Annotated in this window: 49 protein-coding genes and 1 riboswitch (1 of these 50 running past the window's edge); of the genes, 41 read left to right on the plus strand and 8 right to left on the minus strand. The window is 43.3% G+C overall.

Features of this window, described 5'->3' with window-relative positions; all coding sequences use genetic code 11:
- Window positions 1–282 carry the end of a LysR family transcriptional regulator gene (locus V6668_RS16140; RefSeq protein WP_084650246.1) on the plus strand. It extends 582 nt beyond the left edge of the window, so the window shows 282 of its 864 coding nt (coding positions 583–864); the start codon falls outside the window, past its left edge; it ends in the stop codon at window positions 280–282.
- Between the two features lie 18 nt (window positions 283–300).
- On the opposite strand, the gene V6668_RS16145 is transcribed toward V6668_RS16140, so the two are convergent.
- Window positions 301–705 (minus strand): VOC family protein, encoded by a 405-nt coding sequence (locus tag V6668_RS16145; protein ID WP_100527578.1) that lies wholly within the window; start codon window positions 703–705, stop codon window positions 301–303.
- Between the two features lie 307 nt (window positions 706–1,012).
- On the opposite strand from V6668_RS16145, the gene V6668_RS16150 reads away from it, so the two are divergent.
- Window positions 1,013–2,752 (plus strand): ABC-F family ATP-binding cassette domain-containing protein, encoded by a 1,740-nt coding sequence (locus tag V6668_RS16150; protein WP_338706101.1) that lies wholly within the window; start codon window positions 1,013–1,015, stop codon window positions 2,750–2,752.
- A 70-nt stretch (window positions 2,753–2,822) separates the two neighbouring features.
- On the opposite strand, the gene V6668_RS16155 is transcribed toward V6668_RS16150, so the two are convergent.
- Window positions 2,823–3,215, minus strand: coding sequence for a hypothetical protein (locus tag V6668_RS16155; protein WP_036671465.1), 393 nt, complete (start codon window positions 3,213–3,215; stop codon window positions 2,823–2,825).
- Window positions 3,216–3,550: 335 nt separating this feature from the next.
- Between V6668_RS16155 and V6668_RS16160 the strand changes: the two genes are divergently transcribed.
- From V6668_RS16160 to V6668_RS16205, 10 genes are all read left to right on the plus strand, one after another.
- Entirely contained in the window at window positions 3,551–5,509 is a 1,959-nt protein-coding gene (locus tag V6668_RS16160; protein ID WP_036615420.1) for a beta-glucoside-specific PTS transporter subunit IIABC, read from the plus strand.
- A 72-nt stretch (window positions 5,510–5,581) separates the two neighbouring features.
- The gene (locus tag V6668_RS16165; protein WP_036615418.1) at window positions 5,582–7,024 is read left to right on the plus strand and encodes a glycoside hydrolase family 1 protein; all 1,443 of its coding nucleotides are present in this window, start codon (window positions 5,582–5,584) and stop codon (window positions 7,022–7,024) included.
- Window positions 7,025–7,041: 17 nt separating this feature from the next.
- Entirely contained in the window at window positions 7,042–7,893 is an 852-nt protein-coding gene (locus V6668_RS16170) for a PRD domain-containing protein (RefSeq protein ID WP_036616055.1), read from the plus strand.
- Window positions 7,894–8,189: 296 nt separating this feature from the next.
- Window positions 8,190–10,862: an endo-1,4-beta-xylanase gene (locus V6668_RS16175; protein WP_338706102.1), complete on the plus strand. Its 2,673-nt coding sequence runs from the start codon at window positions 8,190–8,192 to the stop codon at window positions 10,860–10,862.
- Window positions 10,863–11,068: 206 nt separating this feature from the next.
- Window positions 11,069–11,166, plus strand: a riboswitch (TPP riboswitch).
- A gap of 113 nt (window positions 11,167–11,279) precedes the next feature.
- The gene (gene tenA, locus V6668_RS16180; RefSeq protein WP_422395216.1) at window positions 11,280–11,942 is read left to right on the plus strand and encodes a thiaminase II; all 663 of its coding nucleotides are present in this window, start codon (window positions 11,280–11,282) and stop codon (window positions 11,940–11,942) included.
- Between the two features lie 321 nt (window positions 11,943–12,263).
- Window positions 12,264–12,530: a CD3324 family protein gene (locus V6668_RS16185; RefSeq protein WP_211085677.1), complete on the plus strand. Its 267-nt coding sequence runs from the start codon at window positions 12,264–12,266 to the stop codon at window positions 12,528–12,530.
- Window positions 12,531–12,698: 168 nt separating this feature from the next.
- On the plus strand, window positions 12,699–13,781 hold the full coding sequence (locus V6668_RS16190; protein ID WP_338706103.1) for a nucleotidyltransferase domain-containing protein: 1,083 nt from the start codon (window positions 12,699–12,701) through the stop codon (window positions 13,779–13,781).
- 201 nt (window positions 13,782–13,982) lie between these two features.
- Window positions 13,983–14,132, plus strand: coding sequence for a hypothetical protein (locus V6668_RS16195; protein WP_164783315.1), 150 nt, complete (start codon window positions 13,983–13,985; stop codon window positions 14,130–14,132).
- A 440-nt stretch (window positions 14,133–14,572) separates the two neighbouring features.
- Window positions 14,573–16,123: a glycoside hydrolase family 32 protein gene (locus tag V6668_RS16200; RefSeq protein WP_422395283.1), complete on the plus strand. Its 1,551-nt coding sequence runs from the start codon at window positions 14,573–14,575 to the stop codon at window positions 16,121–16,123.
- A gap of 66 nt (window positions 16,124–16,189) precedes the next feature.
- Entirely contained in the window at window positions 16,190–19,993 is a 3,804-nt protein-coding gene (locus tag V6668_RS16205) for a GH32 C-terminal domain-containing protein (RefSeq protein ID WP_338706106.1), read from the plus strand.
- Window positions 19,994–20,100: 107 nt separating this feature from the next.
- Here the strand turns inward: V6668_RS16205 and V6668_RS16210 are convergent, their stop codons facing one another.
- On the minus strand, window positions 20,101–21,762 hold the full coding sequence (locus V6668_RS16210) for a PucR family transcriptional regulator (RefSeq protein WP_338706107.1): 1,662 nt from the start codon (window positions 21,760–21,762) through the stop codon (window positions 20,101–20,103).
- Between the two features lie 202 nt (window positions 21,763–21,964).
- Between V6668_RS16210 and V6668_RS16215 the strand changes: the two genes are divergently transcribed.
- The 6 genes from V6668_RS16215 (at window position 21,965) to V6668_RS16240 (ending at window position 29,162) form a co-directional block, all read left to right on the plus strand.
- On the plus strand, window positions 21,965–23,224 hold the full coding sequence (locus V6668_RS16215; RefSeq protein ID WP_338706108.1) for an amidohydrolase family protein: 1,260 nt from the start codon (window positions 21,965–21,967) through the stop codon (window positions 23,222–23,224).
- Window positions 23,225–23,247: 23 nt separating this feature from the next.
- A complete protein-coding gene (locus tag V6668_RS16220; RefSeq protein ID WP_338706109.1) occupies window positions 23,248–24,468 on the plus strand; it encodes an amidohydrolase family protein in 1,221 nt (406 codons plus the stop codon).
- A 333-nt stretch (window positions 24,469–24,801) separates the two neighbouring features.
- Window positions 24,802–25,734 (plus strand): ABC transporter permease, encoded by a 933-nt coding sequence (locus V6668_RS16225; protein WP_036615375.1) that lies wholly within the window; start codon window positions 24,802–24,804, stop codon window positions 25,732–25,734.
- Window positions 25,735–25,751: 17 nt separating this feature from the next.
- Window positions 25,752–26,633, plus strand: coding sequence for a carbohydrate ABC transporter permease (locus tag V6668_RS16230; protein WP_338706110.1), 882 nt, complete (start codon window positions 25,752–25,754; stop codon window positions 26,631–26,633).
- Between the two features lie 122 nt (window positions 26,634–26,755).
- Window positions 26,756–28,183 carry an ABC transporter substrate-binding protein gene (locus V6668_RS16235; RefSeq protein ID WP_338706111.1) on the plus strand — a complete coding sequence of 476 codons (1,428 nt, stop codon included), beginning with the start codon at window positions 26,756–26,758 and terminating at the stop codon, window positions 28,181–28,183.
- Window positions 28,184–28,199: 16 nt separating this feature from the next.
- A complete protein-coding gene (locus tag V6668_RS16240) occupies window positions 28,200–29,162 on the plus strand; it encodes an amidohydrolase family protein (RefSeq protein WP_338706112.1) in 963 nt (320 codons plus the stop codon).
- A gap of 736 nt (window positions 29,163–29,898) precedes the next feature.
- Here the strand turns inward: V6668_RS16240 and V6668_RS16245 are convergent.
- Window positions 29,899–30,279 carry a hypothetical protein gene (locus V6668_RS16245; protein ID WP_076327486.1) on the minus strand — a complete coding sequence of 127 codons (381 nt, stop codon included), beginning with the start codon at window positions 30,277–30,279 and terminating at the stop codon, window positions 29,899–29,901.
- Window positions 30,280–30,647: 368 nt separating this feature from the next.
- Between V6668_RS16245 and V6668_RS16250 the strand changes: the two genes are divergently transcribed.
- From V6668_RS16250 to V6668_RS16300, 11 genes are all read left to right on the plus strand, one after another.
- A complete protein-coding gene (locus tag V6668_RS16250) occupies window positions 30,648–30,797 on the plus strand; it encodes a hypothetical protein (protein ID WP_179086457.1) in 150 nt (49 codons plus the stop codon).
- Between the two features lie 891 nt (window positions 30,798–31,688).
- The gene (locus V6668_RS16255) at window positions 31,689–31,856 is read left to right on the plus strand and encodes a hypothetical protein (protein ID WP_155985137.1); all 168 of its coding nucleotides are present in this window, start codon (window positions 31,689–31,691) and stop codon (window positions 31,854–31,856) included.
- A 21-nt stretch (window positions 31,857–31,877) separates the two neighbouring features.
- Window positions 31,878–32,402: a DUF3841 domain-containing protein gene (locus V6668_RS16260; protein ID WP_338706114.1), complete on the plus strand. Its 525-nt coding sequence runs from the start codon at window positions 31,878–31,880 to the stop codon at window positions 32,400–32,402.
- 329 nt (window positions 32,403–32,731) lie between these two features.
- Complete coding sequence (locus V6668_RS16265; RefSeq protein ID WP_017688279.1) at window positions 32,732–33,214, plus strand: MarR family transcriptional regulator; 483 nt, start codon at window positions 32,732–32,734, stop codon at window positions 33,212–33,214.
- A gap of 20 nt (window positions 33,215–33,234) precedes the next feature.
- Entirely contained in the window at window positions 33,235–33,810 is a 576-nt protein-coding gene (locus V6668_RS16270; protein ID WP_338706116.1) for a nitroreductase, read from the plus strand.
- Window positions 33,811–33,827: 17 nt separating this feature from the next.
- A complete protein-coding gene (locus V6668_RS16275) occupies window positions 33,828–34,313 on the plus strand; it encodes a nitroreductase family protein (protein WP_036615363.1) in 486 nt (161 codons plus the stop codon).
- A 590-nt stretch (window positions 34,314–34,903) separates the two neighbouring features.
- Window positions 34,904–35,770 carry a sugar ABC transporter permease gene (locus V6668_RS16280; protein ID WP_338706117.1) on the plus strand — a complete coding sequence of 289 codons (867 nt, stop codon included), beginning with the start codon at window positions 34,904–34,906 and terminating at the stop codon, window positions 35,768–35,770.
- A gap of 17 nt (window positions 35,771–35,787) precedes the next feature.
- Window positions 35,788–36,666: a carbohydrate ABC transporter permease gene (locus V6668_RS16285; RefSeq protein ID WP_338706118.1), complete on the plus strand. Its 879-nt coding sequence runs from the start codon at window positions 35,788–35,790 to the stop codon at window positions 36,664–36,666.
- 36 nt (window positions 36,667–36,702) lie between these two features.
- The gene (locus V6668_RS16290) at window positions 36,703–37,860 is read left to right on the plus strand and encodes an RND transporter (protein WP_338706119.1); all 1,158 of its coding nucleotides are present in this window, start codon (window positions 36,703–36,705) and stop codon (window positions 37,858–37,860) included.
- 40 nt (window positions 37,861–37,900) lie between these two features.
- Window positions 37,901–39,232 (plus strand): ABC transporter substrate-binding protein, encoded by a 1,332-nt coding sequence (locus tag V6668_RS16295; RefSeq protein WP_338706120.1) that lies wholly within the window; start codon window positions 37,901–37,903, stop codon window positions 39,230–39,232.
- 94 nt (window positions 39,233–39,326) lie between these two features.
- On the plus strand, window positions 39,327–42,239 hold the full coding sequence (locus V6668_RS16300; RefSeq protein ID WP_338706121.1) for a hypothetical protein: 2,913 nt from the start codon (window positions 39,327–39,329) through the stop codon (window positions 42,237–42,239).
- Window positions 42,240–42,407: 168 nt separating this feature from the next.
- Here the strand turns inward: V6668_RS16300 and V6668_RS16305 are convergent, their stop codons facing one another.
- Window positions 42,408–43,352, minus strand: coding sequence for an NAD(P)-dependent oxidoreductase (locus V6668_RS16305; protein WP_338706122.1), 945 nt, complete (start codon window positions 43,350–43,352; stop codon window positions 42,408–42,410).
- Between the two features lie 117 nt (window positions 43,353–43,469).
- Between V6668_RS16305 and V6668_RS16310 the strand changes: the two genes are divergently transcribed.
- The 4 genes from V6668_RS16310 to V6668_RS16325 all read left to right on the plus strand — a co-directional run bounded on the left by V6668_RS16310 (window position 43,470) and on the right by V6668_RS16325 (window position 46,282).
- Window positions 43,470–43,592: a hypothetical protein gene (locus tag V6668_RS16310; RefSeq protein WP_338706123.1), complete on the plus strand. Its 123-nt coding sequence runs from the start codon at window positions 43,470–43,472 to the stop codon at window positions 43,590–43,592.
- A gap of 216 nt (window positions 43,593–43,808) precedes the next feature.
- The gene (locus tag V6668_RS16315; protein ID WP_338706124.1) at window positions 43,809–43,964 is read left to right on the plus strand and encodes a hypothetical protein; all 156 of its coding nucleotides are present in this window, start codon (window positions 43,809–43,811) and stop codon (window positions 43,962–43,964) included.
- Window positions 43,924–44,670, plus strand: coding sequence for an ABC transporter ATP-binding protein (locus V6668_RS16320; RefSeq protein ID WP_338706126.1), 747 nt, complete (start codon window positions 43,924–43,926; stop codon window positions 44,668–44,670). The genes V6668_RS16315 and V6668_RS16320 overlap by 41 nt, the downstream gene beginning before the upstream one ends.
- Window positions 44,654–46,282 carry a hypothetical protein gene (locus V6668_RS16325; protein WP_338706127.1) on the plus strand — a complete coding sequence of 543 codons (1,629 nt, stop codon included), beginning with the start codon at window positions 44,654–44,656 and terminating at the stop codon, window positions 46,280–46,282. The genes V6668_RS16320 and V6668_RS16325 overlap by 17 nt, the downstream gene beginning before the upstream one ends.
- 264 nt (window positions 46,283–46,546) lie before the next feature.
- Here the strand turns inward: V6668_RS16325 and V6668_RS16330 are convergent, their stop codons facing one another.
- From V6668_RS16330 to V6668_RS16340, 3 genes are all read right to left on the minus strand, one after another.
- Window positions 46,547–48,103 carry a glycine betaine uptake BCCT transporter gene (locus tag V6668_RS16330; protein WP_036671491.1) on the minus strand — a complete coding sequence of 519 codons (1,557 nt, stop codon included), beginning with the start codon at window positions 48,101–48,103 and terminating at the stop codon, window positions 46,547–46,549.
- 261 nt (window positions 48,104–48,364) lie between these two features.
- Window positions 48,365–48,790 (minus strand): MarR family winged helix-turn-helix transcriptional regulator, encoded by a 426-nt coding sequence (locus tag V6668_RS16335; RefSeq protein ID WP_036615356.1) that lies wholly within the window; start codon window positions 48,788–48,790, stop codon window positions 48,365–48,367.
- A gap of 132 nt (window positions 48,791–48,922) precedes the next feature.
- Complete coding sequence (locus tag V6668_RS16340) at window positions 48,923–49,561, minus strand: nitroreductase family protein (protein ID WP_253508785.1); 639 nt, start codon at window positions 49,559–49,561, stop codon at window positions 48,923–48,925.
- Window positions 49,562–49,848: 287 nt separating this feature from the next.
- Between V6668_RS16340 and V6668_RS16345 the strand changes: the two genes are divergently transcribed.
- The 8 genes from V6668_RS16345 (at window position 49,849) to V6668_RS16380 (ending at window position 57,576) form a co-directional block, all read left to right on the plus strand.
- Window positions 49,849–50,784 (plus strand): NADP-dependent oxidoreductase, encoded by a 936-nt coding sequence (locus V6668_RS16345; protein ID WP_338706129.1) that lies wholly within the window; start codon window positions 49,849–49,851, stop codon window positions 50,782–50,784.
- A 423-nt stretch (window positions 50,785–51,207) separates the two neighbouring features.
- Window positions 51,208–51,333, plus strand: coding sequence for a hypothetical protein (locus tag V6668_RS16350; protein ID WP_256721207.1), 126 nt, complete (start codon window positions 51,208–51,210; stop codon window positions 51,331–51,333).
- Window positions 51,326–51,859 carry a DUF1572 family protein gene (locus V6668_RS16355; protein ID WP_338706132.1) on the plus strand — a complete coding sequence of 178 codons (534 nt, stop codon included), beginning with the start codon at window positions 51,326–51,328 and terminating at the stop codon, window positions 51,857–51,859. Before V6668_RS16350 ends, V6668_RS16355 begins: the two co-directional genes overlap by 8 nt.
- Before the next feature lie 133 nt (window positions 51,860–51,992).
- Window positions 51,993–52,232: a sensor histidine kinase gene (locus tag V6668_RS16360; RefSeq protein ID WP_338708962.1), complete on the plus strand. Its 240-nt coding sequence runs from the start codon at window positions 51,993–51,995 to the stop codon at window positions 52,230–52,232.
- A 538-nt stretch (window positions 52,233–52,770) separates the two neighbouring features.
- Window positions 52,771–54,138, plus strand: a complete 1,368-nt coding sequence (locus tag V6668_RS16365) for a beta strand repeat-containing protein (RefSeq protein WP_422395284.1) — start codon at window positions 52,771–52,773, stop codon at window positions 54,136–54,138.
- 108 nt (window positions 54,139–54,246) lie between these two features.
- Window positions 54,247–55,905, plus strand: coding sequence for a hypothetical protein (locus V6668_RS16370; RefSeq protein ID WP_338706135.1), 1,659 nt, complete (start codon window positions 54,247–54,249; stop codon window positions 55,903–55,905).
- Between the two features lie 57 nt (window positions 55,906–55,962).
- Entirely contained in the window at window positions 55,963–57,171 is a 1,209-nt protein-coding gene (locus V6668_RS16375) for a hypothetical protein (protein ID WP_100527550.1), read from the plus strand.
- Window positions 57,172–57,222: 51 nt separating this feature from the next.
- Window positions 57,223–57,576, plus strand: coding sequence for a hypothetical protein (locus V6668_RS16380; RefSeq protein ID WP_076250592.1), 354 nt, complete (start codon window positions 57,223–57,225; stop codon window positions 57,574–57,576).
- The last annotated feature ends 95 nt before the right edge of the window (window positions 57,577–57,671 follow it).

A 57,671-nucleotide genomic window follows, 5' to 3' on the forward strand; every position in this document is an offset into this window, starting at 1 on the left:
CGCACATTGTTTGAACAATGCATTGAGGAGTATCAGATAGGGATTACTTCCAATATTGAATTCTGGAGTATTGAAGCTGTGAAACAGTCGATATTGAGCGGTATGGGTATATCCTTGTTACCTCGAATTACGGTAGAGAAGGAGCTGAAGGAGGAAAAACTTTCAGGCCAGCAGTACAAACAAAATCTAGCTACACAGTTGCTGTATCCCAAAAACAAGTGGATCTCTCCCCAAGTAGAAGCATTTATTGAGATCGTTAGAAAGCATGCCTCCCTCTGGTGAGCTCATTTCAACTGTCCTTTATAGCCTACCACTGAACCGTTGGATTGCTTCCTCGGTCACCGGCGTGAAGAGATTAACCAGATTACCGTCAGGATCGCGAAACAGCACAGCACGATTCCCCCACGGCATTGTAGTAGGTTCCTTTACCCACTCATCAACAAACGGCTTCAAGCGCTCGTATTCGGCATCAACATCGTGGACGTGGAACTCAATTATGACTGTACGATTGTTGGCCGCCACAGCGGAACCAGCGCCAAACAGTTGCACCGTCTGGGAGTGGCCGATCGCCAGAGTGCACGATGGCATAACGAGTTCGGCAAAGACAGGTGCAGGGCGTTCCGCCGAAACACCCGTGATTTTCTCATAGAACTCGGCAAGACGATCCACGTCATCAGTAATGATGCGCACAGAAGCAAAATTCACGAGATATCATCCTTCCTATAATAAGTAATACATTTTGGACCAAAAACACTTCGCATTTACTTTTACTCCTTTACAATTGCTTACTCCAACTATACAAAAACACTACTGACAACGGTATGTCAGTAGTGTTTTACGAAGAAACCACCGTCCACTAGCCATCATTCTATAGACAGTATTAGAGTTTCAAAGTGAGGGTAAGGGCTAAAAATCAATTGTACTTGGTGGTAAACAGTGTTACTCTAAAAGTCTGTGTTCGACAATATATTTAATATTAGCCACCAATTTAGTTATAAAGAAAGGTAACACTATGATAAAAGTTGAAAACTTATCCTTCTCATTTCCACAAAAGGAACTATATAAAAACATTTCATTTACGTTTGAAGAGGCACAACATTGTGCTTTTATCGGAACAAGCGGCAGTGGAAAAAGTACATTGATCGATATCCTGATGGATCCGGAACGATATTTGTTCGAGGGCAAGTTAGAGATAGACCCCGATTGCAAAATCGGGTATGTGAGTCAGTTTTTGCAAGTAGATAAAACAAAAGAAATGACCGTTTTTGAATATATCGCAGAAGAATTCATCAAGATACAAGATGAAATTACAGCGATTTATGCGGAGATGGCCACCACATCGGATATGGATTCCCTGATGGAAAAGCTTCAATTGGCTTTGGACGCCTTCGAGGCGATGGATGGGGATAATTTCGAAAAAAACATCAATAAACAGTTAAACCTTGCCAACCTCATGAAGCTCAAAGATCTTAGTATATCCGCCATAAGCGGCGGGGAATTCAAACTTATTCAAGTGATGAAGGAAATGCTGAATCGTCCAGACTTCATGATTATGGACGAACCCGATGTATTTTTAGACTTTGAAAACCTGAACGCGCTAAAAAAATTGATTAACACCCACAAGGGAATGCTGCTGGTCGTTACGCACAACCGGTATCTGTTGAACCATTGTTTCAACAAAATCATACACCTTGAAAACACAGAGCTCCAAGAGTTTGACGGGCGATATATCGATTATAACTTCTCACTGCTTCAGTCTAAGATCGAACTGCAAGAAATCGCAGTTGCTGAAGCTGAGGAGATTGAGAGATACGATCACATCATCGACAATCTTAGAGAGATCGCCACGTATAATTCGGAAGCCTCCAGAGGAAGAGCGTTAAAAGCCAGAGTCAAGTTTCAAGAGAGATTGGAAGCACGTCGAATAAAAGAACCCTTTGTCGATATCAAACAGCCGAATATCCGTTTTGGAATCGATAAGGAAATGGAAGACACCGTTGTGGTTAACGTCAATAACTATAACGTTTCCTTTGACGAGTTGCTTTTGGAAAATGTGAACTTTGAGATCAAATCAACAGATAAAGTAGCCCTGATCGGTCCTAACGGTACCGGGAAAACGACTTTACTCCGAGAAATCTTTAAAAATAATCAGGATGCCATTGAAATAAATGCTGATGTTAAAGTGGCCTATTTATCTCAGGTTCAAGGCGAAATGCTAAAAGATTCGAATACCATCCTAAATGAATTCATTGATTCCGGCTTTCAAACGTATGATGAAATTAGATCGTATCTTCCAAACTATGGCTTTGAAGGAGAAATCCTTGATCAAAAGATTGAATCTTTATCTGGTGGAGAAAAAAATATGCTTCAACTGGCTAAAGTTTCTGCCAGTCAAGCCAACGTATTGCTCCTAGATGAACCGACAAGCCATCTGGACATCTATACACAAATCGCATTGGAGAAAGCCATTGAGGACTACAAAGGTGCGATTATCATGATTTCTCATGATTTCTATTCGGTTGTAAATGGTATGGATTATGTTTTAATTATCGAGGACAAAACGATTAGTAAAATGAGTATAGAAGAATTCAGACAGATGATTTATACGAGTCATTTTAATGAAAACTATCTAGAAAATGAACAAAAGAAAAAGTCTGTTGAAATGAAAATTGAATTGGCTTTAAAAGATACTAATTTTGAACTTGCAAAGAGTTTGGTTGATGAGCTAGAAAAGCTGATTAAGCTGCTTTAGACAAGGTGAATATTCCATAAATCTAAATCCCCCTGTATGTGGATTAATCCGCATATAGGGGGATTTACTTCTAGAAACAGCTAAACGAGCTGATTCGCTGCAGATCAATGCCGGTGTATAGCCAGAAGAAGCCATTCCAACGGAAGCCAGCCACCGAATTTCTACCTACAAATACCGGGTACATCCAGAAGCCGGGACCACGATCCGGCCAAATATATGTGTAACGAAACAGGCAGCCGGATATGGCTCTTGGATCTACCGCATATAACGAAGCGGGTTGCTGTGGAATGAATGATGGTGGCGGCCCTGTAGGTGCCTGCACGCCTTGTGGTCCGCCGCCTCCACCCCCGGGGAACGATGGCGGACCAGGAAATCCGCCTGGTCCGCCGGGTCCTCCTGGTCCTCCGGGACCCCCAGGGCCACCGAACCCTCCACCAGGTCCAAAAGGAGGTAAAAATGTCATATCACATCACTCCTGTTCATTAGTCTAATGTATTGTATGTAGGCAAATGAGAAGGGGAATGGGTGGAAGCCTATAGAAGGCTGCTAATAATCAAGTCGAATCAAGCAAATTAAAATGCAGAAAAATGTCGAATAAAGTGATTGCTAACTAATTTATTGTGTGATATTATGATCCAGTAAACGTTTACATCGATAACGAATTGAATATTAGCAGTGTTTGGCTGTTACTGGTAAAGCAGGCATGACCAAAATGATTTTGCATTTTCCTTATGTGAGTAGGGGAGGGCATATCGTTTTGGTCTTTTTTATATCCAAATTCAGAAATGAGGCATTGGTATGGATTATCGCAAGTTGGGACAAGAGATAACGGAATTGGTTGGGAAGAAAGAGAATATCGCTCGGCTTACGCACTGCGCAACTCGACTTCGGTTCGAACTGCACGACATCTCCAAAGCGGAGACAGAAAAACTCAAAGCACTTCCAGGTGTCATTACCGTTGTGAACAATGGTGGACAATACCAGGTCGTTGTGGGCAATGAGGTGCAGCAGGTCTACCGAGTTATCACTCAGCAGATGGGTTCGGCTACCCGAAGTGCGGACTCCAAATCGAATTCTGGCAAAAATAACGGACCAAAGCAAAAACAGAGCTGGATCTCCAGATTCATCAGCGTGATCTCAACAACATTTACTCCGGTAATTCCGGCAATCATTGGCGCAGGTATGATCAAAGCGATATTAGCCGTACTTGTGCTGACAGGCCTCGTAACGACGGAAAGCCAAAACTACTATATCCTTAATACCATTGCGGACGCGGCTTTTTATTTCATGCCTATTCTGCTGGCTTATGGAGCTTCCATTAAATTTGAAACAAGTCCCATTCTGGCGATGACAGTTGCCGGCGTGTTATTACACCCGGGATGGAGCGCCCTGATGGCGGAAGGAAAAGACGTGTTTTTCATCGGTGTGCCAGTTCGACTAACCGATTACGCGGGCTCCGTACTGCCGATTATTATCGTCGTTTGGCTCATGTCCTATATTGAACGTTTCGCGGATCGGGTATCGCCCTCAATGATCAAATTTTTCACGAAACCAATGATTGTACTATTGATTACAGCACCACTTGCATTGGTGGCGATTGGGCCTTTCGGAACGTACCTGAATGATCTGGTTGCGATGGGTGCAGAAGCGATCAATGCCAGAGCCAGTTGGCTGATTCCGTTGTTAATGGGAACTTTGCAACCATTCCTGATCGTAACAGGTACCGCATGGGCCATGACGCCGATTGCAACTAGCCAACTGACCAAAAATGGATATGAAATGATCAACGGTCCCGGAATGCTCGCGTCCAATATTGCTCAAGGTGGGGCCACCCTTGCTGTAGCATTGAAAACCAAAAACAAAAAACTGAAACAGCTCGCTGCTTCATCCGGTTTCACCGCTGTGCTGGGCATCACGGAACCATCCTTGTACGGTGTAACGCTGAAACTGAAGAAACCCTTAATTGCCGCAATGATCGGTGGTGGTGTAGCAGGGATATACGCTGGTCTGACCGGATTAGTACGTTATGCCTTCGTGTCTCCAGGGCTTGCCGCGTTACCTGCATTCATTGGCAGCAATCCGATGAACATCGTTCATGCCATTGTGACTTGTATGATCGCTTTTATCGTTACCTTTGCTCTGACATGGATCATTGGTTTTGAAGATCCAGTGGAAGATGAAGAAGAAGGAACTACCAACGTTAACGATGACAAGACACTTTCCGGGCAGCCTGTTCAAGACAACAGCCCAAGCACACAGTCTTCTACAATAACAAATGCAAATGTACCGAGCCAAAATGAATTACGTCCACTTACGATCGCCAGCCCGATGCAAGGGGAATTAGTCCATCTAGACCGTGTACCAGACGATGTCTTCTCTTTGGGATTACTGGGTAAGGGTGCTGCCATTATTCCTGCCAAAGGAGAACTGTATGCACCAATCGCAGGTGAAGTTACGGCTTTCATGGACTCCAAACATGCGGTCAAATTAAACGGTTATGATGGAGAAGAGGTGCTCATTCATATTGGAGTGGATACCGTCAACCTAAAGGGGAGACATTTTGACTCTTCCATTAAAGTAGGGGATCGCGTACAACGGGGTGACTTGTTGATCCGCTTTGATATCGATGCCATCAAGGCAGAAGGGTATGAAGTCATAACCCCGATCATTATCGCCAATTCGGATCGTTTCTCGGATATTAAGCTGGAGAAGCAGAATCCTGTGGAGGTTGGAGCAACCATTATCCATCTTTCGTAACAAACGTAATACGATACTTCATATGGTCCGTCATATATCATGATCAACATTTAAAATGAAGGAGTGCTTGAGATGTTATATCAACAGATCAAACCATTCCCCAATGAATTTCTATGGGGAGGGTCTACCTCGGCCTATCAAGTGGAGGGAGCCTGGAACAAAGATGGCAAAGGCCTGTCCGTCATCGATATGTGTGATCATCCGGCTGGAACCGCCGATTTCACGGTTGCGAGCGATCACTATCACCGGTTCAGAGAAGACGTGAAGCTTTTTGCAGAGCTGGGCCTCAAAGCATATCGTTTTTCAATTGCATGGACTCGAATCTTGCCTTCAGGCACAGGGACTGTTAATGAGAAGGGACTCGATTTTTATCACCAATTAATTGACGAATTGCTGCTCCATGGTATTGAGCCCATTGTGACCATGTACCATTTCGACTTACCCTACGAGCTTGAGAAAACCGGAGGATGGAACAACCGGGGGACGATCGATGCCTTCGTCGAGTATGGGCGTATCTTGTTTGAGCATTACGGGCATAAAGTGAAATATTGGTTGACCATTAATGAGCAAAATACGATGATTCTTCATCCAGGTGCTATTGGTACACCAAAAGGCGGGCGTTTGCCATCCAATAAGGAACTGTATCAGCAAAATCATCACATGTTTGTAGCTCAAGGCAGAACGATGCGACTATTTCATGATATGCTCCCGCAAGGTAAGATCGGACCTGCTTTAAACATGACTTCCATGTACCAGGCAACCTCCAGACCAGCCGATGCAGTCGCTGCTCATAACTGGGAGACGATTCGTGGATGGGGTTTTCTCGACTTATCGGTGTGGGGACGGTATAATCCATTATTCTGGAGTTATTTACAGGAACGCGGCATCGAGCCGGTTATTGAGCAGGGTGACATGGAAGATATCCAGTTTGGCCGCCCCGATCTGGTAGCAATCAACTACTACTCGACGGCAACCATTGCCGCCAGTATGGGCGATGCGTCGGATGTTACAGCTCGTGCGGGTGATCAGCAAATTATGCTTGGCGAGCAGGGAGTATACCGGGCCGCGGAGAATCCTTATACGGAAAAAACGAAATATGGTTGGGTCATTGACCCGGTTGGCCTAAGGCTGACATTGCGTAAGGTATGTGAACGATATGGTCTCCCTATTCTAATTACGGAAAATGGTATTGGAGCCCCGGATGTACTTGAGGCAGATAACACCATTAACGATACGTACCGGATTGATTTTATCGAGAAACATCTGGAACAGATCAGACTGGCTCTAACGGATGGAGTAGATGTGATTGGTTATTGCCCTTGGTCCGTTATTGACTTGGTAAGCACACATCAGGGGTATGGGAAACGTTATGGAATGATCTATGTAAACCGCGGTGAACAGGATCTGAAAGACTTGAAGCGTTTGAAGAAGAAAAGCTTCTCGTGGTATCAAGAGGTCATTAAACAGAATGGCAGATGTATCGGAAATTCGGATCAGGCGGTCACGAAAGAATAAAGGATCGTGATGAATGCATGAGAGTAATCAAAATATTAAATAACAGCTTGCTTCTGATCAAAGATGAACAGGGGCAAGAAATGATTGTCATGGGAAAAGGGTTGGCATTCAAAGGCAAAGTCGGCGAGCGACTGGATGAAGAACACATCCAGAAACGATTCATTTTGCAAAATAATCCGTCTGCCCAGGCTTACGTACGAACCATCGAAAACATGCCAGATAAACATGTGAATGTCATAAACAAACTGATTACCAATGCAAAAGAAAAGCTGTCTCTTGACGATCAAATCTTCTTCACGCTTATGGATCACTTGTCATTTGCCATTGAACGATGGAAAAAAGGTGTAGCATTACAGAATCGCATGTTATGGGAGATCCAGAGGTTTCATCCTGTCGAGTTCGAACTGGGGGTTGAAGCTGTTCAGATGCTGAATCTAGAATTGGATATTGAACTGCCGGAGGAAGAAGCAGGGAATATCGCCTTTCATTTCGTGAATGCCCAAACACATGAGCAGAATATGGAGCGCACGGTGCAATCCGTTAAGATGTTAAAAGATATTTTTAACCTGATACAATACACCTTTGATATGCAATTGAACAAAAATTCCATTCATTATGTAAGACTTGTCACACATTTGCAATTCTTCATCCAGCGTTTACAAGAAGGACGTCTGGGCAATTCGGCGAAAGATTTTATATTTCAACACATGGTGAAGGAGCATCCGTTTGAATACAAATGCGCGGAGATGATTAAAACCTACGTGCAGAATATGCTGGATATCTCCATATCAAACGAGGAATTATTATATTTGATGATTCACATAGCTCGAATTGTGCAGGAGGATCAGGGTCACGAGGGACGATTATAAAACAAAGTTTATATGCCTGTTAGCAGACAGGAAAAAAGATACTTTCTAACGATGACCGTTTTCTCGTATTTTATCGGGAAACGGTCTTTTATTTTTGCAAATATGTAGCGGTTTTTTGATATCCCTTGCGAACGAACTCCAGCTTCCTAAACTCACACGGGATTACCAAGTGATAACATTTTATTGTAATTATTGTAAATTTATTATATGTAAGCGCTATCCAAAGAGCTATAATCTATTTATCTGGATGTTAATCCGTTCAGAAATACTTAGACCCAATCAAGAGGAGGAATTGTATGAAACGGTTACGTCAATGGAATATTGCAGCCTTGGTTCTTGTGCTGATACTCGCCATGCTTCCATTTTCGAATGTCTCACATGCAGCCAAGGCAGTTACGGAAGTGGAGGGAGGTCATTTGAGTACAAACTTTGAAGACGGTACACTTCAGGGATGGACTCCACGTACAGGTAACGAAAGGCTGACAGTGACACAGCAGGAGGCACACGAAGGTCAGTCCAGTATGCTGGTCGCCAACCGTGAGCGTTCCTATCATGGACCGATGTTATCCATGAAGGATCTGCTTAAGCGTAACCAAGAGTACGAAATTGCGGCATATGTAAGACTTACTCAGGAGCCCACCACGGATCAAACACTACAGCTCACCACATATAAAAAAACAACTGCCGAAAGCTGGAACCCGATCGGTAGCGTGAAGATTGCCAAAGCAGAATGGAACACATGGCACAAGATCACCGGAAAATTTCAGTATAGTGATGATCCCACTGAATTGAATTTGTTCATCGAAACACCCTACATCTCTGAAGATAGCGTAGATACGTTATCGTTCTATGTGGATGATGTATCATTTACTCTGGCCGAGCAACTGGAGATTGAAGAAGATATTCGGTCTCTGGAGGACCTGTATCAAGATGATTTCCCCATTGGTGCAGCGGTGTATCGCTGGCAGTTGGAAGGCGCATATGGACAACTGCTCACAAAGCACTTTAACAGCTTGACCGCAACCTATGAGATGAAACCGAAGTACATGTCTCCTTCCGAAGATGTTTATGAGTTCGAGGCAGCCGATCAATATGTTCAGTTCGCCGAGGAGCATGGTATGGGCGTACGCGCACATGCGTTGTTGTGGCATATTGATGCAGCAGAGTGGATGTTCAAGGATCCTCAGGGTAACCCTGCGAGTCGAGAATTACTACTTGCCCGGATTCAGGATTACGTTGAAACCGTCATGACCCGATACAAAGGTAAGATCTATGCCTGGGATGTGGTAAACGAGGCGATTGCGGATAGCAATGGTGATGCCAACGGTTTACGTAAAAGTCCCTTTTATGAACTAATCGGTCCGGATTACATTGAGAAAACCTATGAATTCGCTCGTGCAGCCGATCCGAATGCCAAATTATATTACAACGAATACTTCACGGAAATCCCTGAGAAAAGAGAGCATATGTATCAGTTGGTCAAACGACTGAAAGAGAAAGGGCTCATCGATGGTGTGGGTTTGCAATCCCACTATAACCTGGAATCCCCGTCCATCAAGGAAATTGAAAAAACGATCAACATGTTCGCCGAACTTGGATTGGATATTCAGATCACGGAACTGGATGTGGATAGCGGAATTCCATTTGGTGAAGAGATGTCCGATGAAGTTGCAGTAAAGCAGGCGTATCGATATAAGGAACTGTTGGATTTGTACAAAAAACACAAAGACCACATTTCTTCAGTTACCTTATGGGGACTCCAAGATGAGAAGTCTTACAACAACCAGGCTATGCTGTTTGATTCAGCCCTGAAGGCCAAAAAGGCATACTGGGGACTCGTGGATGAATCCAGTTTGCCTGTGTTGACGCAGAGAGCCGTCTCACTTTCGGGTAAACCGGATATCAAAAAACAGACACAAGATCCGCTCTGGAACAAAGCGGTGTCTACTCCACTGAAGGGTGACTCTACGGGATCAGCCAGTTTCCGCACCTTATGGGATCATAGTAACCTGTATATCCTCGTGGATGTTCAGGATGCGAAGGCAGATGTGAATGACAGAGTAGATATCTTTGTTGATCTCAATAATGGCAAGACCACTTCATATGAAGCAGATGACCGACATGTAATCATTAAGCGGTCGGGCAAAGCTGAGGGTGTGGAGCAGCGTTCATATCGTGTACGCGAGACCAAAGCCGGATATCAGGTTGAATTGTCCATTCCGTGGGGTGGTATCCAAGTCGGATCAGAATATGAAGCCGGATTGGATATCCGTGTGACTGATGGCGGTTCAAGTGGGACACAACCTTATAATCCACTGTACTGGAATGATCGAACACAATCTCAGGAACAGGATACAAGCAAATACGGCGTGATTCAACTCGCCCCTATGCCCAAATCTGCACAAGCTGTGCAAGGGATTGTTCAGATTGATGGGAAGAAAGACACATCATGGAATAAGGCTGCACCATTTGAAGTAAAACGGTTGAACCAGAGCGAAGGTGCAGAGGCAGTGGCTCGCGCAATGTGGTCAGGTGAGTATCTATACCTGCTGATCGACGTCACTGATCCAAACATCATTACAGATAGTATCAACCCATGGGATCAGGATTCGGTTGAGATTTTCCTGGACGAGAATCACCAGCGCACACCGTATTTTCAATATGATGATGCCCAGTTCAGAATCAGTGCAGACAATGTGGGAACCTTTGCAGGGGGTGCCTCACCTGGACGCCTTGTAAGTGCTGTGAAGAAAACAAATAAAGGATATCTCGTAGAAGCCAGAATTCATTTACAATCATTGACGCCCAAAGCAGGAAATGTTCTCGGTTTCGAGCTCCAAATTAACGACAACCAGGGCGGAGGTAAGCAGAGCGTAGCCAAGTGGAATGATACGACCAATGAGAGCTGGAGAAATACTTCCCAGTACGGAATACTCACTTTTGTCGGAAAGAACAAACTCGGGCATTAAACCATCGGCAGTAGTTGCAAGAATAGAAACCATCATAACAGTGGCTGAAACTCAACCATTGTTGTGATGGTTTTCATCGTTTACATACGTCACCAAAGGTGATGAGGGGCGATACAATCTTCCTTGACTATATTTAACAGCCCTTGATATACTAAATGGATGTTATTTTATCTTTTATGGGAATAGGAAAGTAATCAACTACATACAACCGTTTGCGAGGGAGCCTTAACCGGCTGAGAGGGTGTTAAACCGACCTTACCTGATTTGGATAATGCCAACGTAGGGATGCAACGATGAAACGCTTTACTTGGGTAGCTCATGCGAACCCCCTTGTTTTAGTGTATTTGTCTGCGAAACATCCTATGGATGTTTCGTTTTTTTGTTTTTAAATACGTACATTATGAATTGGAGGAACACATGTTGACTATTTCAGAGAGACTATATCAGGCAGCACAGCCTGTGTGGAAGGAATGTCTTGAGCATCCCTTTGTTAAAGGAATCGGAGATGGTTCCTTAACGGTTGAACAATTTCGTTATTATTTGCTGCAAGACTACTTGTACCTGTTCGATTATGCCCGCGTATTTGCACTAGGTATTGTCAAGTCGCACGACCCCAAATTGATGCAGTTTTTTAGTGAAAACGTAGATAACATCCTGAATGGTGAAATGAAAATTCATCGTTCTTATATGGAGCGATTAGGAATTACAGAGGATCATGTTTTCCAGGTAAAACCTGCCCTGAAAAATGCAGCCTATACTAACTATATGCTCTCTGTTTCCCATGCGGGAGGCATAGCAGAAGTACTTGTATCCATTCTGGCCTGCTCATGGAGCTATGCAGAGATTGGTCAAGTCCTTGCCCAAAAGCCAGGTGCAGCTGATCATCCTTTTTACGGAGAGTGGATCACAGGATATGCTTCCTCTGAATACAACAGCAACAATCAATCCCTAGTGACGTTAACGGATAAGCTATTAGAAGGCTGTAGCGAGGGAACGTACCAACGGATGGAGGATATTTTCGTGATGTGCAGTCGCTTTGAACTTGATTTTTGGGAGATGTCATGGAGGCTGGAGTCTTGAGTTCACTGGTAAAGTAGAGAGCAGCTAATCAAGGTGAGTACAGAATAATCAGAACATGTTAGCCCAAAAATACATGATTAAACATTTGAACAACAAGCCCTGATATAATAAGCAAATAGCAACTATCTATTTTCTGGAGGTGAGGCTATTGAAAACAATCGGAGTAGGATTCTTACATGGTACGGCTCTATGCAAAGCCAGTGAAGGATATGGCAATGCTTTGCATAGAGCCTGGGAATAATCACATTGCCAACGACGAATCGTAATATTCCACTAACTGGCTTTGCACCTTATTGATCTATTAAATAAGGAGTGAGGCCCATGAAATATTCAAAAGCCGAGTCTATTTTTCCAGAAGAATTGTTACGTATCATTCAGGAATACGTTCAAGGGGAATTGGTTTATATCCCAAAACCCAAAGAGGCGCACCTGAAATGGGGCGAGAAAACAGAGAGCAAGAGCAGGGTCTCTGCTCGAAACGCTGAGATTAAATCCTTATTCCGCAATGGAGTCAGGATAGAGGAGTTAGCGGATCGGTATTTCTTGTCCTGCGAAAGCATAAAGAAAATAGTCTATACAAAAAACTAATCAAGGAACTAGTGAAATCCGCTAACTCGTCGTATCGACGGTTTAGCGGATTTTGTGCAAAGATGACTTAAGTCATCTTATACATAGTAACCGCACCTCTAAATCGATAGACTCAAGTTATGGTTGTTGTGATAAAGGACGGCCGGACCATACAAAGAGGGGTAACGAATGAACGAAATCATAAAAAAGAAACTGCTGGACAAAAATGAACTGCTCATTAACATGGTGATTGAACGTGTAAAAAGAGATTTTCTAGAGGATATCGCCATTATTGGGCTTACTGGTTCATTTAGCACCGAGGACTTTCACGAGAAGAGCGATCTTGATTTAATTATCATTAATAATACAGAAAAGGGATGGGAAATATCTGACTGCTTCATCTTGGACGACGTTGGGTATGACATCTATTGCACGCCATGGGATTCAAGAATACAAGAGCAATCCACCTTGGAGAGTCCCAACGTATCGAGCCTAACCGACCTGAAAATACTCTACTATGCAAAGCCTGAGGATTTGGAGAAATTGAACGACTTCCAGCAAAAAGCTCTTGATGCACTTGCGAATCCGATAGGAGAAGTGTGTCTTAATCGAGCAAATAAATGGATCGATCTGGCTAAGCAAGCATACAGTGATACGATGCTTGGTGAAGATATCGGTTCAGTGCGATATGCATCTGCTGGGGTTCTATACAATCTAGTCAATGCCTTGGTCAGCATGAATAACACGTACATCAAACGAGGGATCAAGCGATATTTGGAAGAGATACGTTCGTTTCGTTATGTTCCGGATGATCTCGAATCCTTATACATGTCAATCATCGAAGCTCATACCATAGAAGATATCCGAATCACATCTTTTAATATGTTGAATAGCGTTACGAGGTTACATAGCACGATGTGTGATAACTTCATTGTTAAACCGGCTCCGACCTTTGATAATCTTGGAGGAACATACGAAGAACTGTGGTGCAACTACCGTAATAAAATTTTGAACAGTGTTACAACGAACGATGCTTCCTACGTCTTTCTTTCAGCCTTTGGAGCACATGAGTATCTTGATGAAATGGCCATGGAGAAAGGAACCAAGAAATATGATCTTATGCAGTACTTTGATGCCAGTAATTTACCAGTTATGAAAGAGAAGCTCCTTGAAGTGATGGATGATTATCTAGAAGAGTATGATAAGGTCGGCAGAAAAGTCGAACATTTTACAACCTTCGAGCAACTATATGCCCATTATATGAATCATTGACCTTACGTTCCAGGTAGTAATAAGTCCGGGAATTGTACACAAGGAAAAAATCCTTTTACAATGATTGGCAGTACGTTATAATACAATCACCAGGTAGATTACCCAACAAAAAAGTGAAATATTGTAATATCTAGTCACACTCGGCTCATCATAGTTCTTTGAGCCGCTTATTACAACATAATAGATATCGGAGGTATGGTTATGGTCAAGAAGAAAATTTCCACAGCCCTCAGCGCAGCTTTAATTGTTTCTATGCTGGCTACTGGCCTAATAGTCACTATCCAAGGTAACACAACGTTAGAGGTAGCGAAGTCAGCAGGGGATAAAAAGGTTGAAGTTGTTAAAGCATAAGCGAGCCGTTAATTTATTTAGAACATGTTAAGAGACAAGAGCATATACCTATTGAAGTCGCTATTTTAGCGGCTTTTTTTGTTTTATCGATAAAATTGGGTTTAATACTAACGAATATTTTGTTGAACAAGTAAAGAGAATTTTAGATGTAACCATTTTTACATTTGTAAACCATTAGGTTTAAAGCAATAAAAAAATGATTAAGTCAACTTAAGTGAAAAATTGTTTTTTTCTATAATCAATCATAAATTGTGCAAATGTAAACTAAGATAGATATATACATAAAAAAATAATGTTCATTTAAACAAAAATACTTTGACAAATGAAAACGAGTGGCTTATTTTGTTAATAAGGAATGCAAATTACTTTTTTTAGATTTTAAATAGCCTTAAGGGAGCGTGAATTAAATTAAAAAAGTACATCTATCAGGTGAAAATAGTATCAGCAAAGGTCCAGAAAACTTTATTTATAAAAATGAATACAGACCGCAAATACATTATTCCCCTAAGGGAAATTGGATTAACGATCCTAACGGAATGGTTTATTACGAAGGAGAATATCACCTTTTCTACCAATATACTCCCCATGATACGCAGCCTGACTTCGGCAGAATGCATTGGGGGCATGCAGTAAGTAATGATTTAGTACATTGGGATGAACTCCCACCAGCCATCTCGCCTGGGGAAGATGGAGCGATATTTTCGGGAAGTGCGGTAGTCGATAAGAACAATACAAGCGGATTCTTCAACGAAGCAGGATCAGGATTGGTTGCAATTTATACGAATAATGGTAACAACGCTCAACCCGGTAAAACGCAGGTTCAAAGCATCGCTTACAGCAAGGACAAAGGTCGAACCTGGACAAAATATGAAGGTAACCCTGTTTTATTCCCCACGGAGACGCTAGACTTTCGAGACCCAAAGGTATTCTGGCATGAAGAATCTTCAAACTGGGTAATGGTTCTTGCTGTAAGCGACCGTGTAGAATTTTACACATCTTCGAATCTTAAGGATTGGTCTTTTGCAAGCGGTTTCGGTTCTGATATTCCGGGCATCCATCGTGGAATATTTGAATGTCCTGATGTTTTTAAACTCCAAGTGGATGAGGACCCTAATACCACTAAATGGATTCTGACACTAAGTGTCGGAGATAGAAATGGCGTAAATCCAAACGATTCAGAACCACCCGCAGGCGGTTCTGGCATGATGTATTTTATAGGTCACTTTGATGGTAAGGTTTTTACACTAGATGAAACATTGGAATCATTCGATACAATCCAATGGATAGATTACGGATCTGACTTTTACGCGGCCGTGACCTGGGATGGTATACCGAATGAGGATGGGCGAAAGATTTGGGTCGGCTGGATGAATAATTGGCGTTATGCTTCCACTCTTCCTTCTAAAGAATGGCGTGGCCATATGTCCATCCCACGAGAGATTCAGCTCAGGACGTATTCGGAAGGACTTCGCTTAATTCAAGCACCCATAAGTGAGTTAAATCAACTTAGAAGATCAATTCTGTCTCTACAAGACATTACGATTAAACCAGATATGAACGTTTTGTCTGATGTTTCTGCTACAAAGATGGAAATTATTGCGGAATTCGAAATCGGTAATGCAATAGAATTTGGGTTCAAGGTGCGAAAGTCTTCCTCTTCCAACCAGGAGACAGTCATCGGATATAATGTCTTGAATGAGGAGTTGTTTGTCGATCGAACGAAGTCAAACGCTGTTGATTTCCATCCCGATTTTGCTACAAAACACAAGGCCCCTATGAAGCCAGAGTATAGACGGATACAGTTGAGCATCTATGTTGATTGGTCAAGTGTAGAGATCTTTGGCAACAATGGGACAACTATCATTTCAGACACGATTTTCCCCGACTTGGGAAGTAGAGGGCTGGAACTCTATGCCATTGGCGGAGAACTAAAGGTCGTGTCGCTTCAAATCAATGATCTCGTAAGCATTTGGGAAAATCAACCGAACTGAACTGGTTGTCCAAAACCAATTAAATTTGAACCAACTTCACAATATTATTAGAAAAGAGGGTATGGAATGAAAGATAAATCTAAATTCGCAATATGTCTTCTGATGGCAACGGGATTAACTCTGACTTCAAACGGGATTTTTACATCTAAATCATTTGCGGCTAGTGCTGTACTTGCTGATCAGGAAACAAATAAACAGGCAAAGGAGGAGCTTGATATTTTTGAAAGCGCATCCAAACCAAATACCAATCTGATAGGCTGGCAAGTGAAAGGAAAAGGTGGATTAGAGGATACTTCAGAAGGAATCTTGCTGACTTCGCACCCTAAAGAAAATGTAATGGCCATCTCAGAGACAGTGTCCGATGATTTTATCTATGAAGCTGATGTCATGATCAGGGATACGAAGGCGGATGCAACATTGTTGTTTCGATCTAATGAGGATGGATTTAGCTCGTACATGCTGCAAATCGTTCCGGACGCAGGTCTGATTCGGTTAAGAGATGCAAGAAATGGAGATGGGAAATTAAAGGAGGAGCGTAAAGTTTCTGTTGAAATGGGGCAAATCTATCATCTCAAAGTGAAGGCAGTGGGTTCCTCGCTAAAAGTATATTGGGGCAATCAATATAAACCATTAATTGATGTTCAGGACATTTCGTATCAAAGCGGAAAGCTTGGACTCCATGTATGGGATGGATCCGCCTTGTTTTCGAACATCGTGGTGAGCGATCTGAAAGGTAATTTGGGGACGGTGATTTCTAGCAAGGGAAAATGGCAACCTGATATCAACGGTAAAAGAGGGACGGTAGAACAGGGGAGCATAGCACAGCAAATCTATAACAAAGAGGCGACTGATATGGTCTATGAAGGGAATATTACCCTTCGTCCTGATTCTATTGCAGCTCTCGCATTTCGATCTTCAACCGATGGAGCTGAAGGTTATGAAGCTACTCTTACGAAGGAAGGAGATCAGGTCCGTGTAAGTTTGACGAATACAAAAGGAACAGTAATTGCCAGTTCGCAACGTACTTATCCGAGTCAGATGGGAGCCAAACATCATGTGGAAATCAAGGCAAAAGGAGATCGAATTCAGGTCTTCCTGGACGGATACACTACGGCCGCGATTGACGTGAAAGATTCAACCTACAGGAGTGGAAGTACCGGAATCGTCGTAAAAAAGGGGACGGCTTACTTTCAGGATACTTATGTGACGGAACTGAGCCAATATTACAATGAGATATATCGTCCACAATATCATTACACGCCAATACGTGGTTCAGCGAGTGATCCGAATGGACTTGTCTACTTCGAAGGAGAATATCATCTCTTTCACCAGGATGGAGGAACATGGGCGCATGCGGTAAGTAAAGATATGCTGAACTGGAAACAGCTTCCGATTGCACTTCCCTGGAATGATCACGGACATGTCTGGTCTGGGTCGGCTATTGCGGATATGACAAATGCATCTGGTTTATTCGGAGATTCAGGAGGCAGGGGCCTTATTGCATATTATACTTCCTTTAACCCAGATAGCCCGAATGGGAACCAGCGTATAGGTCTGGCATACAGTAAAGACCAAGGTCGCACTTGGGAGTATTCGAAGGAACGCCCGATTGTGATCGAGAACCCGGGTAAGAGCGGAAATGAAGCTGGGAATTGGGATTTCCGCGATCCGAAAGTGATCCGTGATGATGAGAATAACCGCTGGGTTATGGTTGTGTCCGGAGGAGATCATATTCGTTTCTACACGTCAACGAACTTACTTGACTGGACATTTACAGATAATTGGGGATATGGGGATTACGTCCGCGGAGGCGTATGGGAATGCCCTGATTTGTTCCAGCTTCCGGTAGACGGAACGTCACAGAAGAAGTGGGTTATGATGATCAGTACAGGAGCGAATCCCAAAACAGGCGGATCAGATGCCGAGTATTTTATCGGTCATTTAACAGCTGATGGTAAATTCGTGAACGATAATCCGGCGGGTAAGGTACTAAGAACAGATTTCGGTAAAGAGTTTTACGCTTCGATGTCTTTCGCTAACATGCCTGATCATCGCACAGTGATGATGGCGTGGATGACGAATTGGGACTATCCGTTCGCTTTCCCAACGTCCAATTGGAAAGGTGAACTAACCATTCCGAGAGAAGTATCATTGGTAACAACCAAAGATGGAATTCGGATGACGCAAAGTCCAATCAAAGAATTGGAATCACTGCGTAAACCTTTGTACTCTGCTTCTAACAAGTCGGTGAGTCCTTCTTCCGGGAATCTGCTAAAAGGTATTATTTCAGGTGCTTACGAAATTGAAGCTGAAATTGAAATCCCTGAAACCAGCACAGCGACCGAGTTTGGCTTTAACATTCGTGAGGGTGCAAATCAGAAGACGGTCGTGGGTTATAAGGCAAGCGATAGTAATATGTTTGTGGACCGAACTGCATCCGGTGAAACGGATTTTTCTAACCTATTTAGTAAGAAACATGAAGCGCCTACGCAAATGGAGAATAATCGGATCAAGATGCGTATTCTTGTGGATGAATCTTCTGTTGAAGCCTTTGGTAACAACGGCAAAGTCGTCTTTTCAGATGTAATATTTCCGGATCCTGCTAGTAGAGCCATGAGTTTTTACGTGAAAGGTGGGAATGTGAACGTTGTTTCCTTGAAAGTGCATCAACTTCAATCTGTCTGGAATGAGGACATTCCTTCAAAAGCTCAAATAAAGATGAATACGAGCGTTCGGGAACTGGGGGTAGGCGAGTCGGATACACTGCAAGCGATGGTCGAGTATGGCCCGGGTCTAGGCGTTCAACCGCTTAAGTGGAATTCCAGTAATAACGAAGTAATAGCCATAGAGTTGGTAGACAATTCACACGCAGTTATTAAGGCGAAAAAAGAAGGGGAGTCCACAGTCACTGTATCTACTCCGAATGGTAAAGCATCCAGTAGTGTGCTCGTTAAAGTCTCAGGTGGCGAGTTCCGGACAAACCTGAGTGGATGGACTAAAGATCTGTCTGCTGCTTCATGGTTAGTTAGTGAACATGGGATTCGTGGTAAATATTTTAGCGATGCGAATTATATTGCCAAAGAGAAGGCTGGGAACTTTACGTATGAAGCAGACATGATGCTCGGTGAAACAGGAGGGGCAGGTTCTATTTTGTTCAGGGCTAGCGAAGATGGTCGCAGTGGTTATTATCTGAATCTAGACCCTAACATGAAGGCAATCCGTCTGTTCTATAAAATCAATGGAGGATTTGAAGAACGTCAGGTTCTTGCAAAAGTACCAACTTTCATTCAGCCAGGTCAAACGTATAAGGTGAAAATAGAAGCGAATGGTCCGCATATTGTAGTTCACGTAAACAGTCAAAAAGTCATAGATATCATGGATGGTATTTTTGCAGAAGGGCACTTTGGACTGAATGTATTTGGCGGCTCCGCATCTTATCAGAACGTCAATGTGAGCAACAGCGAACCTGCAAACATCACCAAGTCCAGCCTTGTAAATACCGCAACACAGAAATCCATTTACACAGCTAACCTTGTCAACGGGGAGCCGGTTACCTTGCAAGATACAAGTGCAGCTTCCGTCCAGAAGTGGGTATTTGTTCCGACAGGTGACGAAGCAGGTTCGTATTCGATTCGTACTACGACCGGGCAGACGCTTGATCTGGATATAGGGCAAAACAAACTTCAGCTATATCATTACTTAGGGTACAACAACCAGCGTTGGCTCCTTCACGAGAACAAAGACGGATCAGTTCATATTACTTCAGCTCATCATCAAAAAGCATTAGAAGTATCGGAAGATGGGACCGAACTTTTCCTAAGTGAACTGAATCCATCACTTGATCGACAAAAATGGACATTAGCAAAATAATCAAAATTTATTCCATGATGGCGTATCTCATAATTATTCCAATAAAGAAGTGTCGCGGGTCAGGAACATTGTTCAATTCAAGTCGCTATTATAGCGGCTTTTTTCTTTTAATCTTGTCCTAGCAGAGGTTCGATGGCTATCGCTATGCGGATTCGTAAGCTTTCAGTTGGATCTTTGAGTTTCACACCCAGGATTTTTTCACACTTTTCCAGTCGATACACCACCGTATTTCGATGAACGAAAAGTTGCTTGGATGTTTCGACAAGCTGGCATTGTGTATCGTAAAAAGCGTTTAAGGTGCGCAGTAACTCTTTTTTTTCATGTTCGTCTGCAATCTGCAGCAGTCCGTTTAAGGTCGCGTCGTAAAATTGTTTCAGTTCGTTGTGGGGAAGCATGTGGAATAAATATCCGATGTCCTTGGCTTGGTAAGATTGGACGAATTGCTTTCGTTTTAGCCAGTAGCCGAATTGCAATGCATTAACCGCTTCTGTATAAGAATGACGAACGCCGAGTACATTTGATGCAGGTTTGCCAATGCCGATCGACAGACTCAGTCCAGTCTCATGATGCAGCTCTTTAAGCATTCCTGACAGCTGCTCGGTGATTTTTGCCTCATCCCATCCCGACTCAGGAATAGATAGAAGAAGACAGTAGGTATCATGTTTGGTAAACATGACGAAGGAATGATCTAACCCACCAAAAACACGTTTGATGTGCTCGTACTGCTCCTCTTGCTCCGTGATATTATCTCCTTTCGGAGGCGCCGAACCTTCGTGATTAGGAAATCTTTGATGCATGTGATTCACCTCGTCATTACGCATGGTCAGCACGACGCTTGCACGCCCCTTGATAAGCCCACATCTCTTGCCACGGTTCAGCGCCTCCTGCTCAGAAGTGATATATCCCTCAATCAGATCGGAGAAGAATTCGTTTTTGTGCCTGCGGGAACGCTCTTTGACAGCCTGTGATTTGGTCAGCTCCATTCCAATGACGTTGGAGGCCTGCTCAAGCGTCAGACCAAAAAGGCCAGTCCATTGATCCGGCGAATGAAAGGATAACAAATAGCCTTCGTGGCGGTAAGTTTTTACTGGATATACCAGCATGCAGCAACGCTCTCGGACTGATGGGTTGATGAAGCACAACGAAGTGGGACTAGAAATATCGGACAAGTCTTGAAGTGTATTTACAGCGGCTGCAGTGAGTTCAGCAACACTGATATTCTGGTTGGAAGCGGAGATGGTTTGCCATTTGTAGTTTAACAGGATGACTGGGGATGAGAACAGTTTGGACAGAGAATCGATAATGCTGGAAATTCCTTTGCCGCGCATGATCATCTCGGAGAATTTTTTGTGGATGCTGAGTGCATATTGCAGTTCGTCACTCTTGTTATTCAGAATCACACTGGTCGATCGCTGCAAAATTTCGCCAAGGGATAGACGGACATCGGAAATTTCGATGATGGGAAATTCGTTCTGATCCGCTTCCCAAAGTATTTCATCAGGGATTGGCAGTTCAAAGCGCTTGGTTTTGATGGCCAACCCGGAGCACTTAAGACGTTGCATGTCCCTGATTAGTTGAATAAACATCTCTGGCTGCTGTTTCATGAAAAAACCGTTGGTCAGCAAGAGCTCGTTTGGCCTTAGAAAGTGAATGATATCCGGACAGTCCATAATGTTGACCGTTTGAACCTCACGTACTAGCCCCTTATGCCCCGTAATCACTCTGGCATCATCGTAAATGCCGTTTTTCAGCAAATCTGTCAGCAGCACATCGACCCATCCCTTTCTGGAACAAGTTATTTTATTGTTAAGTAATATAACACTACGATCATGTGGAGTAAATATCTTTGGTTTGATCATCCAAGATTGCTAATTATTTTTATCCTTTTCATCCAATGATTTCTCAGAAGGAGTGAATTATGCTTAAAGTGTTTCTTGCGTGTAATAAAAGCGTACATGAACGGAGGATGTAATGATTGATCTACTTATCACAGATACGGTGATTTCCGGGGATGAAAAGCGAATGGATGTCGGGATATTCTCAGGCAAGATTACATTTGTCACGCCATGCGGGGAAAGGAAAACCGAAGCTTCTCGTGTAGTGCAAGGCAAAGGGGGCTTATTGCTACCTGGATTGGTCGAGCCGCATATTCATTTGGAAAAAGCATATTTGCTGGATTCCATGGATCGAGAGGCGGAGTCTCTCCAGGACGCGATTCGGATAACATCCAAACTGAAAAGTTCGTTCACCATGGAGGACATATATCATCGCTCGCTGGTTGTCATTCGAGAAGCCGTGAGGAATGGTGTAACCCATATGCGTTGCCATGCAGAGGTTGATCCGGTTCTTGGACTCAGAGCTGTCGAATCTGCTCTTCGTCTCAAACAATCCTTAAAACATCAACTGGATTTACAGGTAGTTGCCTTTCCGCAAGAAGGGGTGTTCAAGAGTCCGGGGACTGCTGGGCTGATGGAAGAGGCCATTCGTATGGGAGCCGATGTGATTGGAGGAATCACGTATCAAGATGCAGACCTGGGGGAGCACTTGGATTTTGCATTTGGTCTGGCAGGGAAGTACGGAAAACCGCTGGATTTTCACGCGGATTTCTCGGTCGATTCCAATGACCGTGCCGTTGTGGAAATTGCAAAAAGGGCCATTGCTGCAGGAATGCAGGGGCATGTAGCCGCCGGACATGTAACCTCGCTCGGTTCCCTCCCTGCACACGAAGCTTTGGCTATCGGAGAGCTCCTGTGTCTTGCCGGAATCAGCATCATTACGCTGCCGATGACGGACCTCTTTTTGAATGGAAGGGAAGGCTCCGAAGGACATCATAGAGGTCTGACTCCCGTGAAACTGCTGCAGGATTGTGGAGTGAATGTGGCAATTGGCGTCAATAATGTGCGCAACCCATTCACGCCGTTTGGCAAAGCAGACCCAATTGAGGCTGCCTGGCTATTGGCGATTACTTCGTACATGGGTGGCAAACGGGATGCGCTCATCTTGACCAACATGCTGACGCATAACGCAGCACAGGCTTTAGGCATTGATAATTATGGCGTTAAGGTTGGCGCTCCGGCCGATATGGTATTGTTCCGAGAGCGGTCGGAAAGGGAAGTTCTGCTTAATAAACCGGAGGCCCGTACGGTCTGGAAATCGGGATTACAGGTAGCTTGTACCGACTCAAAACCTTTGGAATTACCGTGGTTGTCGGATGGGATGGAAACAATCTAATTATGAAGTAAGGGGATGGAGTTATGGAGAAAGGTTTAACACTCGTAAAAAATGTCAAATGGTCGGAAAACCTGTTTGATCTAACGATTGATCAAGCAACAGGACTCATTGTCAGCATTGAGACTGCCGGAACGGATGCGGATCTCACATCTGTAAATATTGCCGGTAGGGCGACAACCGTCATTGACGCGGACGGGCTCCACTATGTACCGCCATTGGCAGATATGCATACCCATTTGGACAAGCATTTTATTGGGGAGCCCTGGAAGTCTTTGCAGCCGTTTGTCACGCTGCCCGGCCAGTTGGAATTTGAGAAAAACATGTTGGGAAAACTACCAACCGGGGCGGGAGAACGTGCGAAACGAATGTTGGATTTAATGTTAGCCCAAGGTACAACGGCAATCCGCACACATGTTGACGTGGATCCGCAAATTGGCCTCTCTCATCTTGAGGAGGTCTTGGAAGTGCGTGAGATGTACCGGGGACGCATCGATATGGAAATTGTGGCGTTTCCCCAGCAAGGCCTGCTTCGATCCGACTCCGTTTCCGTCATGCGGCAAGCGCTTCGTGCTGGAGCCAACTATGTTGGTGGCGTGGATCCGGCCGGACTGGACCGCCGAGTGGATGCCAGTCTGGAAGCCATGTTTGAACTTGCGACAGAATTCTCTGCGGGCATCGACTTGCATCTGCATGACCCGAGTCATCTCGGAATATACACGATCAGCCGCTTCGCCGAACTGACAGAACAAGCCGGTATGTCCGGCCGTACCGCGGTAAGCCATGCCTATTGTTTGGGCCAGGTTGGGGAAACAGAGGTGCACTCACTCGCGGAAAGGTTGTGTGCGACCGGCGTAGCCATCATGACGAGCGTGCCCATTGACAGGCCCATGCCCCCCATCAAACTGTTGATGGAAACGGGAGTGTCCGTGCATATCGGTTCCGATAACATTTTGGATTCGTGGAGCCCATTCGGAAATGGAGATATGCTCTCCCGTGGGTCACGTCTCGCTGAAGTATCCGGTTGGGTGGAGGACTTCTGGTTGCTAGAAACGTACAAGCTTATTTCCAATGCGCCATTAACTCCAAAAGTGGGTGAACGAGGTACTTTCTCGTTGGTAAATGCCATAAATGCGATGCATGCGTTGGCGGCGGCACCTCCACGCGAAGCTGTATTTTCGGGTGGTGTGCTTGTTGGTGGTCGAATGTTTCCCAACAGCAGACAGATGGCAGCCATCCATTCGTAACAATCTTTAATTATACATGAAGCAGCGCATCCTTTTTCGGGTGCGTTGCTTTTTGACATGAAAAGGCTGATCACAGGGCTTAAAATACGTTGCTTAATGCAGTGAATGTGATAATACATAACATTAAAATTTAGACAGGCTTTTCTTTTGGTGTAATAATCCAAATGAAATCATTTTTTTTAGTGAATCACACCAATGACTGAGGCTTACTTACATCGTATTATTCATATAAGAACAATTTTGAGTCACATAAACTGACATTAATAGAATAGGAGGGATGTTGGAGGAGTTACACAAACCAAACATCATTGTTACGAACAGGGGGAGAGAGACATGCGTCGAGGTTTCCATGCAAACCGCATCCAAAACATCAGAAAGCATGGGCTGTTATTGGTCATGATTTTGCCAGGCATCGTCTATCTGTTCATCAACAATTACTTGCCCATGTTCGGCATTGTGATTGCGTTCAAAGATATCAATTTTGCAAAAGGAATCTGGGGAAGTGACTGGGTAGGCTTCGATAATTTCGCCTATCTGTTCCAAACGCAGGATGCTTGGGTGATTACCCGTAACACGTTACTCTACAACGGCGCATTTATCGTGCTTGGAACAGTGCTCTCCATAGCTGTGGCTGTATTGTTAAACGAGGTAAAGAAGCGATTCGCCTCCCGACTGTACCAAAGCATCATTTTGCTGCCCTATCTGATCTCGATGGTCATTGTCGCTTACTTGGTTCTGGCATTGCTCAACGAGGAAAACGGATTCGTCAACCATTACGTGCTTCCTTTACTGGGGATAGACCCCGTGTCGTGGTATGCGGATTCCGGTAAATGGCCCTTTATATTAAGTGTCGTATATCTGTGGAAAAACGTCGGTTATACATGCATTGTTTATCTGGCCTCAATCGTAGGTATCAGCCAAGAATATTATGAGTCCGCTACGCTGGACGGGGCATCCAAGTGGAGGCAAGTCTGGAGCATTACCCTTCCTCTGCTTAAACCCACGATGGTCATTATGGTGCTTCTTGCAGTGGGACGCATCTTCAATTCCGATTTCGGATTGTTCTATCAGGTTCCGCTGAATTCGGGTGCACTGCAAACGACTACCGATGTCATTGACACATACGTTTATCGTGGATTGATGACTTTTGGGGATTTCGGAATGTCATCCGCTGCCGGACTGTACCAGTCCATTGTCGGTTTTCTGTTAGTATTAACGACCAATGCGATCGTTCGTCGCAAAAACCGGGATTTGGCGCTGTTTTAGCTAAGGGGGAGGACAACATGTATTCAAATAGGATATATCAAATGGCTGTTCACCTCGTGCTCATCATGATGGGAATCGCTGCAGTGTTTCCGTTTATACTTCTGATATCCGCTTCCCTAACCGAGGAACAAGCCATTATCAGGGATGGTTATCGTTTATTACCGGCTCAATTCAGCTTCGATGCTTATGTGTATCTGTTTAATCAGTATTCGTTGATTCTGCGGTCGTATGGAATTACGACGTTCATCACGGTCGTGGGCACGATCGTTGGGTTGTTGATCACAACCCTGGTCGCTTATCCGCTATCCAGAAATGTGCTTCCATTTCGTTCGTTCCTGTCATTCTTCGTATTTTTCACCCTGCTTTTCAATGGGGGGCTGGTGCCGATGTACCTGGTTTATACGGACCTCTTCCATTTGAAAGATACCATCTGGTCGCTAATCATCCCGAATTTACTGACCAACGGGTTCTACATTTTGTTGATGCGCAGTTTCTTTTCCACATCAATTCCCGGCGAAGTCGTGGAGTCAGCCTATGTGGATGGAGCCAACGAATGGGTTATTTATTGCAAAATCGTTCTCCCGCTTGCTCTTCCAAGCCTGGCAACCATTGGTCTGATGCTCATGATCTCGTATTGGAACGATTGGTTTAACGGTCTAATCTTCATCAATGACGGAAGCCTCTACAGCATTCAAAACCTGCTTAATCGAATGTTGTCTGATGTCCAGTACTTGCAGCAAAGCAGTTTGTCTGGTCAGACAGCAGTTGTCTCATCCGTACCTCTCGGCAGTGTGAGAATGGCTATTGCCGTAATCGGCGTGTTGCCGCTGATCGCAGCGTATCCGTTTTTCCAGAAGTTCTTCGTCAAGGGATTGACTATTGGTGCCGTAAAAGGTTAGTTATGCTTCGTATCCAAGATGTCTTATCCAAAAGCAAATATGGGGAGTGAATGAAGATGTTCAGAAAAAGATTGCCTGTGGGTTTCATAAAGGTAATGTCCTTAATTTGTGCGGCCCCTCTATTGTTGACGGCATGCGGAAACCCAGACAGTAAGGAGGGGGCAGAACTTGGAAAAGCTTCAGCAACAGACATGTATGAAGTGGTCATGACGTATCCAGCTTTTGGGGATGTAACAGATGTTAAGGAAATTCAGGAAGCCATCAGTGATATTACAGCGGAAAAGGTAGGCGCCACCGTGAAGCTCTTGCCTGTTAATGGATCGAACTATGCCAATCAAATGAACTTGATGCTGGCGGGCAGCGAGAAACTGGATCTGGTGTATACCAGCGTATGGTTCGGCCTTGAATCCCAAATCGGCAGGGGGCAGTTACTGCCCATGGACGAATCGTTGAATGAAACTGGTAAAAAGATACTGGAGGCTGTTCCGGAGGAAGCCGCAGAAGCCGGGAAGATGAATGGCGAAACATATGGCGTTCCCAGCATTAAAGCTTGGGCACTTTCCCCCAGTTTTGTGATGGACAAAGAGCTTGCCGATAAACATGCTATTGACCTTAGCGCCATAAAAACCTGGAATGATATCTCTGCTGTATTGCAGCTTATCAAGGACAAGGAGCCGGGTGTCACGCCGATTGTCAGCTATAACTCACAGGAAACACCCGGACAAGCCATGCTGAATTTTGATCCATTGGGAACAGCACCTGGCGTACTGGATTTTGGCGGGGAGGACTTCACCGTGCAGAACCTTTTTGCGACTTCGCGGTTCTCCACAATGGCTGACCTGATGCGTGATTGGTATCAAAAAGGTTATTTCAGCAAAGATGTCGCAACGTCACAGGAAACGGGCTCCAATCTGATCAAGGCAGGCAAAGCCTTCTCGTATATCCGGAATATCAATGAATGTTACTCGGAATCACTTGCGGCTGGGACTGAACTTGTATGCGTCCCCCTTGAGGATTCGTATATGACGCGAAATAGCGTAGCTTCCAACATGATGTCTTTGGCAAGGAACAGTGAGCAGCCGGATAAGGCGATTCAAGTATTGGAACTGTTTTACTCGGACGAAGCAGTCATTAATCTGTTTACGAATGGGATCGAAGGCAAGCATTATGTTCAGCGTGATAATGGGCTGATCAGCAAGCCGGATGGCGTTACTGCAACAGGATACGATTCAAACCAATATGCCGTGGGGAACAATTTCCTGTCCTATATATGGGAAGGGAACGATCCTGACATGTGGGAGCACTTGAGGGGCGAAAATGAGAGTGCCGTAAAATCAAGGGCGATGGGTTTCAGCTTCGACATCAATCCGGTCAAAACACAAATTACCTCGGTGGCCAACGTCCAAAACCAGTATGATGCAGGCTTTCAGACAGGAACTTTTGACCCGTCAGAACTGGGTGCTTATCTCGACAAACTAAAGAATGCAGGCGTAGAGAAAATATTGACGGAAAAGCAAAACCAGTTAAACCAATGGCTTGAAAATAAATAGAAGGAGCTGATCACGCATGTTTAATCCTGTCATTGATGTTCACCACCATATCATCTCTAAAGAAATGCAACGAAAGCAGCGGGAGTTGGGAATGGAGATTCCAAGTTTTATGCCGAAGTGGACGCCCGAGATCGGGATGCAAAAAATGGATGTATGTGACATCTCGTTTTCATTCCTTTCAGCCCCGTCAGACCTGACGTTCATCGACCAATCTTCTGCCAACGCATTGGCACGTAAAATGAATGAAGAGCTCGCATCGTATGCTCAACTTCATCCTGAGCGGTATGGTGCGTTTGCAACGCTTCCACTCCCGGATCCCGCAGCAGCCATGGAAGAAACATTGTATGCACTTGATGTTCTCGGGATGGATGGTGTTGCAATGCTGACAAGTTATCAGGGGAAATATTTAAGCCATCCAGATTACACCGAATTGTTAACCGAATTGGATCGGCGCAGTGCTGTTGTGTTTCTGCATCCCATCCTCATACCGCAAAAAATCGCTGGGCTTAGTCCTGCATTGCTTGAGGGCACCTTCGATACAACGCGGGCTGTCACTACGATGGCTGTTCATCGCATTTTCGACCAATATCCATCCATTACGTTCATTCTTCCCCATACAGGGGGCATGGTGCCGTATATCAAATGGAGAATTGCGCTTGCCGCCATCGGGCAAGATTCGATTCAGGTTGAAACAACACCGGAACAATTTCAAGCTGAAATAGCCAAACTGGACCACCTTTATTATGATTCCACGTTAAACCTCGGCACAATCCAAAAGTTGATTGCGCCTGATCGGATTCTGTTCGGAGCGGACATACCTTGGCCAGCTGACAGCGTCCTTCGTATACAGCGGGAGTCGGTATTCCATGAAGCACAGCAGGTCAGCGAAGAAAACGCGAAGGCGATCGCTTATGGCAATGCCTTTCGTCTATTCCCCCGCATTTCTAAGCTTTTTGATATAGAGAAAAAGTTAATTTAAAGTGTTAGGAACCGATAACTCAACATTACAAAACAATAGTTTAATCTCTCATGACAATGTAACAACAAAACAATCGTTCTTGAAACGGTTGTTTTGTTGTTAACACCCATTAGTTACATTCTGGTTCCTATCTAATAAAAAGGTGCCTACTTTTCAAGTAGTATGAGACATTTTAAGATTTAACGAAAGGTGGTTAAACAGAGGGCGTATGTAATGAACAAAAGTTATATGCAACGTTGCTTTGACGTAATAGAGATCATCCCGAAGGAGTTGCAGAGAATATAGATCGCACCATTACTTTGTAGAAGATATGCATAGTGTGATCGTCAAATTAACCGATTACGTGGGAGATTCATTGAAAGTAATTGAGGGGATGGTAGCGCCATGCCAATTGAAATCAAAGACATTGTAGTGTTTTAATGAGTAAGCTTCAAGATCATAGTTTAAACTTTAATTTTAATCTAGGTATTCTTCGAGTTGCTGACGAGTTGAAGACATTAACTGGCCAAACCATCTTTATCGGTGTCTTGAATGATGATTCCTTTTATTAAAGAGCTCGAGCAAATTAAAAAATCGGGTTTTGCGGTAGATAACGAGGAAGCCGATCAAGGAGCAAAGAAAACAGAATAACCCTTCTCAGAAATGAGGTGGGTATCCTGTTTATAAATGTTGGCATTTTAAAGTGCCCTCAATCATCATGGAGAGCCTTTTTTTGGGGGAGTAGTATAGTTTAGTGTTAATCATCTGAACTAGTGAGTAGAAATTTTCCGATAATATTCTCGTTGCTATCGTACAAGTTTATATACTTATCGAATTTTGGTTCATTCATACTCTGAATTGCTTCTTCGGGAGTTTGTGGCAAATCTTGATTCATATCTGAAGTCTTGATGTAACCTTCAGTTCCGTCTACACCAAAAGCCTTAACTAGATCTAATTCTGTTTCATCATGATAAATAAATGAACCATATGTTTGACCGTTATCATTGATTTTTATTTCCATTTGATCTTTAGAGGGACTAGTATCGGCAGATGCAGCTCCCCAGCCATAAACTCCTATTCCAATCCCTAAAGCACAAGTCACACCAACTGTAATTAATTTTAGTGATTTTGTTTTCATTAGAATATCCTCCTAATGTTGAATGAATGGTGTTTTAGAACCACCGTCATATTCATACTTACCAGACTGTCAAACGGCAAACACTGCCTCAGTTTCGTAATCCCCAGATCCTTAACCCCAGTCGAATCTATTAAATTACTCAATTTCAAATTAATGTAACATTTAATGTCGTAATTGTAAACCATTTTTAGGTTATTTAGATTCTTATGTAACCACGGAAAATTCACTGGCATATTCAGTCGCAATAGAGGGCAACCGGAGGAAGGAACAAATCCTTTTACAATCATTGTCAGTACGGTTATAATACAATCACCCGATGGATTACCCAACAAAGTTAAATATTGTAATTAGACACTGGAGGTATGGTTATGGTCAAGAAGAAAATGTCCAAAGCCCTCAGCGCAGCTTTAATCGTTTCTATGCTGGCTACTGGCGTGATAGTCGCTATCCAAGGTAAAACAACGTTAGAGGCATCATCAGGTGATAAAAAGGTTGAAGTTATTAAAGCACAAGCGTGACCTTACTATGAAGAAGCTTAGGTGCGACTATATCGTCCCAATTAGGGCATATTGAGCACCTGATGCGAAAACCTCAGCTCGGTTAACCGAGCTGAGGTTTTTTCATTATCATTATGAATTGATGTCGAGGGACAAGATCATGGTGCGCAATTACCAATTATACATTGGCACCTCGTGCAGGTACCTGGGCAATTTTACGATGGCATTCAGCCACCACTTGGCATGCCTTACGGATGGATTCGATTTCATAATCACTTTTTAAAATGATCATGTTCGTATCAGGCCTCATTCGTAATAGCTTGCATAGCGAGTCGGGCGAGTCCGGTGCAAAAGTAGGAGGGCACGGCGACGTCCAGGATTTGTTCTTTGCGCTACATACGTATGAGCTCATTTTGTTCTTTAGTACGGATGGACGTGAGGACCTTCTTTTATTAGTACTACATATTTGTCCATATAAAGACAGTAACGCATGGAGCGGAGAAACGAACAAGATCTGTTGTGTTCGATGAAATGAAGAATTAGACCGTAATCATAAAGTTGTAGACCGGGTACAGGCGTTAAGCTAACTGGGAACATGAGATCAATAAAACGAAAAAGGCAGTCGACCAACGTGATCGGCTATTTTTGTTCACAGTTTGTCATGTCAGCTAGAAACCGTTACGATGTGTTATATGGAATTTATCTTTGAGGCTCAATCAGTTATAGAAAAGAGAAAGGACAAGCGGCATGATACAAAGAGAAGGGAATGTAGCTTGCAACGCCAACTCAGAATATATATGGTGAGCAACGGGACTTGTTTAAGGAATTAAGCAAAAAAGATGATTTATCTGTACTTTAGAGAGATCCAAAACTTATCTTAGTTGAACTATATTTTATAAGGAGACACGTAAGATGGAATTAAAATTTAGGGAAAAGGCTCTGTTATTTTATTTGATCGAGGCTAGATACAATGATTTGGAGTTACGAGAGGAGCAAGTATATCAGGAAATTGAAGATCTATACTTTAAATTTAAAGATGAGTTAGAAAGAGAATATGGGGAAGACTGGCGAGAAATTTAAAGCAAGGAGGTACCCAAGAAAATGATTTATTGGAGTATGCAGACATTAGAGGTTTGGAAACAAGCTCAAGAAACAGGTTACTTGGAGGGAAGCTCTGAACACTTAATGTTTCCAAAACAATACATATGGATGATGGAACAAATGAAAACAATATTACCTAATTATAAAGGTGAGTATCCAATCTGGCTATGGATCAAAAAGCCGGATATGAGATCTACCGGACATTTTGAGGGAGGAACTAAATGCGTAAGATTGACCATTGATCTCAAGGAGACAGATGTACTAATATCAGATCTTGATAGATGGAACCTGGTACTGAACAATGGATTTTGCTCTGATAATGAACATGAAGAAGGTGAGTTTAATAAGGGGATACTAGAAATGACGAAAGAAGAAAGTTGGGAGCGGATTTTTGATTTAAATCGAGCGGTTGATGTTAATTGGACAGGTAATGGTGCATGGCTTCAGGGAACTACGGGACGAATCTACTTAGAAAAAGTGAAGAGAGTAGAGCAATATATTAGTCGTAAATCAAAGTTATACTAATAACAATTATAACAATAAGGTAAATAAGACATATCATGACCTCTTTTCAAATGTTGTTGGGGGAACATTGAAAAATCCTTCCCTTTAATCGTTACTTACAATTCCAAGTTAGGATATGGCCAATAGCCTAAACGTGTGAGGGCTAAAGTCATTAATCTGGTGGTTTAGTACTCTAAACTCATCATTCATAATGTCAGAGAATATAGTTGATAAGCATTATCATTCATGATATATTGTTAACCAGTAAACTAAATATAAGAATTTATTTAGAATAACTCTATTTTTAAAAGAATATTTTTGTTTACAAGTAAATAAGGAGCGATCAAAGAATGATCTCAAAAGATCGAACAAAACAGTTGCTTTATGACCAATTTATCCGTTTTTTACATGTGTATGAGAACCACAAGGATACAGAAATCGAGCATTTCCTAAGTATCGCCCAGCGTGAAAGCATCGAGAAAATCCCTCAGCATTTGACCGCGGTTCATATGATAGATTGCATAGGCAAGCATGAGCCCATTAACAACACGGGTATTGCCGAGGCGATGAACTTGTCCAAAGCAAGTATCACCAAAATTGGCAACAAACTGCTCGAGGAAGGATTCGTCAAACGTACGAAAATGAACGACAACAAAAAGGAGAGCTATTTCCGGTTGTCACCGCAAGGCAAAAAAATCTTTGAATTGCATGAACGTCTGCATATACATGAGGCTGAGCGCTTCTATCGTACTCTTGACAAATATTCGGAAACGGAGCTAAAAGTAATCCATCAATTTCTACAAGACAGCAGTATAAATATTGAATCCAGATAGAACAAAGGAGAGTGAAGCATATGAGTCTGGCGGAATTGATCAGGGAGCGCAGGAGTATTCGTAAATGTAACTCTACGCCGGTGGACCAGGAGTTGGTTGTTGAACTACTGCGTAAGGCTATACGGCTTCAACCATTTGTTGAGTCTGGCTCATGGCGTGTAGTATATGCCGGAACTCCAGAAGCACGCAAACGGTTGGTGGACTGCATGCTGGAACAGATGTCACAAAGCAAGCTCGGCAAGCTGATTCCAGGGAAACTTCTGGATGTTTTTAAAAAGAGATTTACCGATATTCCTGCCCACGTCATTGTTATGTCGACTGTAGGACCGAATCGTCTGACCAATGACCGTAATTATGCGGCTACCTGTGGGGTGATGCAGAGCTTCCAACTGTTGGGCTGGGAACGAGGGTTAGGAATGTTGTGGGATACAGAGTCCATGATTCAGCATAAAGGGTTCTTCAATGGAATTGGCTTACGTGAGGATGAAAGATTTGTTGGTATTCTTCATATAGGGTATTACGACAAAGCGCCAAGAAGTCGGAAAAGGACACCAGCCGAGCAGAAGTGGACCGTATTGCGAGGGCAGCCTACATAGAAGAGGAGGATAAGAAAATGAAATTGTCAGATTTGGAAGGAGACATGGACGGTCCGATTGAGTTTTTGGATCAACCGGTATCGCAGGACCTAATCCTTGAGTTGCTCAATCATGCCGTATGGGCGCCAAATGATGGCCTCCGAGAGCCGTGGCGATTTATCTTTGCTGATAACCGGTATGGGGACATCATGCAGGGATTACAGAACCAGGCTCCTGCGTATCTTCTGGTCTTGGTGAAGGAAGAGGCGGATCAATATAAGCGGGAAGAGGACTTTGCAGCTGTCTGTTGCCTAATTCAGAATTTCCGCTTGCTGGCTCATGAGCAAAGTCTGGGTGTGCGCTGTACCTTGCATGACTGGATGTACGACCCGAGCCGTACTGAAATGTTTGGTGTACTGAGTAACGAGCGCATTGCTGCGGTTCTGGAATTGGGATACGGTGCAAATCAGTGGAAAGGAAATACGAAGTTACCTGAGACTCAACTTCATTTTGAACTGCTGTAGGGGTGGATATGATGGGATGAGACTCCAAATGGAAAACCTCGGCTCGTCATCGTCTTGAGCCGCTTATTACATAATAAATATAGGAGGTATGATTATGGTCAAGAAGAGAAAATGTCCACAGCACTCAGTGCAGCTTTAATCGTTTCTATGCTGGCTACTGGCGTAACAACGTTAGAAGTAGCGAAGTCAGCAGGGGATAAAAAGGTTGAAGTTATTAAATAAAGCATACGCGAGACCTTCTAGAAAGTTAAAAGAACCTCAGCTCGGTTAACCCGGCTGAGGTTCTTTTCTTTATCATTATGCATTGAAAAAATGCAGACCTAGATGAAATAAGAATAGAAAAAAAGTAAAGTGATTTCGCGGGGCAAGAGCTTCTACCAAGTGCCTATTAGGCGTATCTAATCGTTATTTTGCCCTTTAATTCGTTAAGCTGTTCACGAAACCGCAAAATCAGTAAGAAACTTTAGAATTTTTTAATATCTTACCACTATGTTCTTAAACACTCTTTTCTAAAATGAGTGGAAGGGAGGCAAAACAGGAAACAGAATGAAAGACTAAAGTTAACAGTGAAAGGATGAATTTAGAAAACCATGAAAAAATGGCTCCGTAAGGATGCTTCGGCGGCCATGTTCTTCCTTGTGCCAAGCGGCATCGGATTTGCACTCTTTTACCTTATCCCGTTTGCCATGGGCGTGTATTATTCGTTTATGAGCCATTCGGTAGACGGTCATTTTGTGGGACTCGATAATTATCGTGAGCTGCTCGGAAGTGCTTCTTTCCTCAAAGCAGCTTCCAACACGTTATATTTCAGTACGATCAGTGTTCCACTTATGATCATGCTGTCATTGGGGCTCGCGATGCTTCTACATAAAAATGTCTATATCCAAAAATGGCTTCGAACAGCTTATGTGATGCCGCTTGTTGTGCCCACCGCCTCGATCATCATGATTTGGCAGATCCTTTTTGATTGGAACGGGTCCCTTAACGCCTGGCTGGATAGTTTCGGATACGGACGGGTGGATTGGATGAAATCCGAATCGGCACGTATAGTCGTGATTATGGTCTATATATGGAAGAACATAGGTTACAACGTTATTTTATTCCTTGCCGGACTTCAGCAAATACCGAAGGATTACTACGAAACGGCTCGAATTGAAGGTGCTGGTCGTTTACGGCAATTTCGGAGTGTTACACTGGTTTATCTGACTTCGACGATGTTTTTTGTAGTGATTATGTCCATTATTAACTCATTTAAAGTGTTTCGGGAAACGTATCTCATTGCTGGCGGTTATCCCCATGACAGTATTTACATGATGCAGCACTATATGAATAATATGTTCATATCACTCGACATTCAGAAACTAACCGCAGCGGCATCCTTGATGTTTGTCAGTATACTGCTGATCGTTCTAGCTCTGTTTGCGATGGAGCGTCGGCATCGGCAGTACATGGAGTAGGAGGTGAAGCAAAGTCTGTGCGAATAGTCTACATATTGAAAAATGGTGTATTAACATTCATCCTGAGTGTTATTGCCTTGATCTTAATATCACCAATTGTGATTATATTCACAAATTCGATGATGACAGAACAGGAAATTGGGATCAATTATGGCCTCATCGGGCAAATGAATGAAGCAGCCGTAGGTAGAGACGATGCATTTGCAAACCTGAAGCTGATTCCGGATAAGGTCTCCTTTGCACAGTACGGGAAGGTATTTATCGACAACCCGAAATTTATGATGATGTTCTGGAATTCAGTGTTCATGGTCGTACCGATTATTGTAGGTCAGACTCTTGTTGCGGCTCTGGCTGCCTATGCATTCTCCAAGCTAAAATTTCGCGGCCGGGATTCTATGTTTTTGGTATATGTCATGACGATGCTCATGCCATTCCAAGTCACGCTGGTACCCAATTACATTATGGTCGATATGCTTGGGATGCTGAATAGTACGAGTGCCATCATTCTTCCTGGCATCTTCGCAGCTTTTGGCGTGTTTATGCTCAGACAATTCATGCTGGACATTCCCTACGCCTATATTGAAGCTGCCAAAATGGACGGAGCAGGACATTTAAGGATATTTGTTACGATGATTGTTCCGATGATCAAGCCAGGATTAGCCGCACTTGTGATTTTGCTCTTCGTTGATTATTGGAACATGGTGGAACAGCCTCTTATTTTTTTAGACAACCCGTTCAAGCAGCCGCTGTCCGTCTTTTTATCCACGATTAATCAGAGTGACAAGGGTATTGCTTTTGCTGCATCCATGCTCTATATGGCCCCGATGGTGATGGTATTTCTGTATGCGGAGTCGTATTTCATTGAGGGTATTCAATTATCCGGAGTTAAAGGTTAACTTTTCAGTGCTGGTTTTGGGAGGAGAAGAAAGGATATGGAGTTAAATACAGGGGCTGTTGAGCAAAGACGAAAGCGAATCATTCTAGTCGTGTTCATAAGCTTTATGGGATTGCTACTGCTCTTCACATTGTTCAGCAATACGCTGCAATCGCTGACCTTACCGAAAGTGACTACGGAGCAGCCAAAAATGGGAGACATCCAGTTAGTTATTGAAGGTAGCGGAATCCTTCAGCCGATCGCTGAAGCCAAGTTATCCGGTTCAACCGAGCGGAAGACTCAGCAGATTCTTGTGAAAGAAGGCGATCGTGTAAAGAAAGGACAGAAGCTCATCACCTATGATAGTCAATCGACAAAACAAGAAATTGAACTTGAAGTAACAAATCTGGATAAGCAGAAGATCGAGCAGCAGAATCTTCAGGACCAGTTCATCCAATCGTCCCTCGAAGAAGATGAACTTAAGCTGCGCAGCGCACAACGTGAAATTGAAAAAGGCAAACTTGATATTGCTGCGCAGGAGCGCAAGATCAACGAAATGAGAGAACAACTGACCAAAGATCAGGTACTGACCGCTCCGTTCGACGGTATTATAACGAAGTTGAACGCGGTAGAAGGACTGGCTTCCGCAGGCGAGCCAGATATCATTGTCTCAAACAGCGGGCAAGGGTACAAGTTCGAGGTTAATGCGGATGCAAAGCGTTTGTCCAGGTTAGGGATATCCATCGGAGAGCGGATCAAGGTAGAGGTAGATACAGATCAAGAGCGGCAAGCCAACAGCATGGACGGCATCATTGAAGAAATCATTAATGCAGAGCCACTTATAGAGGGAGCATCTGATGAAGGAGCGGGGATGGTAACCCTCCCTCAAAAGATCCTTCGTATTAAGCTCCTCGATGCCGAACTGAAGGGAGGTGAGCAGGCTCGGGTTAAAATCGAGAAAAGTTCTCTCGATCAAGGGCTGCTTGTTTCCAATGAAACTATTCATCAGGACCGGGAAGACACTTATGTTTTTGTAGTCGAGGAGCAGCCGGGGGCACTCGGTAATGTATTTGTTGTTCGCAAAGTCAAGATTGAGTCCAGCGAGAAGAATGACAAAGAAACGATGATCCAAACCGACATCATCTATGCAGAGGATAAGATCATTCTGAAAAGTAGCGAGCCTCTGCAAGATGGCGACCGTATCCGCTTGGAATAGTGAGACGTAACAATAAGAAGAGTTCAGGAGGAATTATACAATGAAAAAGTGGATTTTGATCCTTTCTATGGGGGTTCTTATCACGAGTTTAACCGCATGCAGTTCCGGGGGAAGTAGTACAGCGGATAAAGTGACATCGAAAGATGGAAAAACAATCCTTACCCTTTCTGTGACAGAGTCGACCCCATTCTATCAAACAGTGGAGAAAAAGTTCGAAGAGAAATACCCGGACATCGATCTGCAGATCAATGCATATAAGACGGGAGAACAATGGGGATCAGGGGACTACGAGAAGTATCGGAATTCTATGAATACAGCCATGTTATCGGGAAAAAGCATGGATATCATTGAAGTTGATGACCTCCCATTCAAAGAATATGTAAGCAAAGGTGTTCTTCTCGACATGAACGACTTGCTCAATAAAGATCAGACATTGGATAAAGACGATTTGCAAATGAATATTTTGGACGGTTTGAAGGTGAATGATGGAATGTATACCGTACCTTTGGGGTACATGTTACGAGCATTTGTAGGAGATGGGGAAATGCTGAGCAACGCTAATGTTAAGTTTGATGATAAGACCTGGAACTGGAAAGAGTTTGAGAAGGTTTCAAAAGAAGTAATCCAAAAGAAAAGCGGTACCGATGAGGTTTATGCGTTAGCGTCCTACCCGCCCGAACTCCTCTTTCAGGAGATGCTTGTTGAGAACTACGCTGCATTTGTCGATCCTTCGGCCAAAAAGGCAACATTCGATTCTACCGAATTTGTGAATCTGTTCGAGCAGGTTAAACAAATGTACGAGGAAAAGATTGTGACATCGGAAGAAGCAAAGCCGGGCAATCAAATGTTCAATTCCACGTCAATTACGTCGCCAATTGATTTTATCGAAGGTCCCTACATGCTTTTTGATCAACCCAAGCTACTGCAATCACCGCAGGCGGGAGAAACCGGAGATCGAAAAGGCTCGCGAGTAGCTACTATAAAACAGTTCGCAATCCATGCTAAATCGCCCGTAAAGGATGAAGCCTGGAAGTTCATCAGCTTCTTATTGTCGGAAGAAGTGCAAATGCTACAAGATCGAGAAGGATTCTCGATGCTTAAATCCATGAATGAAAAGAAAATTGATGATCTTCAAGAAAAAGTTAAAAATGGCGAATACAAGCTTCCAAATGGGGAGATGGCAAAAGTATCGGATGAACAGTTCGCCGTGTTTAAACAAATTGTTCAATCCGCCGATCAATATGTAGATCTGGATGTTAAAGTGTTAAATATTGCCGGAGAAGAGTCCGTTGCATTCTTTAGCGGACAGAAAACTGCCGAGGAAGTAGCCAAACTGATCCAAAACCGGGTCACAACTTATCTAAACGAATAGGTAAATGGCGGGAAGCAGCCTGCATTCGTGCGCTGCTTCCTGCTTCACAGAATGAAAAGCGGGCAAATGTCTTTTTATACAGGGAGGTAGATTCATGTATAGGCCGAAAAAAACAGTTGTGACAATACTACTCAGTGCCGCCGTGTTGGGTCATTTCATGGCCCTTGACGTATACGCGGCATCCACGGCTGATCACCTCGTTTCCAAATCTGCTGTAGCCGCGTCTGGTCTGACATTAGATCAACTGGGCTCAGTTTCGTTGAAGCAGAGCGTCCATGTAAAGCTGACCGGGACGGATGTTTTTACTCAGCCAGGTGGAAGTATTCTCATATATACGCTTCGTTACAGTAACAGCAGCGGCAACAGGGTGGATCTTATCGATTATTTTTCCAAGATTTCTACGCCGAGTGGTACGACTATAAAAGGAAAAGCAGTGACCCGTGATGCTGATAAACGAACGGTGCCTGCGAACAGCAGCCTATCTGTGACATACTATGCGAACATTGGAAACTCGACAAAGGTCAACGGGATCAAAATTTCCATGTTCGGATGGGATTTTAACAGCGCTAATTATCAGAAAAAGCTGGGACAATTCACGATTCCTGCTCAGTACTCATCTATAATTCCGATAGGTAAGAGCAAAAAGATTACAATAAATAATCTTCCTGTCACAGCCAAGGTGGATACCTTGCAGAGGTATAAAATTAATGGAAAAGTGTATGTTCAATTAGGACTCAGGCTCTCGAACGGAGGAACCAAGATGCTAAGTGACCCTGGATATAAAGCATATCTAAGGTCAGCGGGCGGTTCAACATTTGAGCTTGTACCCGATTCAGCCAGCTCCGGCTACAAACTTCAGTCTCAGGAGAGCAGAGTCATCAGTTATTGGGCTGAGATACCTTCCACGATGAAGACACATGGCATGACTCTGCAGCTTGCGCAGGAAGATGAAGTATTGAAGATCCAAATCCCAGTGCAATCGTTCAACCTTCCCGATGCAGCCCCGGATGTTGCTGTAGTGAAGGGCAAAAGCACCAAGATCATGATGAAACAGCAGCCAGTCACGGTCAAGGCGGACCGGATGCAGCGAATGAATCATAATGGAAAAGTATACATGAGAGTGGCCGTTCAATTTGCAAACGGGGGCAAGAAGGTACTAAGCGATCCCGGATATAAAGCACAACTGAAATCGGCCGGGGGCTCAGTATTCGATCTTGTGCCTGAGGATGATACAGGGAGCAATTTCAAGATCCAGCCAGGGCAGAAACGAACGATATATTATTTGGCAGAGGTTCCATCCAACCTTAAAACAGAACTTATGACGATGCAATTTACGCAAGAAGACGAAACGTTGAACATGATGCTACCAGTAAAAACCTTCAAACTTCCAGCTGTTACCGCTGATAAGCCTGTGCCGGATTATGGCATCAGAAAAATTTCGGTGAACCATCAAACGATTGAAACCCAGTTGAAATATGCTTCTGTATATACTGAGAACAATACTGGCAAATGGAATATTCAATTCCGCATTAAAAATCTCGGTGAAAAATCTGTGAAGCTGCCAGCTTATGAACTTTCTATCATTACGGATGAAGGTTATAGCATTCCGGTGAATGCCAAGGCATTTGACCAACAAACGCTGAAGCCGATGGAGGAGAAGCTTATCGATCTGGATGTAGATGTGCCATTGCATATGAAACAGAATACGCTGCAACTGCAATTGACGGAGCCTGCTACGGAAGGGAAGATTAGCTTCCCGACGGCCCTTTATAAAATTCCATATGCTCAGGAAGGCAAAAGCCATCAGGGCTCAGAGAATATCATCGAGAATAGTCACGGGACATTTGGCGTGAAGCTTAGCTCATATCAGCGGCTGCCATGGGGAGATAAAGATCAGATCGTAGCCCGAATCAGCATTCGTAATACCAAAACGACGACCGTGCAGCTGCCTATGTTAAAAGCAGCAATAAATGCTGGAATGCGGGATCTCAGTAATACAGGCCAAATCGTGGTACAGGATAACCAAACGACCTTGGCGCCCAATGAAACCGTGGAACTCTATATCCTTGCCAACATACCGTATTCGTATAATTTCAATCAATTACGAATTGAGCTCCAGGAAACAGCAGGCGAGGACATTACTAAATTTCTGTCGTTGAACTTTAACGCGTTCAACAACGCTATGAGCCTGGTTCCTGCAGGCGACTCTTATCCCATCCATACTCCGGGCAAGAAATCAGAAGTCCGTGAACGCTTGACCACCATTTACCATGACGCTAAGTCCAATCTAATGTACACGGAACTGGAAATGACCAACCAGGAAAAACGGCAATCCAAGCAGTCACAGTTAGTTGCTTACTACAAAACACCAGATAACGAGTATTTTGAGGCAGAGGTTAGCCAATCGTCCGCCAAAACCAGTCCGAAAGGGAAAAACCTGGTGACGGTCTGGAGCAAGCTTCCACTAAATGTGAATACTTCGCAGCTTGAACTGTATGTCGGAGAAGGGGTTGCGAATGGAAAGATGGCAGATGTGGGGGATGAACTCACGGGCTCTATTAATACTGTTCGTTTAGCACTTAGCCCTAGAGTTGTACAACCAGCAACGAATCTGCAACATGTGGAATTGTTTCCGTATCAGCTCAACATTACGAGAGGTGAGGGAACGCTTAGCGCAGCGAAAGATATGCTTAATATCGTTATTTATTATGATCTCTTAAGAAATGGAGATTATGAGACAGGTTCTACTGACCATAAGCTCATTATGGAAGTCATTGACCCGAGCGGGAAATCCATAGAGAAGGTATTAACACTTGGTACCGATTTAACCGTTGGCAATAATAAATCATACTTCATGAACTTGAATACCAACTTAAGCAAAATCATAAATAGTGGGACAGTTCGAATCAATCTGTATGATGAGTTCCAAGGACGAAGAATGTTGCTCGGAAGTGAAGTCTATCCATTCATATATGAAGAGCAGGCCAATAAACCAGATAGCGAATAAAGATAATAATATACAAGCTGTTGGAGGACAACATCTCTGAAGATATGATACTATATTTTCGGAGATGTTTTTTGTCGACGGACAAGAACATACTCCCATCAAGGTCGCTTTTTTAGGCGACTTTTTATTTTATCGGTACACGGGGAAAGGTACCCCTGCACCAAAACATCATAACTGATTGAGCTTGCTTTCAGGCTCTTCACCATTTTCTACACGTTTTATATTCTTTATAAAGAAAGCATATCTTGTTTTATGAAATTTCCGAACATCAGGCATTCCTGCTGTATGGGGAGTAAGTATCACATTACCCAGATTCCGGAGCTCGCTGTCAATAGGAAGCGGTTCAGATTCAAACACATCCAGGCATGCGCCTGAAATATCCCCGTTTTTTAATGCATCAATCAAGTCTCTTTCGTTGACAATGCCTCCGCGGGCTGTATTGATAAAAAGAGTGGTATTTTTCATTTTTTTGAATGCCGCTTTGTTGATCAGCTGTTTGGTTTGCTGATTCAAGGGTACATGTACACTGACTATGTCCGATGTGCTTACAAGAGTATCAAAATCCGTCATTTTCACAAAACCATCAGATTGTACAGTGGCATTTCTCGCATACGCCAGCACATTCATGTCAAAGACCCTGCAAAACGCAGCTACTTTTTTTCCAATAGCACCCAAACCGATAATTCCAATCGTTTTTCCTTTTAACTCACTCCCTGTATAGTCCAATTGATTTTCATCCATCTTGTTTTTCATGAAAGTATCAAGAAACGGTATGTTTTTATAATAAGACAATATCAGTGCCATGACGTGCTCGGCCACTGCCTGTGCATTCACTCCTCCAGCATTGGCCACCCAAATGCCGCGCTGTGTACAGGCAGGGACATCCACATTATCAAATCCTGCACCTGTCTGTACCAATTTTAATTTTTTTGCGTTAGAAAGCAGGCTGTGGTCCACTTTAATATGTTCAGGAATGATTACCTGGCAATCTTCAATATGATGCAGCATTTCTTTTCCGGGCGGAACAATTACAACGTTCCAGTCTTGCGGAAAACTCCTTGCAATATTTGATTTTGAGGTCTCGCTAAAATAGCCCACTATGAGAATCTTCATTGCTAAACCACCTTTCATAAGCTATACCATTCTTCGAATAAAACCGTTGATGCTCGTCATTTTATCCTTTTAATACAATTTTATCAAGAAAATATCATCACGTTCTATTGAACCGGAATGGAAAAGAACATAGTCCGATTAGAAGAATATCTGAACGAAATGGAGAAAGTGAGTTTGGAACAGTTACATCAAACCAAATCTAAATTAACGTCTGCGGGGATTAACCCGGAAGCTGTTTAGATGACGCATTAATATATTGAGGGGGACGTTTGTAGTGTTGTATCAAATACTCTTTTATATGTAAATACAAGGAATTATATCGTTCGAAATAGAATATTAGTTTAGTGTGATTGTCTATTTCCAAGATTAGTTATATTGGTCAAGTGAGACGATTCACCTATTAAGGGATATTAATTCTTATCCTTTTATGAAAAAAAATCGAAGGGATTGATACGGATGAAAACTAAACAATTATCGGATATGAATAAAAATGTGAACAATGGCATGGTTGGTTTTATTGAATTTTCAGGTAAACAAATATTGAATTGGTTTGAAAGCGAGGAACAAATAAATGGAATTGGTCTTACAAAATGTAGAGAAGAGTTTTGGTGAAAAAAAAGTATTAACTAATTTAAATTTTCAATTTGAAAAGGGAAAGATCTATGGCCTTCTTGGGCGCAATGGCGCCGGAAAAACAACGTTATTCAATTGTTTAGGTGGCGAGATCCAAGTGGATGGCGGCAAAATGAAACTTGTCAACGAATCAAAATCGCGTGACTTGGAAATGGATGATGTAGGATACGTATATTCATTGCCACTGTTACCAGAATTTCTGACGGGATATGAATTTGTACGTTTTTTCATCGATGTGAACGTAGATGTAATTGAAGGACGAGGAAACAATATTGATGCCCTGTTTGTTATGATGCACATTGCGCAGGATGACCGACATAAGCTCATTAAACATTACTCGCATGGAATGAAAAATAAAGTTCAAATGTTGTTATTTTTACTCACAAAACCTACAGTGATTCTGTTGGACGAACCATTAACTTCCTTTGATGTCATCGTTGCGAGTGAGATGAAACAATTGTTACGTGATTTAAAAAAAGATCATATCCTAATTTTCTCGACCCATATATTGCAATTGGCAACTGATCTGTGTGATGAGTTAATTATTTTAAATCATGGGAGTTTAACACGGATTTCACCCGAAATCCTTACTCAGCCCGACTTTGAAGAACAGGTAATTGAATTATTACGGGATGAAAGCCAATATGGAAGTACGAAGGAGAACGCCGATGACGGGAATGATTAGTACAATTTCTCGCATATGGCAGTTACAGATGATTACGCTGGTCAATCGTTTGATCTATTTCACGCAAAAGTTACCGTTTGTAGGTCATTTAATCAGTGAACAAACTTATGCTGCTTTTCGGACGAAACGTACCATCGGTGCAATTGCGGTTATTTTATTATTTGTCGCTGGTTTATTGGAAAGCTTATTATATTTCGGGGGAATGTTTGCATTGCCCATGCTCTTATGGACGGAAGATGTTAATCGTACGGAGCATTTTAACCTTCATCTTCACATGTATTTTTGCATAAGTGGCGTAATGGCTGGGGTAACGAGTGCAAAAGTGTTGGAATCAAACAAAATGAAGTATACATCTATACGCCTTATGCGGATAATCCCAACCAAATTTATGCGAGCTACGCTATTTTATCGGTATACGACATTTTTCTTCTATCAAGGGATTGCAATGACTCTGGTTGCCGTACTCTTTAAATTCTCAATTACTCATGCATTGCTGGTTGTGGGAATGATGACTTTTTGGCGAGTGATATGTGAATTTTTACATTTGGCATTATTTAAATGGAAAGGCATTATTCTTGTACAGAAAACATGGGCTACGAGTCTGAGCATGTTGCTGGCACTGACTTTTGCTTACCTTCCTTTCACAAAACTGAACCTTCCTCTATTTGGATCTGTGATATTTGATCAACCGGGGCTTTTGATACTGATATCGTTATCTGGGGTTATCTGTGGGTATATTTTACTAAAACATACGGATTTCACATCTGCAGTGCGCGCAGTAACAAACCATGCTGATCCATTGTTAAATCCCGAAATACGGATGGCTGATTTTCAACAGAGAATGGTTCAGTCAAAAGAACATGATCTTAGCAGGCCAACCTCGTCTAACCTTCATGTCAACGATCAGCGCACAGTAGAAAAAAACGGATACGAGCAATTACACGAAATTTTTGTTACCAGGCATACCGCTCTCCTCCGTGCACCGTTCCACAGACGTTTATTGGCTATTATAATCATAGGCATACTCCTACCTTTGTTGGTACTCATTTTCAAAGATCATCTTTCACTAAATTCAATTGAAAGATTCTCACCTTTAATCATTATGGTCATGCTAAATCTGACCGTAGGCAGCCAGATTTGTAAGGCTCTATTCTACCATGTTGATAAGCCGCTGATGCGCTATCCATTTTACCGTCAGCATGCGAAGAAGCATTTTCTGTTAAGGTTTAGAAGTATATTAAGGATAAATCTAACGTTAGGTTCTTGTTTAGCAGCTGTAATAAGTGTATCTATACTTGTATTAACTGGAGGACAGGATATCAGTTTGCTACTTCCTATCTGGGTTATAACCATTGCACTGGCTGTATTTTTCTCAGTACATCATCTGTTGTTATACTATGTAATTCAACCCTACACAACGGAGTTGGAAACCAACAGTCCTCTTTTCTCATTCGTAAACGGCCTTGTTTCATTGAGTTTTGTTGTGGCGATGTTTCTAGGTCCTACACTATGGGGACTAACGGCTGTCATCACGGTGTTAACTTTAGCCTATCTATCCAGCGCTGTCTTTCTCGTATCCAAATATGCTCAAAACAATTTTAGAGTGAGATGAGAAGGCGATTTAAAGATTTGAGATCGTTATCGTTGTAATTTGTTTTTATCCCCGGGTATAAACACTAAAAGCATTGAGTCTCACCCCCCACGAGAGCCTATGTAATGTAGGAGGGAAGAGATTCAATGCTTTTTTGATTTAGAGAGGGTTGAATGTTCGGCAAGTTCTGCAACTTGTTGAAATGGTATACACAGCTAAAAGTGAAAACAATGCAGTGAATTGGCCAAACGATCTACTATATTTTGTTCCAGGGCAAGGCAGATATTACCTGCCGGAAATTTCATTCAGCGAGATTTCTTGTTCCTCCAGCAGTCGTTTCAGCTTTTGGCGCTGCCGTTTTTCCTTCTGACGGCGCTCTTTGTCCTCTGCCTTTAGAGCCTTGAGCAGGGAGAAACACATACCGATAAGGACAATAGCGAACGGCAATGCGGTTACAATGGATGCCGTCTGGAGGCCAGTTAACCCCCCGCTGATTAGCAGTACTACTGCGATGGAGGACTGCATGATTCCCCAGGTTAATTTCACTCTTGTACTTGGGTCCAGTTTGCCATCTGAAGTGAGCATGCCCAGTACAAAGGTAGCTGAATCAGCCGACGTAATAAAGAAGATCATGATCAGCATTGTGGCGATGAATGCCACGATCGTGCCCAAAGGCAACTGCTCCAGCATAAGGAATAAAGCGGTTGTCGTATCTTCCTTGACAGCCTCCGCCAGATGAGCGGCATTGAACAATTCCATGTGAAGTCCTGTTCCGCCAAAGACGGAGAACCATATAAATCCGAAAAGACTTGGAATAACCATGACGTAAATTACAAATTCCTTTATGGTTCTTCCTCTGGATACCCTTGCGATAAAAGTGCCGACAAAAGGAGCCCACGAGATCCACCATGCCCAGTAAAATAACGTCCATGCTCCAATCCAGGTTTCTCTTGAGAACGGCGTCAGTCTCAAACTCATGTTAATAATATTCTGCATGTAACTGCCCAGGGTTGTTGTGAATGTGTCAAATATAAAAGAAGTCGGTCCAGTCACCAATACAAACAACATCAATAACAAAGCTATAACGAGGTTGACGTTGCTCAGAATCTTAATACCTTTATCCAGACCGGAGGTTGCCGAGATTAAAAACAGTACGGTTACAACTATGATAATGACAACCTGAGACAGAGTCGAGTTAGGAATACCGAATAAGTGATTCAGACCCCCGCCGATCTGAAGAGCACCCAATCCAAGCGAGGTCGCAACACCAAAGATGGTGGATATGACCGCCAGAATATCAATAACCTTACCAAGCCAGCCAGCAGCAAGACGCTCACCGATCAGAGGAATAAAGGTGGAACTGATCAGCCCTTTGTATCCTTTCCGGAACTGGAAGTAAGCAAGCGCTAAACCGATGACGGTATAGATAGCCCAAGGATGCAGCCCCCAGTGGAAAAAGGAATAACGCATTGAAAGTATGGCTGCTTGCGTTGTTTCGGGTACCGCCCCCTCAGGTGCAGATAAATAGTGGGACAGCGGTTCAGCAACTCCCCAGAAAACCAGCCCAATGCCCATACCTGCACTAAACAGCATGGACAGCCAGGAAACCGTAGAATACTCCGGCTCATCATCGTCATCCCCAAGCCTAATACCGCCAAATCGGCTGAACGCCAGATAAAAAGCAAAGATCAGGAAGAACAGTGTCGCTAGCAAATAAAACCAGCCAAAATTCTGAATAGAGAAGTTGTAGGCAACATTAGCCACATCCGCTAGCTGATCAGGAGCGACGGCTCCCCATATTGCAAACAGTGCAACGATGATAATTGTGATTGTAAATACCATGATGAGACCTCCATTATGTAAGCTTCAGCCAACTGTTTCCTTAGTATGTGCTAGTCCAACTTGTAATATTTCGAAAAGCTAGCTGTTGATAAATTAAAACAAACCGCCATGTAATGAAACACTCAGCGGTTTGTTTTGATCTTGCATGAATAATATATGGTCTATATTCTCTTGTTTATCTGAGATATTGTATCATCTCATCTAACTAGTTTTATTCATTTATGAAAAGAAATCTGAAGAAGGCTGACTGTCATCGTAAATTTACAGATCCTTCAGATTATATTGCATGCGAGTAAGCATGTCGGTCATCATTGCAACTTCTTCTTCACTGAAATCCAGTATCATCTGATGAAGAAACTGGTTTCGATCCTGTTTGAAATTGGCGATATGCGTTAGCCCTTGTTCTGTTAACCGGACGAAGGTTTCCCGATGATCGTCGGGGTTTCTTCTTCGTGACACCAAACCGTCTGCTTCCAGTTGCTTCAAATGGCGTGTAACAGCGGCACTGTCAATATGAATGGCCTTCTGCAAATGGCTTTGTGTAACTTCTTCATGAAGATAGAGATGATACAGCAGAACGTATCGTGAGGAACTGATCCCCGTACAACGTTCAAATTTAGGTTTCAACTGATTGCTTATATTTTTAAGTAATATTAATAAGGTTTCTTGTTCCAGCGAACAATTCATGTTTGCCCCTCCTTGAATGGTGCAGAATGTCTTGAAAAGCTTCAGGTAACAAGGGCAGATTCCTTCCAAGACATTCAGCAACTAAAGGCAACTATATCACAATGTGGAGACTACTCACACTATCGCTTTGAATCATGCCCAAAACGTGGTCTCTTCGGCTGGCATACGGTAGGAGGTGTATCCCTCGCTTGCAGCTTTTCCAATTGTCAGTAGCATGACTGGTACATAACGTTCTTTATCCAAGCCAAACACTTCGGCAATTTGATCTTTTTCATAACCGCCGACTGGATTGGTATCATACCCATGTGCACGGGCAACCAGCATCAATTGCATGGAAACCAGACCGGCGTCAAGCATTATGACATCGTTCATTTCAGCATCGGACATGTTGTTATAGATCGGTTTGAATGCCTTCAACTGAAAGTCCTTGACATCTTGTGGCATTAAGCCATGCTCAACAGCTTTTCCATAGATGTTTTCTGCATAATCGAAGTTGTTTTTGTCTGCAAACACAGCAATGACAGCAGAAGCTTGAGCGACTTTTTCTTTGTTAAAGCGGGACAGTGGGACGAGTTTTTCTTTTCCCTCTGGAGTATCCACCACAAGGAAGCGCCAAGGCTGCATGTTGATGGAGGAAGGGGCAGTGCTAGCTTCATTGATGATTTGAGTCATTTCTTCCCTGCTGATTTTTACCGATGAATCGTATGTCTTAATGGAGCGGCGTCCATAAATAATTTCGTTAAAATCGTTTGTTTGTTGGTATGTTTTCATAATAGTTACTCTCCCTTTATATTTTGTTGAGCCATCAATGTTTGACTAGTCAATTATTGATAAGTCAAATATAATCGAAAACTAAGTCCATTTCAATAGTTTTTTTATGTAAAATTATAACAATAAAAGCAACATTTCTAACGATTATAACTTAACTTTTGCATAATTTTATCCTGGTTGTTTAAAAATGAGTAAGGATAATATGCATGAACGCTCAGTGACTAGATACAAATAAATAATCAGGAATAGCACGTAAAAGGCTATTAGCTTAGAGGAGTGATACAAAAATGAAAGCAGTTGTGATTAATCAATATGGAAGTAAAGAAGAGTTAATTGAGCAGGAAGTGAATAAACCGAGGGCAGAAGCCAATCAAGTGGTTGTAAAATTAGAGGCTACATCCATTAATCCAATCGATTGGAAATTAAGAGAGGGTTACTTAAAAGAAATGTATGATTGGGAATTTCCTATTATCTTAGGCTGGGATGTAGCCGGGGTCATAACTGAAATCGGTTCAAACGTTAGCAAATGGAAAGTTGGAGATCGAGTATTCAGTCGTCCCGATACAACACGTTTCGGTTCGTATGCTGAATATACAGCAGTTGATGAGCACCTTCTGGCAAAACTACCTGATTCAATCTCATATGAGGAGGCTGCGGCTGTACCTTTGGCTGGTTTAACAGCATGGCAGGTACTGTTTACTCATGGCGATCTAAAAGAAGGTGAAACCGTACTTATTCACGCTGGAGCTGGTGGTGTAGGTATGTATGCCATTCAATTAGCAAAACATGCCGGCGCTCATGTTATTACAACAGCAAGTGAAAAAAATCATGAACTTCTTTATTCGTTAGGTGCTGATCAGGTCATTGATTACAAAAAGGAAAATTTTGAAGAAATTCTAAAAGATATAGATTTAGTGTTTGACACGATGGGTGGAGAAGTAGCTGAGAATAGCTATAAGGTGCTTAAGCCAAATACCGGAAGACTGATTACCATTGTTGGTGAACCCAATCATGATACTGCTAAGTCTCACAATGTATTAGCAAAGGGGATATGGCTACAGCCAGATGGTGATCAATTGCAGAGAATGGCAGATCTGATGGAAGAGAACAAGATAAAGTCAATTGTAGGGGCAACATTCCCGTTTAGTAGGCAGGGGATTTATGATGCACATGCTTTGAGTGAAACTCACCACGCTGTAGGTAAGATTGTCATTACATTTTAAAAAAGAAGACTGGGAAAAACCGCTAAACGTTAAAATAGGCAACTGTCGAGGGACAAAAACATATTCCCATTAAGTCGCTATCTTAGCGGCTTTTTTATATTATCAGTACAAGTTCGTGTCCCGAGCCAAGGACAAGAACTTGTACCGATTACGATTTAAGAGATTTATGTAAGCAAACTTTGCGTCTCTTTAATAAAAGCGGCGATAGCAGGAGAGATCGCTCCCAGAGAGGGACTGCTAATCCTATGACACGGTTAATGGAAGGGGGTAACGGTTTTACCAGGATATTAGCTGGCACAGCCGGTAGTATCATCGAAGAAAATAGTATGGCTAACGCCCGATTGGCTGGTATTTTTCATTTTACACTCGAAGGGCAATTCATTATCATGGATTCTATAGAGCAGATGGAGGTGGGTCACGACGATGATAAATTTGCGAGTCGTTCATTTTATACTGACAGGTTTCTCCATTCAAGTTGGAGAATTCGCGCATGTAACCCTTGAAGATTATTTGCGCCTGACCGAGAATTGGGAGGATGTTCATGATTGAACTGATCAGACACGTTATGGAAGACATGAACAAGCAGCTTGACCGTATCGAGAAGAGTTTGAACTTGCTGAATGATGAACTCATTTGGATAAGAATAAAGGGCTCCATGAATAGCGTCGGTAATCTTTGTTTGCATTTGGCAGGTAACGAATATCAGAATTTCGTTAGCGCGATCGGCAACAGACCGTTCATCCGGACGCGAACCCTTGAATTCACGAAGGACGGGGGAATATCGAGAGAAAAGCTGATTCTTCTTCTTCGGGAAACCAGAAAGGAATCGGAAAATGTTTTAGCTGCGTTATCAAACGACGATTTGTCCCGAGAGGTTATCATTCGCTATGACCGTGAGGATTGGAATCGAATGCACCGAACGAATAGGTGTACTGAAGAAACCTACGATACAAGAGTAATCGGTCGTCTGCTTATCCAGGTATCGGCACACTACGGATATCACGCAGGACAGATCGTTGTGCTTGCCAAGATGCTGCAAGATACGCAAGAACATGTCACGGGTCAGTACCATTGAGGAGGGCATAGATGGTCATGATCAGACTTGAACCGTTCAAACATCCCGATTCGACAAGGCTGGTTCTAACGAACTGGAAGTCGAGAAAACGGAGGATAAGCTTCTGACGAAAGTCCACGCCAACGTGAATCCAATGCTGATGTCCCATGCGATCGCCAACCTTGTGGACAATGCCATCAAATATTCAGGCAGTCCATCGCTAATCGAATTGAAGTTGGAACATACGACAAGCGAGATAGTTATACGGATACGTGATCAAGGTATCGGTATCGTGGGCGATGAGCTGGAGAGAGTGCAGGAACGTTTTTACCGGGCGAAAAATGCAAGCACAGCGAACGGTTCAGGTCGATGTAAAAGAACGAATACCCTTTAAAGTCGCTATTTTAGCGGCTTTTTTTGTTGTAAAAAAAGATACAAGTGCTTTCCAGAGTCAATTAGTTCCCTTTAATGAAAAAATAAAAGCACAACATTAATGGATACAAATATGCGGCACAGAGAAGCGGATGACCAAACCGTTGAAATTGTCGGTCTATAGGAGTGAGAGAAGGATTAGGATATAAGGAATGCAAATTTCTCTCCTGTTCCTAAAACGTAAAGAAAGCGGGGTGAAATAAATGGCCATTTTATCAACTGGACCGATTGAGAATAATCCGGTCAGTGGTGTAAGACCAACACAACAGCTGACTATTAATATTGATAATAGAAATTTGGTTACGAATGCAATTGTTTTGATTCAGGGTTATTACCTAAACGGAACCAGAACGGAATATATACTCGAATTAATTAGCGTAAATCCAAATCAAGCCATAAAAAAAGATTATTTTGCAAACCTAGACGTATTTGAATTTGTCTTTACAACGAGCGGTTTAGCAGAACAACAAGTAGAAATTTCAGTTTGGGGAAAAAACTCCATGGGACAGCTCGTAACGCCTCACCGTATTGTATCTTCAGAATTGTTAGAAGACAATGGAGCCACGGGAATCACAGGCTCAACCGGCGCAACTGGGGCCACGGGCGTAACTGGAGCTACAGGGAATACAGGCCCCGATGGAGGTGCAACTGGAGCCACGGGCGTAACCGGAGCCACAGGCATCTCAGGCGCAACCGGCGAGACTGGTGCTACCGGCGTAACGGGAGCCACGGGCATCACTGGCGTAACCGGCGAGACTGGTGCTACCGGCGCAACCGGAGCCACAGGCATCACGGGCGTAACCGGCGAGACTGGTGCTACCGGCGCAACCGGAGCCACAGGCATCACGGGCGTAACCGGCGAGACTGGTGCTACCGGCGTAACGGGAGCCACGGGCATCACGGGCGTAACCGGCGAGACTGGTGCTACCGGCGTAACGGGAGCCACGGGCATCACGGGCGTAACCGGCGAGACCGGTGCAACCGGCGTAACCGGAGCCACAGGCATCACGGGTGCAACCGGGGAGACTGGTGCAACGGGGGTAACTGGAGCCACGGGAATCACGGGTGCAACCGGGGAGACAGGCGCAACGGGCGTAACCGGAGCCACGGGAATCACGGGTGCAACCGGGGAGACTGGTGCAACGGGGGTAACTGGGGCCACAGGCATCACGGGTGCAACCGGGGAAACTGGTGCAACCGGCGTAACCGGCGTAACGGGAGCCACGGGCATCACTGGCGTAACCGGGGTAACTGGTGCAACGGGGGTAACTGGAGCGACAGGCATCACGGGCGTAACCGGCGAGACTGGGGCCACGGGTGCAACCGGAGCCACAGGCATCTCAGGCGCAACGGGCGTATCTGGGGCCACGGGGATCTCAGGTGCGACTGGGCAAACAGGCACAAGTGGGGCAACAGGTGCAACGGGCTCAACTGGGGCAACAGGGAGCACAGGTGCAACCGGGGCAAATGCCACAATACAAAATGGATTATTTAATGTTAGCGTACCTTCTGTTGCAAATGCGACAGCTATTTCGTATACGACTGTATTTATTAATGGCACTAACATATTGCATCCTACAAGTACAACCTTTGTACTGGCAATAGGCCACATTTATTTGGTTTCGTATACGTTTAGAGCAACGAGTTCTGTAGTTGGGAACGTTACGGTCACACCAAGAACTAACCTCGTATTTCAAAGTCGGTTTTCAGGGAGAGCAGTTACAGGAACTTTAGATGCGAATGTAAGTGTATCGGGTACGTTTTTAGCTGATGCTACTTCAACTGCGCTTACAATCGATTTTCTTTATAATGGATCGGCAACAGCTACACTTACAGATGGTTCTGTTTCGATTATTCAGGTTCAGTAACGGAGTGGAAGATTAGATCCTAAATTTTGTTAGTTTAAAACCAAAGGGGTGGAGGTGGATGAATATTTCTGCCTCTAATCATTTGGAAAAAAAGGAGAATAAAATTTTATGGCTATTTTATCAACCGGACCGATTGAGAATAATCCGGTCAGTGGTGTAAGGCCAACGCAGCAACTGACAATTAAAATGGATAATCGAGATTTAATCAATAGTGCCGATATCTTGATTCAAGGATATTATCTAGACGGAGCCCGAATGTTGTACGTACACGAACTCATTAATGTGAATCCAAATGAAGTGATAACGAAGAATTATGATGGGAACTTTAATGCTTTTGAATTTGTCTTTACAACGAGCGGTTTAGCAGAAGATCAGATGGGAATCTCGGTTTGGGGAAAAAATGTAGAAGGGCAACTTGTAATTCCCCATCGCATTGTATCTTCAGAATTGCTAGGCGCAAATGAAGTAACAGGACCCCCAGGAACAACGGGAGCTACAGGAGCCATAGGACCCACTGGGACTACAGGAGTCACAGGAGCGACGGGAGCCCCAGGTACGATTGAGCCTAATGCGACCATCGTGGGAGTAGGACCCAATGTTAGCTCTCAATTTAACGAATTAAGAACCAACGAAAAAACGCCGATTATTGAGTTGACTTCTGTATATGGCTTATCCAACCTAAGAGACATTGTTTTAACATTGGGCGATGCTACAGTGGGAAGTAATAATACGGAATTTCAATTAACTACAACTATATCCGGATCTGACATTGCTATTCTTCAAAGCTCGGAGAGAGGAAGGTATGAATCAGGTTTAGCGGGAGAAATAGGAATAGGAGTTCGATTGCCGGCTCCACCGACAGGGGCCCAAGTGGTCAGATGGGGCGCTTTTGACGATCAGAACGGCTTATTCTTTGGGCAGAGCGTAGTGAATGGAATATTTGTAGCGATCAGAAGAGCAGGTGTTGACACTATTATTCCTCAAGCATCTTGGAATGTGGATAAATTAGATGGAACAGGTCCGAGTGGCGCAACGCTTAGTTTATCTACAGGGAATATATTTCAAATCGTATTTACATGGTACGGGTATGGAGTAATCGAATTTAGAGTCGTCATCCCTGATCCTTCAACTTTAGCACAAGAAGTAATTATCGTTCATCGCTTTTCTCCCAATGGGCAAACCAGTCTGGCCGATCCTAATCTTCCGCTACGTGCGGAAATCTTTAATAATGGCACAGAATCAGAACTCAATTTATTCGTTGGAGGAAGACAATACAGTATATTGGGTAAATATAATCCCGTTTTCAGGGTTACTTCCGAAAGGAGAACTGTAACAGCAACAGGGTCACTCACACCAATTTTGTCTTTCCAGAGAAAGACATCCTTCCCGCCAGGTTCAGGTAGGGCAAATTCAGTGAGTGTCAAATTAGAAAGTATTGATCTTATAACTACAGATGATATTTATTATCAGATCATATTAGGCGGAACGATTAATGGAGGCTTCGTAAACTTTCCAACAGCAACGACTAATATTCCAACTTCGGAAACAGCTCTTCTAATTAACAACACACTAACGACAATTGCGGATGGTCAAGTCCTATTACAAGGCTTAGTAGCCGGAGTTGCGGGAAGTGTCAGAATATCAGCTTCAGCTTCATTATTGGATTTCCAATTACCTGACTCTGAAATTGTGACTTTAGCCGTAGCGAATTTAAGCGGGGGGACTAATCCTGTTACGGCCACCTTCAGTCTTACTGAAGAATGGTAAAAAGTAATAGGAGAAGGAGGGAATTCACTTTTCCCTTCCTGCGAAGGAGGAACTAACTTGTCGGATATTATAATCTCAAATGTGGGTCCCAATATAAGTTCGCAATACGATGAGCTAATTGTATCGGAAAAAACCCCAATTGTGGAGTTAACATCTGCATATGGTCTATCCATTCTAAGAGATTCCGTTACAACCATTGGGGATGGTACGGTTACCAATGATGCAACGGAATTTAATCTAAGCAATACCACTAACGGAATAGATTCAGCCATTCTAGAAAGTGTATTACGAGGTAGATACGAGCCAGGATTCGCAGGAGAAGCCGGAATCGGCGTTCGAATACCTATGCTGCCGATAGGTAATCAGATTGGAAGATGGGGATTCTTTGACGATCAGAACGGGGCTTTTTTTGGAGTGGATAGCACAAATGTATTCGTGGCCATACGGCGAGGAGGCTCCGATACAACTTTTCCTCAAAGTTCATGGAATGTGGACCCATTGGATGGTACTGGATTAAGCGGAGCGACACTAAATCTATCTAAAGGGAATATATTTCAAATCGTATTTACTTGGTATGGGTATGGAGTAATCGAATTTAGAGTGGTCATTCCTAATCCGTCGACTTTAGCTCAAGAGGTAATTACCGTCCACCGATTCTCCCCAACAGGTCAAACGAGTTTTATTGACCCCAATCTTCCCATAAGAGCACAAATTGATAATAACGGAACTGCCGAAACCTATACCCTTTTTGTTGGAGGAAGACAATATAGTATTATCGGAAAATATAATCCCACCTTTAGAGTCACTTCGGAAAGGAGGAGGGTTACCAATCTCACATCAGCACTAACACCCGTACTATCATTTACAAGAAAAGCAATCTTCCCTTCGGGATCAGCTAGAACGAACTCTGTTCAGGTGGATCTAGAAGAAATAAACATTATCTCATCCGTAGATCTTAGTTATCAAGTACTTGTGGGTGGAATTCTCGATGGAGCATTTATTAATTATCCAACAGCTACAACGATCATTCCCGATAGTGAAACAGCTTTGTTGGTAAACAATTCGTCTACAACAATTACCGGAGGAGAAGTAGTGTTTCAAGGTGTTACAGGAGGCGGAACAGGTGTTGCCAGAATATTAGCTTCATCAGAACTATTGGACTTCACGCTTCCTGAAAATCAGGTCGTAACATTAGCTGTATCAAATATTGGTGGGGCAGGCTCAAATATAGTTGATGTGGTATTTAGAGTTGCTGAGAGCTGGTAAAACCTCAGGTCATAATGATGCACAATAGATGTTGGGAAGGGGTAAGAGAGAATGATTTTATCCACCGGACCGATAGAAAATAATCCTGTAGATAATGTAAGACCGACACAACAGTTGACGATCAAAATAGATAATCGCAACTTAGTCGATGGCTCGAATATCCTGATTCAAGGTTATTATTTGAATGGAACAAGAACACTATATGTACTTGAGTTAGTTTCTATAAATCCTAATCAAGTCCTAACCAAAAATTATTATGCAGATTTTAATTCTTTTGAATTTGTCTTTACAACGAGCGGTTTAGCAGAACAACAAGTTCAAATTTCAGTTTGGGGTAAGGATGCCGCCGGACAACTTGTCTCAGCTCATCGCTTAGTATCTTCTGAACAACATGACGAAACATAAGAAGCAAGATAAACGGCGGGCTTGAATTAGATAAAACAAACTAGTCAAAGCACTTTAGAAAAGAAATGAAGAGGATGGTGGATGTGTCTTTTGGC

Origin of the sequence: Paenibacillus amylolyticus (assembly GCF_036894225.1) — a bacterium.
Classification (GTDB): Bacteria; Bacillota; Bacilli; order Paenibacillales; family Paenibacillaceae; genus Paenibacillus; species Paenibacillus amylolyticus.

What these genes read in the sequence shown, in the direction of transcription:
- V6668_RS16150 (WP_338706101.1), top strand. Translation starts at nt 1,013, where the DNA reads ATGATAAAAGTTGAAAACTTATCCTTCTCATTTCCACAAAAGGAACTA.
- V6668_RS16155 (WP_036671465.1), bottom strand. Translation starts at nt 3,215, where the DNA reads ATGACATTTTTACCTCCTTTTGGACCTGGTGGAGGGTTCGGTGGCCCT.
- V6668_RS16160 (WP_036615420.1), top strand. Translation starts at nt 3,551, where the DNA reads ATGGATTATCGCAAGTTGGGACAAGAGATAACGGAATTGGTTGGGAAG.
- V6668_RS16165 (WP_036615418.1), top strand. Translation starts at nt 5,582, where the DNA reads ATGTTATATCAACAGATCAAACCATTCCCCAATGAATTTCTATGGGGA.
- V6668_RS16170 (WP_036616055.1), top strand. Translation starts at nt 7,042, where the DNA reads ATGAGAGTAATCAAAATATTAAATAACAGCTTGCTTCTGATCAAAGAT.
- V6668_RS16175 (WP_338706102.1), top strand. Translation starts at nt 8,190, where the DNA reads ATGAAACGGTTACGTCAATGGAATATTGCAGCCTTGGTTCTTGTGCTG.
- tenA (WP_422395216.1), top strand. Translation starts at nt 11,280, where the DNA reads ATGTTGACTATTTCAGAGAGACTATATCAGGCAGCACAGCCTGTGTGG.
- V6668_RS16185 (WP_211085677.1), top strand. Translation starts at nt 12,264, where the DNA reads ATGAAATATTCAAAAGCCGAGTCTATTTTTCCAGAAGAATTGTTACGT.
- V6668_RS16190 (WP_338706103.1), top strand. Translation starts at nt 12,699, where the DNA reads ATGAACGAAATCATAAAAAAGAAACTGCTGGACAAAAATGAACTGCTC.
- V6668_RS16195 (WP_164783315.1), top strand. Translation starts at nt 13,983, where the DNA reads ATGGTCAAGAAGAAAATTTCCACAGCCCTCAGCGCAGCTTTAATTGTT.
- V6668_RS16205 (WP_338706106.1), top strand. Translation starts at nt 16,190, where the DNA reads ATGAAAGATAAATCTAAATTCGCAATATGTCTTCTGATGGCAACGGGA.
- V6668_RS16215 (WP_338706108.1), top strand. Translation starts at nt 21,965, where the DNA reads ATGATTGATCTACTTATCACAGATACGGTGATTTCCGGGGATGAAAAG.
- V6668_RS16220 (WP_338706109.1), top strand. Translation starts at nt 23,248, where the DNA reads ATGGAGAAAGGTTTAACACTCGTAAAAAATGTCAAATGGTCGGAAAAC.
- V6668_RS16225 (WP_036615375.1), top strand. Translation starts at nt 24,802, where the DNA reads ATGCGTCGAGGTTTCCATGCAAACCGCATCCAAAACATCAGAAAGCAT.
- V6668_RS16230 (WP_338706110.1), top strand. Translation starts at nt 25,752, where the DNA reads ATGTATTCAAATAGGATATATCAAATGGCTGTTCACCTCGTGCTCATC.
- V6668_RS16240 (WP_338706112.1), top strand. Translation starts at nt 28,200, where the DNA reads ATGTTTAATCCTGTCATTGATGTTCACCACCATATCATCTCTAAAGAA.
- V6668_RS16245 (WP_076327486.1), bottom strand. Translation starts at nt 30,279, where the DNA reads ATGAAAACAAAATCACTAAAATTAATTACAGTTGGTGTGACTTGTGCT.
- V6668_RS16250 (WP_179086457.1), top strand. Translation starts at nt 30,648, where the DNA reads ATGGTCAAGAAGAAAATGTCCAAAGCCCTCAGCGCAGCTTTAATCGTT.
- V6668_RS16255 (WP_155985137.1), top strand. Translation starts at nt 31,689, where the DNA reads ATGGAATTAAAATTTAGGGAAAAGGCTCTGTTATTTTATTTGATCGAG.
- V6668_RS16260 (WP_338706114.1), top strand. Translation starts at nt 31,878, where the DNA reads ATGATTTATTGGAGTATGCAGACATTAGAGGTTTGGAAACAAGCTCAA.
- V6668_RS16265 (WP_017688279.1), top strand. Translation starts at nt 32,732, where the DNA reads ATGATCTCAAAAGATCGAACAAAACAGTTGCTTTATGACCAATTTATC.
- V6668_RS16270 (WP_338706116.1), top strand. Translation starts at nt 33,235, where the DNA reads ATGAGTCTGGCGGAATTGATCAGGGAGCGCAGGAGTATTCGTAAATGT.
- V6668_RS16275 (WP_036615363.1), top strand. Translation starts at nt 33,828, where the DNA reads ATGAAATTGTCAGATTTGGAAGGAGACATGGACGGTCCGATTGAGTTT.
- V6668_RS16280 (WP_338706117.1), top strand. Translation starts at nt 34,904, where the DNA reads ATGAAAAAATGGCTCCGTAAGGATGCTTCGGCGGCCATGTTCTTCCTT.
- V6668_RS16290 (WP_338706119.1), top strand. Translation starts at nt 36,703, where the DNA reads ATGGAGTTAAATACAGGGGCTGTTGAGCAAAGACGAAAGCGAATCATT.
- V6668_RS16295 (WP_338706120.1), top strand. Translation starts at nt 37,901, where the DNA reads ATGAAAAAGTGGATTTTGATCCTTTCTATGGGGGTTCTTATCACGAGT.
- V6668_RS16300 (WP_338706121.1), top strand. Translation starts at nt 39,327, where the DNA reads ATGTATAGGCCGAAAAAAACAGTTGTGACAATACTACTCAGTGCCGCC.
- V6668_RS16305 (WP_338706122.1), bottom strand. Translation starts at nt 43,352, where the DNA reads ATGAAGATTCTCATAGTGGGCTATTTTAGCGAGACCTCAAAATCAAAT.
- V6668_RS16310 (WP_338706123.1), top strand. Translation starts at nt 43,470, where the DNA reads ATGGAAAAGAACATAGTCCGATTAGAAGAATATCTGAACGAAATGGAG.
- V6668_RS16315 (WP_338706124.1), top strand. Translation starts at nt 43,809, where the DNA reads ATGAAAACTAAACAATTATCGGATATGAATAAAAATGTGAACAATGGC.
- V6668_RS16320 (WP_338706126.1), top strand. Translation starts at nt 43,924, where the DNA reads ATGGAATTGGTCTTACAAAATGTAGAGAAGAGTTTTGGTGAAAAAAAA.
- V6668_RS16325 (WP_338706127.1), top strand. Translation starts at nt 44,654, where the DNA reads ATGACGGGAATGATTAGTACAATTTCTCGCATATGGCAGTTACAGATG.
- V6668_RS16330 (WP_036671491.1), bottom strand. Translation starts at nt 48,103, where the DNA reads ATGGTATTTACAATCACAATTATCATCGTTGCACTGTTTGCAATATGG.
- V6668_RS16335 (WP_036615356.1), bottom strand. Translation starts at nt 48,790, where the DNA reads ATGAATTGTTCGCTGGAACAAGAAACCTTATTAATATTACTTAAAAAT.
- V6668_RS16340 (WP_253508785.1), bottom strand. Translation starts at nt 49,561, where the DNA reads ATGAAAACATACCAACAAACAAACGATTTTAACGAAATTATTTATGGA.
- V6668_RS16345 (WP_338706129.1), top strand. Translation starts at nt 49,849, where the DNA reads ATGAAAGCAGTTGTGATTAATCAATATGGAAGTAAAGAAGAGTTAATT.
- V6668_RS16350 (WP_256721207.1), top strand. Translation starts at nt 51,208, where the DNA reads ATGATAAATTTGCGAGTCGTTCATTTTATACTGACAGGTTTCTCCATT.
- V6668_RS16355 (WP_338706132.1), top strand. Translation starts at nt 51,326, where the DNA reads ATGATTGAACTGATCAGACACGTTATGGAAGACATGAACAAGCAGCTT.
- V6668_RS16360 (WP_338708962.1), top strand. Translation starts at nt 51,993, where the DNA reads ATGCTGATGTCCCATGCGATCGCCAACCTTGTGGACAATGCCATCAAA.
- V6668_RS16365 (WP_422395284.1), top strand. Translation starts at nt 52,771, where the DNA reads ATGGGACAGCTCGTAACGCCTCACCGTATTGTATCTTCAGAATTGTTA.
- V6668_RS16370 (WP_338706135.1), top strand. Translation starts at nt 54,247, where the DNA reads ATGGCTATTTTATCAACCGGACCGATTGAGAATAATCCGGTCAGTGGT.
- V6668_RS16380 (WP_076250592.1), top strand. Translation starts at nt 57,223, where the DNA reads ATGATTTTATCCACCGGACCGATAGAAAATAATCCTGTAGATAATGTA.